Annotated in this window: 52 protein-coding genes and 1 pseudogene (2 of these 53 cut by a window edge); 35 read left to right on the forward strand and 18 right to left on the reverse strand. The window is 71.4% G+C overall.

Translation table 11 applies throughout. The annotated features are described in order from the left end of the window. The 6 genes from J2S22_RS12415 to J2S22_RS12440 all read left to right on the forward strand — a co-directional run. Positions 1-296: the final stretch of a hydantoinase B/oxoprolinase family protein gene (locus J2S22_RS12415; RefSeq protein WP_272780015.1), read on the forward strand. Its footprint begins 1579 nt before the window's first position; only the last 296 of its 1875 coding nucleotides appear in the window; its start codon lies beyond the left edge, outside the window; the stop codon is at positions 294-296. A gap of 44 nt (positions 297-340) precedes the next feature. Continuing rightward, complete coding sequence (gene atzD, locus J2S22_RS12420; protein ID WP_272780014.1) at positions 341-1435, forward strand: cyanuric acid amidohydrolase; 1095 nt, start codon at positions 341-343, stop codon at positions 1433-1435. A gap of 287 nt (positions 1436-1722) precedes the next feature. Then, the gene (locus tag J2S22_RS12425; protein ID WP_272780013.1) at positions 1723-2703 is read left to right on the forward strand and encodes an ABC transporter substrate-binding protein; all 981 of its coding nucleotides are present in this window, start codon (positions 1723-1725) and stop codon (positions 2701-2703) included. A gap of 190 nt (positions 2704-2893) precedes the next feature. Then, positions 2894-3742 carry an ABC transporter ATP-binding protein gene (locus tag J2S22_RS12430; protein ID WP_272780012.1) on the forward strand — a complete coding sequence of 283 codons (849 nt, stop codon included), beginning with the start codon at positions 2894-2896 and terminating at the stop codon, positions 3740-3742. Then, complete coding sequence (locus J2S22_RS12435) at positions 3739-4497, forward strand: ABC transporter permease (protein WP_272780011.1); 759 nt, start codon at positions 3739-3741, stop codon at positions 4495-4497. Before J2S22_RS12430 ends, J2S22_RS12435 begins: the two co-directional genes overlap by 4 nt. A 323-nt stretch (positions 4498-4820) precedes the next feature. Then, complete coding sequence (locus J2S22_RS12440) at positions 4821-6044, forward strand: M24 family metallopeptidase (RefSeq protein ID WP_272780010.1); 1224 nt, start codon at positions 4821-4823, stop codon at positions 6042-6044. Positions 6045-6188: 144 nt separating this feature from the next. Here the strand turns inward: J2S22_RS12440 and J2S22_RS12445 are convergent, their stop codons facing one another. Next, positions 6189-7418, reverse strand: coding sequence for an FAD-dependent monooxygenase (locus J2S22_RS12445; protein WP_272780009.1), 1230 nt, complete (start codon positions 7416-7418; stop codon positions 6189-6191). A gap of 12 nt (positions 7419-7430) precedes the next feature. Beyond that, a complete protein-coding gene (locus tag J2S22_RS12450) occupies positions 7431-7679 on the reverse strand; it encodes a zinc-finger domain-containing protein (protein ID WP_272780008.1) in 249 nt (82 codons plus the stop codon). Positions 7680-7816: 137 nt separating this feature from the next. Between J2S22_RS12450 and J2S22_RS12455 the strand changes: the two genes are divergently transcribed. The 4 genes from J2S22_RS12455 (at position 7817) to J2S22_RS12470 (ending at position 11218) form a co-directional block, all read left to right on the forward strand. Beyond that, positions 7817-8992, forward strand: coding sequence for a hypothetical protein (locus tag J2S22_RS12455; RefSeq protein WP_272840389.1), 1176 nt, complete (start codon positions 7817-7819; stop codon positions 8990-8992). Positions 8993-9021: 29 nt separating this feature from the next. Then, positions 9022-9774, forward strand: coding sequence for an alpha/beta fold hydrolase (locus J2S22_RS12460; RefSeq protein ID WP_272840388.1), 753 nt, complete (start codon positions 9022-9024; stop codon positions 9772-9774). Positions 9775-9870: 96 nt separating this feature from the next. Next, complete coding sequence (gene cysE / locus J2S22_RS12465; protein WP_272840387.1) at positions 9871-10689, forward strand: serine O-acetyltransferase; 819 nt, start codon at positions 9871-9873, stop codon at positions 10687-10689. Positions 10690-11008: 319 nt separating this feature from the next. Further along, positions 11009-11218: a DUF3126 family protein gene (locus tag J2S22_RS12470; RefSeq protein ID WP_111357593.1), complete on the forward strand. Its 210-nt coding sequence runs from the start codon at positions 11009-11011 to the stop codon at positions 11216-11218. Between the two features lie 140 nt (positions 11219-11358). On the opposite strand, the gene J2S22_RS12475 is transcribed toward J2S22_RS12470, so the two are convergent. The 3 genes from J2S22_RS12475 to J2S22_RS12485 form a co-directional block, all read right to left on the reverse strand. Next, the gene (locus J2S22_RS12475) at positions 11359-12075 is read right to left on the reverse strand and encodes a hypothetical protein (protein ID WP_272778966.1); all 717 of its coding nucleotides are present in this window, start codon (positions 12073-12075) and stop codon (positions 11359-11361) included. Positions 12076-12169: 94 nt separating this feature from the next. After that, positions 12170-12490 (reverse strand): HigA family addiction module antitoxin, encoded by a 321-nt coding sequence (locus tag J2S22_RS12480; protein ID WP_272778965.1) that lies wholly within the window; start codon positions 12488-12490, stop codon positions 12170-12172. Further along, entirely contained in the window at positions 12487-12696 is a 210-nt protein-coding gene (locus tag J2S22_RS12485) for a type II toxin-antitoxin system RelE/ParE family toxin (RefSeq protein WP_272778964.1), read from the reverse strand. The genes J2S22_RS12480 and J2S22_RS12485 overlap by 4 nt, the downstream gene beginning before the upstream one ends. A 224-nt stretch (positions 12697-12920) precedes the next feature. On the opposite strand from J2S22_RS12485, the gene J2S22_RS12490 reads away from it, so the two are divergent. Next, complete coding sequence (locus J2S22_RS12490) at positions 12921-13265, forward strand: DUF6949 family protein (RefSeq protein WP_272778963.1); 345 nt, start codon at positions 12921-12923, stop codon at positions 13263-13265. Positions 13266-13337: 72 nt separating this feature from the next. After that, complete coding sequence (locus tag J2S22_RS12495) at positions 13338-13868, forward strand: gamma carbonic anhydrase family protein (protein ID WP_272778962.1); 531 nt, start codon at positions 13338-13340, stop codon at positions 13866-13868. Positions 13869-13883: 15 nt separating this feature from the next. Here the strand turns inward: J2S22_RS12495 and J2S22_RS12500 are convergent, their stop codons facing one another. From J2S22_RS12500 to J2S22_RS12510, 3 genes are all read right to left on the reverse strand, one after another. Further along, complete coding sequence (locus J2S22_RS12500) at positions 13884-14570, reverse strand: phosphorylase (RefSeq protein WP_272778961.1); 687 nt, start codon at positions 14568-14570, stop codon at positions 13884-13886. A gap of 330 nt (positions 14571-14900) precedes the next feature. Further along, positions 14901-15956 (reverse strand): 2-oxoacid:ferredoxin oxidoreductase subunit beta, encoded by a 1056-nt coding sequence (locus J2S22_RS12505; RefSeq protein WP_272778960.1) that lies wholly within the window; start codon positions 15954-15956, stop codon positions 14901-14903. A gap of 40 nt (positions 15957-15996) precedes the next feature. Continuing rightward, positions 15997-16458, reverse strand: a complete 462-nt coding sequence (locus J2S22_RS12510; RefSeq protein ID WP_272778959.1) for a DUF3828 domain-containing protein — start codon at positions 16456-16458, stop codon at positions 15997-15999. A 66-nt stretch (positions 16459-16524) separates the two neighbouring features. Here J2S22_RS12510 and J2S22_RS12515 point away from each other — a divergent pair, with 66 nt between their 5' ends. Then, entirely contained in the window at positions 16525-16743 is a 219-nt protein-coding gene (locus tag J2S22_RS12515; protein ID WP_272778958.1) for a hypothetical protein, read from the forward strand. After that, positions 16730-17041 carry a type II toxin-antitoxin system RelE/ParE family toxin gene (locus tag J2S22_RS12520; protein ID WP_272778957.1) on the forward strand — a complete coding sequence of 104 codons (312 nt, stop codon included), beginning with the start codon at positions 16730-16732 and terminating at the stop codon, positions 17039-17041. Before J2S22_RS12515 ends, J2S22_RS12520 begins: the two co-directional genes overlap by 14 nt. A gap of 5 nt (positions 17042-17046) precedes the next feature. Here the strand turns inward: J2S22_RS12520 and J2S22_RS12525 are convergent, their stop codons facing one another. After that, entirely contained in the window at positions 17047-18894 is a 1848-nt protein-coding gene (locus J2S22_RS12525) for a 2-oxoacid:acceptor oxidoreductase subunit alpha (protein ID WP_272778956.1), read from the reverse strand. Continuing rightward, positions 18864-20678: an FAD-dependent oxidoreductase gene (locus J2S22_RS12530; RefSeq protein WP_272778955.1), complete on the reverse strand. Its 1815-nt coding sequence runs from the start codon at positions 20676-20678 to the stop codon at positions 18864-18866. The genes J2S22_RS12525 and J2S22_RS12530 overlap by 31 nt, the downstream gene beginning before the upstream one ends. Before the next feature lie 296 nt (positions 20679-20974). Between J2S22_RS12530 and J2S22_RS12535 the strand changes: the two genes are divergently transcribed. Next, positions 20975-23011, forward strand: coding sequence for a tetratricopeptide repeat-containing glycosyltransferase family protein (locus J2S22_RS12535; RefSeq protein ID WP_272778954.1), 2037 nt, complete (start codon positions 20975-20977; stop codon positions 23009-23011). Continuing rightward, positions 22998-23654 (forward strand): class I SAM-dependent methyltransferase, encoded by a 657-nt coding sequence (locus tag J2S22_RS12540; RefSeq protein ID WP_272778953.1) that lies wholly within the window; start codon positions 22998-23000, stop codon positions 23652-23654. Before J2S22_RS12535 ends, J2S22_RS12540 begins: the two co-directional genes overlap by 14 nt. 87 nt (positions 23655-23741) lie before the next feature. On the opposite strand, the gene J2S22_RS12545 is transcribed toward J2S22_RS12540, so the two are convergent. Beyond that, on the reverse strand, positions 23742-24575 hold the full coding sequence (locus tag J2S22_RS12545) for an ATP-binding cassette domain-containing protein (RefSeq protein ID WP_272778952.1): 834 nt from the start codon (positions 24573-24575) through the stop codon (positions 23742-23744). A gap of 318 nt (positions 24576-24893) precedes the next feature. On the opposite strand from J2S22_RS12545, the gene J2S22_RS12550 reads away from it, so the two are divergent. The 6 genes from J2S22_RS12550 to J2S22_RS12575 all read left to right on the forward strand — a co-directional run bounded on the left by J2S22_RS12550 (position 24894) and on the right by J2S22_RS12575 (position 33045). After that, positions 24894-25439 (forward strand): RNA polymerase sigma factor, encoded by a 546-nt coding sequence (locus J2S22_RS12550; protein WP_272778951.1) that lies wholly within the window; start codon positions 24894-24896, stop codon positions 25437-25439. A gap of 78 nt (positions 25440-25517) precedes the next feature. After that, on the forward strand, positions 25518-26558 hold the full coding sequence (locus tag J2S22_RS12555; RefSeq protein ID WP_272778950.1) for a FecR family protein: 1041 nt from the start codon (positions 25518-25520) through the stop codon (positions 26556-26558). Positions 26559-26674: 116 nt separating this feature from the next. Further along, positions 26675-29167: a TonB-dependent siderophore receptor gene (locus J2S22_RS12560; protein ID WP_272778949.1), complete on the forward strand. Its 2493-nt coding sequence runs from the start codon at positions 26675-26677 to the stop codon at positions 29165-29167. Positions 29168-29235: 68 nt separating this feature from the next. Beyond that, positions 29236-30108 carry an ABC transporter substrate-binding protein gene (locus tag J2S22_RS12565; protein ID WP_272778948.1) on the forward strand — a complete coding sequence of 291 codons (873 nt, stop codon included), beginning with the start codon at positions 29236-29238 and terminating at the stop codon, positions 30106-30108. Then, positions 30101-32119, forward strand: coding sequence for a Fe(3+)-hydroxamate ABC transporter permease FhuB (gene fhuB, locus J2S22_RS12570; protein ID WP_272778947.1), 2019 nt, complete (start codon positions 30101-30103; stop codon positions 32117-32119). Before J2S22_RS12565 ends, fhuB begins: the two co-directional genes overlap by 8 nt. After that, complete coding sequence (locus J2S22_RS12575; protein WP_272778946.1) at positions 32116-33045, forward strand: alpha/beta hydrolase; 930 nt, start codon at positions 32116-32118, stop codon at positions 33043-33045. The genes fhuB and J2S22_RS12575 overlap by 4 nt, the downstream gene beginning before the upstream one ends. A gap of 164 nt (positions 33046-33209) precedes the next feature. Here the strand turns inward: J2S22_RS12575 and J2S22_RS12580 are convergent, their stop codons facing one another. Further along, positions 33210-33632 carry a hypothetical protein gene (locus J2S22_RS12580; RefSeq protein WP_272778945.1) on the reverse strand — a complete coding sequence of 141 codons (423 nt, stop codon included), beginning with the start codon at positions 33630-33632 and terminating at the stop codon, positions 33210-33212. Positions 33633-33896: 264 nt separating this feature from the next. Here J2S22_RS12580 and J2S22_RS12585 point away from each other — a divergent pair, with 264 nt between their 5' ends. The 5 genes and pseudogenes from J2S22_RS12585 to J2S22_RS12605 all read left to right on the forward strand — a co-directional run bounded on the left by J2S22_RS12585 (position 33897) and on the right by J2S22_RS12605 (position 38949). Further along, complete coding sequence (locus J2S22_RS12585) at positions 33897-34673, forward strand: ATP12 family chaperone protein (protein WP_272778944.1); 777 nt, start codon at positions 33897-33899, stop codon at positions 34671-34673. A 165-nt stretch (positions 34674-34838) separates the two neighbouring features. After that, positions 34839-36350: a flagellar hook-length control protein FliK gene (fliK, locus tag J2S22_RS12590; RefSeq protein ID WP_272778943.1), complete on the forward strand. Its 1512-nt coding sequence runs from the start codon at positions 34839-34841 to the stop codon at positions 36348-36350. Further along, positions 36347-36610, forward strand: a pseudogene (locus J2S22_RS12595) (EscU/YscU/HrcU family type III secretion system export apparatus switch protein); the annotation flags it as partial. The gene fliK and the pseudogene J2S22_RS12595, both read left to right, overlap by 4 nt. A gap of 254 nt (positions 36611-36864) precedes the next feature. Then, on the forward strand, positions 36865-38397 hold the full coding sequence (locus tag J2S22_RS12600) for an acyl-CoA carboxylase subunit beta (RefSeq protein WP_272778942.1): 1533 nt from the start codon (positions 36865-36867) through the stop codon (positions 38395-38397). 270 nt (positions 38398-38667) lie between these two features. Further along, entirely contained in the window at positions 38668-38949 is a 282-nt protein-coding gene (locus J2S22_RS12605) for a YARHG domain-containing protein (protein ID WP_272778941.1), read from the forward strand. A 151-nt stretch (positions 38950-39100) separates the two neighbouring features. On the opposite strand, the gene purU is transcribed toward J2S22_RS12605, so the two are convergent. After that, the gene (gene purU / locus J2S22_RS12610; RefSeq protein ID WP_272778940.1) at positions 39101-39961 is read right to left on the reverse strand and encodes a formyltetrahydrofolate deformylase; all 861 of its coding nucleotides are present in this window, start codon (positions 39959-39961) and stop codon (positions 39101-39103) included. Positions 39962-40281: 320 nt separating this feature from the next. On the opposite strand from purU, the gene J2S22_RS12615 reads away from it, so the two are divergent. After that, positions 40282-41229, forward strand: a complete 948-nt coding sequence (locus J2S22_RS12615) for an ATP-grasp fold amidoligase family protein (protein WP_272778939.1) — start codon at positions 40282-40284, stop codon at positions 41227-41229. Positions 41230-41292: 63 nt separating this feature from the next. On the opposite strand, the gene J2S22_RS12620 is transcribed toward J2S22_RS12615, so the two are convergent. Next, a complete protein-coding gene (locus J2S22_RS12620; RefSeq protein ID WP_272778938.1) occupies positions 41293-41715 on the reverse strand; it encodes a hypothetical protein in 423 nt (140 codons plus the stop codon). Between the two features lie 399 nt (positions 41716-42114). Between J2S22_RS12620 and J2S22_RS12625 the strand changes: the two genes are divergently transcribed. Both J2S22_RS12625 and J2S22_RS12630 read left to right on the forward strand, forming a co-directional pair. After that, positions 42115-42999 carry a DMT family transporter gene (locus tag J2S22_RS12625; RefSeq protein ID WP_272778937.1) on the forward strand — a complete coding sequence of 295 codons (885 nt, stop codon included), beginning with the start codon at positions 42115-42117 and terminating at the stop codon, positions 42997-42999. Between the two features lie 95 nt (positions 43000-43094). Continuing rightward, positions 43095-43427: a hypothetical protein gene (locus tag J2S22_RS12630; RefSeq protein ID WP_272778936.1), complete on the forward strand. Its 333-nt coding sequence runs from the start codon at positions 43095-43097 to the stop codon at positions 43425-43427. Positions 43428-43622: 195 nt separating this feature from the next. Here J2S22_RS12630 and J2S22_RS12635 read toward each other — a convergent pair whose 3' ends face one another. The 3 genes from J2S22_RS12635 to J2S22_RS12645 all read right to left on the reverse strand — a co-directional run bounded on the left by J2S22_RS12635 (position 43623) and on the right by J2S22_RS12645 (position 47580). Continuing rightward, positions 43623-43982: a hypothetical protein gene (locus J2S22_RS12635; RefSeq protein ID WP_272778935.1), complete on the reverse strand. Its 360-nt coding sequence runs from the start codon at positions 43980-43982 to the stop codon at positions 43623-43625. A gap of 157 nt (positions 43983-44139) precedes the next feature. Beyond that, a complete protein-coding gene (locus J2S22_RS12640) occupies positions 44140-45123 on the reverse strand; it encodes a Bug family tripartite tricarboxylate transporter substrate binding protein (protein ID WP_272778934.1) in 984 nt (327 codons plus the stop codon). A 132-nt stretch (positions 45124-45255) separates the two neighbouring features. Next, entirely contained in the window at positions 45256-47580 is a 2325-nt protein-coding gene (locus J2S22_RS12645) for a hypothetical protein (RefSeq protein WP_272778933.1), read from the reverse strand. A gap of 387 nt (positions 47581-47967) precedes the next feature. Here J2S22_RS12645 and J2S22_RS12650 point away from each other — a divergent pair, with 387 nt between their 5' ends. The 5 genes from J2S22_RS12650 (at position 47968) to der (ending at position 52582) form a co-directional block, all read left to right on the forward strand. Next, a complete protein-coding gene (locus J2S22_RS12650; RefSeq protein WP_272778932.1) occupies positions 47968-48570 on the forward strand; it encodes an NnrU family protein in 603 nt (200 codons plus the stop codon). Between the two features lie 54 nt (positions 48571-48624). Continuing rightward, on the forward strand, positions 48625-49449 hold the full coding sequence (gene panB, locus J2S22_RS12655; protein ID WP_272778931.1) for a 3-methyl-2-oxobutanoate hydroxymethyltransferase: 825 nt from the start codon (positions 48625-48627) through the stop codon (positions 49447-49449). A 208-nt stretch (positions 49450-49657) separates the two neighbouring features. Beyond that, positions 49658-50314 (forward strand): tetratricopeptide repeat protein, encoded by a 657-nt coding sequence (locus tag J2S22_RS12660; RefSeq protein ID WP_272778930.1) that lies wholly within the window; start codon positions 49658-49660, stop codon positions 50312-50314. A 71-nt stretch (positions 50315-50385) separates the two neighbouring features. Continuing rightward, positions 50386-50952, forward strand: a complete 567-nt coding sequence (locus J2S22_RS12665; RefSeq protein ID WP_272778929.1) for a hypothetical protein — start codon at positions 50386-50388, stop codon at positions 50950-50952. Positions 50953-51145: 193 nt separating this feature from the next. After that, positions 51146-52582, forward strand: a complete 1437-nt coding sequence (gene der / locus J2S22_RS12670) for a ribosome biogenesis GTPase Der (RefSeq protein ID WP_272778928.1) — start codon at positions 51146-51148, stop codon at positions 52580-52582. A gap of 12 nt (positions 52583-52594) precedes the next feature. On the opposite strand, the gene J2S22_RS12675 is transcribed toward der, so the two are convergent. Beyond that, positions 52595-56421 carry the 3' portion of an SIR2 family protein gene (locus J2S22_RS12675; RefSeq protein WP_272778927.1) on the reverse strand. The gene runs 1315 nt beyond the window's last position, so the window shows 3827 of its 5142 coding nt (coding positions 1316-5142); the start codon falls outside the window, past its right edge; it ends in the stop codon at positions 52595-52597.

Raw genomic sequence — 56421 nt, forward strand, 5'->3', positions numbered from 1 at the left:
TCCGCGTCGTCACCACGGGCGGCGGCGGCTGGGGCGACCCGCTTTCGCGCGAGCCGGAGCTGGTGGCCCGCGACGTGACGGAAGGCCGCGTCTCGCCCGTGGCGGCGCGCGAGGACTACGGCGTGGTCCTGAGCATCGGCCCGGACGGCGTTGCGGCTGCCGATACGGCCGCCACCGCCGCACTGCGGGATGAAATCAGGTTGCGGCGAACCGCGCCGCTGCCGATGATCGACCGCGGCCCGGGTTTTGCGGCGATGCTGCGCGGCGCGTGCGCGCCATGGACGAGATCGAGCTGAGCAACACGACCGGCGAGACCGGGTCCAACAAGGAGTAGTCCAGGATGGCGATCGAAGTCGCCAAGATCGAGATCAAGAGCGTGCAGGATGCCTCGGGGCTCGAGGCCTGCATCGATGCCGGGCAGTTCACGGCCGACGAGGTGGTCGCGGTGATCGGCAAGACCGAGGGCAACGGCGGCGTGAACGATTTTACGCGCCTCTTGTCCGACCAGGCGTTCCGCCGCGTGCTGCTGAAGAAGGGCAAGCGCAGCGAGGCCGACATCGCCGGCATTCCGATGGTGTGGTCGGGCGGCTGCGACGGCGTCATCACGCCGCACGCGACCGTGTTCGCCCGCACGCCGGCGACCGGCCCGGCCGACAAGGCCCGCCTCGCCATCGGCACCTCGCTCAGCGAGGAGCTGCTGCCCGAGGACATCGGCCGGCCCGCCATGGTCGAGAAGGTGGCGGCCGCCGTGAAGGCCGCGATGCGCGACGCCGGCATCGCCGACCCGAAGGACGTCCACTACGTCCAGACCAAGACGCCGCTCCTCACCATCGAGTCGGTGCGCGACGCCGAGCACCGCGGCCAGACCGTCGCCTGCGAGGTGCACGACTCCATGGGCGTGTCGAACGGCACCACGGCGCTCGGCATCGCGGTGGCGCTCGGCGAGATCACGATGCCCAAGGCGGAGGAGATCTGCCGCAATCTCGATCTCTACTCCTCGGTGGCGTCCTGCTCGTCGGGCGTCGAGCTGACCAGGGCGCAGATCGTGCTGCTCGGCAACAAGCCGGGGGCAGGGGGCCGCTACCGGATCGGGCACGCGGTGATGAAGGACGCGCTCGACATCGACGGCATCTACGACGCCATCCGCGACGCCGGCCTCGACCTGCCGGAGCGGGCCCGCGCCGCGGATCTCGGCGGCCGTCTCGTCAACGTCTTCATCAAGTGCGAGGCGGACCGGCGCGGCACCCTGCGCGGCCGCCGCCAGATCATGCTCGACGATTCCGACGTGCATCACCACCGCCACGCCAAGGGCGCGGTCGGCGGCGTCGCGGCGACGGCGATCGGCGATCCCTGCGTGTTCGTCTCGGTCGACGCCATGCATCAGGGTCCGCACGGCGGCGGCCCGGTGATCGCCATCGTCGACGTGGGGGAGTGAGAACGCGAAGGCGGCCCGCCGGACTCCGTTCGTCCCCGCGCAGGCGGGGACCCGGGGGCCTCACGGCAGAGCGGCTCTGGATCCCCGCTCGCGCGGGGATGAGCGGAGGACGGAGCGGACGCGGAGAACAGATTCGACCGTGCCGGCACATGGCACGGGCCTTGCTTGAAATACACAGTGCCCGGAGCCGGTCCGCCGGCTCCGGGCTCCACAGACCTGAAGTCCCGCCGTCGATCGACCTCGATCAATCGCCAACGATGAGTGCCAGGAACCACGGGAGCCGTCGCATGAAGCATTTCGGAAGGATCGCAGCGGTGGTTGCCGCGATGGCGGCCTGGGGCCTGTCGGGCGCCCCGGCGGTCGCGCAGGACAAGGTGAAGGTCGGCGTGTTTCCGATCTCCTCGTCGCTGCCCTATTTCGTGGCGATCGAGAAGGGCTACTTCAAGAAGCGCAACATCGAGCCCGAGACCATCAAGCTGATGGGCGGGCCGGCCAACGTCGCCGCGCTGATGACCAACCAGATCGAGGTCTCGGCCGTGCTGGTGACGCTTGAGGGCCTCAACGCCAACGTCAAGAAGCCGGGCGTCGCGATGTACATCGCGATGCACAGCCAGACGCCCGAATACAAGATGGAGCAGTTCGTCGTCCGCACCGGGCTCGCCGACAAGGTGAAGACGATCGCCGACCTCAAGGGCCTCAAGCTGATGTCGGCGCCGGGCCCGGCCAACCTCAACACCGCCAAGGGCGTGCTCGCCAAGGTCGGCCTGAAGGACGGCGACTACACGATCGACCAGCTGGACATGGGGCAGCACGTCAACGCCATGAAGGCCGGCACCTTCGACGGCGGCTATACGCTGGAGCCGGGCGCCACCATCATGGAGAAGATGGGCGTCGCCAAGCGGGTCGAGGCCGGGGTGATCTCCACCTACATCCTCGGCAGCCCGAAGGCCGACGCCTTCGCGGCGGGCTGCGCCTTCACGACCGACTTCATCACCAAGCGTCCGGACGTCGCCAAGCGCTTCGCCGAGAGCTGGGCCGAGGCCGTGGACTACATCAAGAAGAACCCGGCCGACGCGCGAAAATATCTCGCCAAGAACACCATGACGCCGGACAACCTCGTCGACGAGGTGCCGATGCTCGGCTACACGATGACCAAGGACATGAGCCCCGAGCAGCTCGGCTACCTGCAGAAGTTCGCCGACTTCGGCACCGCGATCGGCGTCGTCCCCGAGAAGATCGACATCAAGACGGTCGTGAAGGGGTTCTGATGGCGCGGTCGTGACCGTCGCCTCGATCCGTCACCCTGAGGTGCTCGGGCGCAGCCCGAGCCTCGAAGGGCGACGGCCGAGGCGCCCGGGCCGCATCCTTCGAGGCTCGCCCTGCGGGCGAGCACCTCAGGATGACGGGGATGTTTCGAGCCTCGTCGAAATCGACGTAAACGCCGACAGGTCGCCGATCATGGACGCAACCCCCGACACCGTCCGGTCCTCCCCGGCAGATCCGCACGCGGAGGAGTTCCCGTCGACCCCGCCGGTCGGCGGCGCCGGCAAGCGGCCGCACGTCACCATCCGCGGCCTGAGCAAGCGCTTCGGCAGGACCGTCATCTACGACGACTTCGACCTCGACCTGCCGCGCGGCGAGCTGATCTCGGTGTTCGGGCCGAACGGCTGCGGCAAGAGCACGCTGATCAACATGATCGCCGGGCTGATCCCGGTCGATTCCGGCCGCATCCTGTTCGACGGGATGCTGCTCTCGGAGATCAAGTTCGGCTACGTGTTCCAGAACTACCGCGAGGCGCTGTTCCCGTGGATGCGCGCCTTCGACAACATCGCCTATCCGCTCAAGCTGATGAAGGTGCCGGCGGCGGAGCGCAAGGCGAAGACCGAGGCGCTGGTCGAGCGGCTCGGCGTCAAGATCGACCTCTCCATGTATCCCTACCAGATGTCGGGCGGCCAGCAGCAGCTCGTCTCGATCATGCGGTCGCTGGTGGTGGAGCCCGAGATCCTCTTTCTCGACGAGCCGTTCTCGGCGCTCGACTACGAGATGACGCTGTTCATGCGCGAGCAGCTGCAGAAGCTGTTCGTCGAGAGCGGCACCACCATGGTGCTGGTGTCGCACGACCTGGAGGAGGCCGTGTATCTGGCCGACCGGGTGCTGCTGCTGTCGCGCCATCCGGCCCGGGTCGCCGACTTCGTGCCGGTGAACGTGCCGCGCCCGCGCGGCGACGAGACGCTGTCCGATCCGGAGTTCGTCCGCCTCAAGGCGCACTGCCTGGAGGTGTTCCAACGCGAGGTGAGGCGAGGATGATCCGCAGGCTCGATGCGTTCCTGCCGCTGGTCGGCGTCGTCGCGCTGCTCGCCTTCTGGTCGCTGGTCTCGGCGCGCGGCTGGGTCGACCCGGTGCTGCTGCCGTCGCCGGCCGCCACCTTCAAGGCGTTCTGGTCCGGCATGGACGGCGGCGCGCTCGGCTTCGACTTCGTCAAGACCGTCTACCGCACCACCATGGCGACCGTCATCGCCGCCGTGATCGCCATCCCGCTCGGCATCATGTTGGGCTCGTCCGAGCGCCTCTACCGCTCGCTCGAGTTCGTCATCGACTTCTTCCGCTCGACTCCGGCCTCGGCGATGTTCCCGCTGTTCCTGGTGCTGTTCGGGGTGGGCGACGAGACCAAGATCTCGGTCGCCGCCTTCGGCGCCATCCTGGTGATCCTGTTCAACGTCGCCTACGGGGTGATGAACGCGCGAAAGACCCGGCTGCTCGCCGCCAAGGTGATGGGAGCGTCGCGCCTGCGCGTCCTGTTCGACGTGATGCTGCGCGAGTCGCTGCCACAGACCTTCGTCGGCCTGCGCAACGGCGTGTCGCTGGCGCTGGTCATCATCGTGGTCGCCGAGATGTTCATCGGCTCGCAGGACGGGCTCGGCCACAGCGTCTTCGAGGCCCAGCAGCTGTTCGACATGCCCCGCATGTACGCCGCCATCGCGGCCGCCGGGGCGCTCGGCTACGGGCTGAACCTCCTGTTCCTGACCATCGAGCGCCGGTTCGTGCACTGGTCGGGGAAGTAGCTTCCGGTCATTCCGGGACGGCGCGGAGCGCCGGACCCGGAATCCAGTAAGGAATGCCGAGTATGCGGCTGGATTCCGGGTTCGCGCTTACAGCGCGCCCCGGAATGACGGTCTCGCTACCGCACCGCACACTCCTCGCACCGTCCGGGACGACAAAACGTCGCTCCCCGTTTCCGGCGCGCCTGCGATGCAGGGGCGCGGGTTCTGTCCGCACCGGCCTCGTGTAGTCTTTTTCGCGCCCCAACGCTCGCGGATCCCGGGATCCCCTCCCGGGCGGCTCGACCCGGCCGCGACCGCCAGAAAATTTCGAGGAGACAGTCCGCATGGATCGGTATGCGCGCGGCCCCTTCAATGTCGGCTACGAGCAGCGGCTCGACGTCGCCGCGCTGCGGCAGAAGCGCATCGCCAAGGCGCAGGAGCAGCGGCGCAAGGCCGGGCTCGACGCGCTGCTCGTCTGGAAGGACGAGAACCAGCGCTACCTCACCGACCTGCGGCCGCAACTGATCACCGGCAAGACGACGGCGCTCAACGGCGCGTTGCTGGTCGAGGGCCGGGCGCCGATTCTGTTCTGCTCGGGCGGCGAGCGCGACCGCGTCGACCTCACCATGCCGTGGATCGAGGAGGCGCATACCATCCCGATCATCGAGGAGGTCGCGCTGGTCGACGGGATGGTCAAGGACATCCTCGGGCCGGTGCTGCGCAAGTACGGCCTCGCCGACGCCAAGCTCGGCCTCGACGAGTCCAACACCGTCTTCGTCAAGGCGCTGCAGCGGCATTTCCCCAAGCTCGCGATCGAGGACGGCGACACGCCGATGCTCGCCGCACGCAGGCACAAGCTGCCCGAGGAGATCGTGCTCCTGGAGGAGGCGACCGCCATCGCCGACGCGGTCACGGCCTCGGCCACCGCGGCGATCGCCGAAGGGGTGCGCGAATGCGAGGTCGCCGGCGAGGCGATGCGCACCCTGTTCCGGCTCGGCGGCGAGTACTCGCACGTGATGACGCCCTTCGTCGCCTCCGGCGAGCACATGGCGCCGCCCAACCGCATCTGCGGCGACAAGTTGATCCGCTCCGGCGACATCGTCTTCATCGATATCGGCGCAGCCTTCGGCGGCTATTTCGGCGACGTCGCCCGGGCGGTGATCTGCGGCCGGCCGTCCGACCAGCAGAAGCGAATCTACACGGCCGTCTACGAGGGCCTGATGGCCGGCATCGCCGAGATGCGGCCGGGCCGCACCAACAAGGACTGCACCGACGCGATCGTGAAGGCGGCCGGCAAGCACGGGCTCGACGGGCGCTTCCTCTCGCTGTTCATCGCCCACGGCGTCGGCATCGGCGCCAACGAGCCGCCCTATATCGGCGAGACGCTGCCGGGCGCCCCGACCTACGAGTTCGAGCCCGGCATGGTGTTCGCGGTCGAGCCGCTGATCTGGGTGCCCGGCGTGCGCGGCGGCGGCGGCGTGCGGCTGGAGGACATGGTGCTGATCACCGAAGGTGCCCCCCACGTCCTGTCGCGGGCCTCCTACGACGAGAAGCTGATGCTGGGGTAGGGGCGGGCCGCCGGGCGCGCGCGGCGCGGCACACGACGTCGTGACGACAGGTTCGGACGAGCGGGCCTGCACGGCTCCTTCTCTCTCCCCTCGCGGGAGAGGGTTGCTCGGAGTCCGGACCCGATCGCCGGAGCCCCTCGCGCCTCACTCCTCCGCCTGCACGGGCGGGGCGGGGTCGAAGGAGGGGGGCGGGCGCCAGGCGTAGAGCCAGTCGTGGCGGGCCAGCACGGTCTCGCCGCCGAGCACGGTCCGCATGGCGAGGTCGCGCAGCAGCGCGGCGGGCTGGCCGAGGTGATAGACCCGGTCGTTGCGGCGCGCCGTGCGCTGGACCGCGGCGGTGCGGTCGCGGCGGCGGCCCTCGTACTCGCGCAGCGCCCCCGGCGCATCCCAGGGCCGGCGGGCCAGCGCGTCGGCCAGCACGGCGGCGTCCTCGATCGCCATGGCGGCGCCCTGCGCCATGAAGGGCAGCATCGGGTGGACGGCGTCGCCGAGCAGCGTCACCGGGCCGCGGCCCCAGCGGCGGCCGGGCCGGCGGTCGTAGAGGCTCCAGCGCAGCCAGCGCTCCGGCCGGGCGAGCAGGTCGCGCGCCGGCGCTGCCCACTGGTGCGCCGGGAACCGGCGCAGCACCTCGGCGCCGTCGCCGGGCGCGCTCCAGCCGGTGACGATCTCGTCGTCCGCGGCGATCGCCACCAGGTTGATCAGCGCCCCGGCCCGCACCGGATAGTGGACCAGATGGGCGCCGCGGCCGAGCCAGAGATTGACGGTCGGGGCGCGGTGCTCGGGCTCGACCCGGTCGGCCGGCAGCAGCGCCCGCCAGGCCGTGCGTCCGGCCGGCAGCGCCGGGCCGTCGTCGAACAGCCGGGCCCGCACCCGCGACCACACGCCGTCGGCGCCGATCAAGGCGAGGCCCGCGAACTCGCCGGCGACGCTCGGCCCGGCGGTCGCCACCGTGACGCCGTTGGCGTGCACGGCGTACTCGTCGACGCGGGCGCCGAGCGTCAGCGTGATGTCGGGCCGGGCCCGGACGAGGTCGAGCAGCACGCCGTGCAGGTCGCCGCGATGGGCGACCCAGTAGGGGGCGCCGTAGCGGGTCGGCGACCGGCCGATCGGGATGCGGGCGAGGTCGCGCCCGGCGGCGTTGCGGACCCGGACGGCGTCCGGGGCGACCGCCACCGCCGCGAGCCGCTCGGCGGCGCCGAGGCCGATCAGCACCCGGGCGGCGTTGGGGGACAGCTGCAGGCCGGCGCCGGTCGGCTCCAGCTGGACGGCCTGCTCCAGCACCACGACGCGGAAGCCGCGGTCGGCCAGCGCCAGCGCGGCCGTGAGGCCGCCGATGCCGGCGCCGGCGATCAGGATCGTCCGGGACTCGGCCACGCGGGCGGCGCCTCAGGCGGCGCGACTCTCCTCCAGCGCACATTCGGGCGGGCGCGCCTCGAACCCGTGCAGCGTGGCATCGTACTTGTAGAGAGTAGAACAGTAGGGGCAGACGATCTCGTTGTCCGTCCCCATATCGAGGAAGACGTGCGGATGATCGAAGGGCGGCTTGGCGCCGATGCACATGAACCGCCGGGCCCCGATGGCGATCGCCGCCACGCCCGGATCGTTATGGAAGTGGGGTACGATCTTGTCCGCCATGATTCCACCTTTGCGGCAACGTCTTGTCAGTGATCCGGGTGTACTCGAACCGGGTGTAGTCGAACCGGGTGAGCGGGAGCGGTCGGCCGGCTGAGCAGCCGGACCGGGACCATAGCGGGACCGAGATGGATTTCCTAGTGTCGCCAGATCGATCGGAGCGGACGCGCAGGGCCCGCAGCGATCTCGCGCTGCCGCTGCTGGTCGCCGCGACGGTGGCGGGCGGGCTGTGGCTCGCGGCGCCCAAGGCGATCGATTCGGCCGGCCTGCTGGTCGACCAGAACGACCCGGTCCGGCTCGCCGACCGGGCAGTCGACAAGGCGCTCACCCCGGAGGTCGCCCGCCGCGAGATCGAGGCGGCGCTGGCCGCCGGCGACGCCGAGCTGGCGGCGAGCTTCGTCGAGCTCGCGCAGTCGCGGGCCATCGCGCTCGATCCCGGGCTGGTGGCGACGGTCACCGAGGCCAACACGGCGGCGGCCGGTGCGGTGCGGACGGCGCAGAATTTCGGCCGCGGGCTGGTGACCGGGGAGCCGGAGGACGGCGCCGGGCTCGCCGGCACGCTGCTCGGCGACCTCTTCGTGTTCGGCGACATCCGCGACGCGGTCCGCGAGGGCGGCCGGCTCGCCACCGGGGCGGAGGCCGACGAGCTGGTGCTCGGGCTGGCCTGCGTCGGGCTCGCCGTCACGGCCGGCACCTATGTGTCGCTCGGCGTCGCGGCGCCGGCCCGGGCCGGCGTCTCGGTGGTCAAGGCCGCCTGGAAGACCGGCAGGATGGGGGCGGGGCTCGCGGTGTGGACGGCCCGCTCGCTGCGCGGCGTCGTCGATCTCGCGGCGGCCCGCCGGGCCGTGTCGGGCACGGCGCTCCTGCAGCCCACGGCGGCGGCGCGCGGCCTCAAGGCCGCCGTGAAGCTGGAAAAGGCCGAGCCGCTGGTCGACCTCGTGCGCGACGCCGGGAAGATCCAGGCCAAGGCCGGCACCCGCGCGGCGCTCGACGGGCTCAAGCTCGCCGACGGCCCCAAGGACGTCGCCCGCCTCGCCAAGGTCGCCGAGAAGAACGGCGGCAAGACCCGGGCGATCCTGAAGCTCGGCGGCCGTGCCGCCCTGGTCCTGACCACCGGGGCGATGACGCTGTTCAACTGGTCGGTCAGCGCGCTGCTGTCGCTGATCTGGGCGCTCGCCCTGGTGAAGAGCCTCACCGAGCGCACCACCCGCCGCGTCCTCGCCTTCGGCAAGTGGCGGCGGGCCCGCCGGGCGGCACGTGCCGCCCGCGCCACCGTGGCGCAATCCCTCCCGCAAGCGGCCTCGCAGCCGGCCTGAACAAGCTCCTTCAACCCTCTGTCGTGCTGATGCTTTCCTTCAAGAACGGTCCCGTCGAGCTCGCCTATCTGGACAAGGGCGAGGGCGAACCCATCGTGCTCGTCCACGGCTTCGCCTCCAGCAAGGAGGCCAACTGGGTGCACCCGCGCTGGGTCCACACCCTCACCCATGCGGGCCGCCGGGTGATCGCGCCCGACATGCGCGGCCACGGCGCCTCGACCAAGCTCTACGATCCGGCCGACTACCACACCGAGCGGATGGCCGACGACGTGCGGGCGCTGCTCGACCACCTGGGCATCGGCCGCGCGGACGTGATGGGCTACTCGATGGGGGCGCGGGTGACGGCGTTCCTGGCGCTCGACCATCCCGAGCGGGTGCGCTCCGCCATCCTGGGCGGTCTCGGCTGGCACCTGGTCGACGGCGTCGGGCTGCCCGACACGGTCGCCGAGGCCATGGAGGCGCCGTCGCTCGCCGACGTGACCGACCCGCAGGGCCGCACCTTCCGGGCCTTCGCCGACCGGACGAAGTCCGACCTGAAGGCGCTCGCGGCCTGCATCCGCGGCTCGCGCCAGACCCTGTCGCAGACCGAGGTGGGCCGGCTGGAGCCGCCGGTGCTGATCGCCATCGGGACGAAGGACGAGGTGTCCGGTCCGGGCCGCGCGCTCGCCGCCCTGATCCCCGGCGCCCGGATGGTCGACATCCCGGACCGCGACCACATGCTGGCGGTGGGCGACCGCACCTACAAGGCGGCGGTGCTGGAGTTCCTGACCGACCGGCCGTGATTTGACCGGCATCGTGCCGATCGACGGCGATCGGGATATGATTGTCCAGACGCGATGCGCGGCGGGCCGAGGCCCGCGCGCGGTGCGGAGATCGGCATGTTCCAGGACCGGACGACCAAGCCTCTCGATCGCGTCGACCCCGTGTGGGATCGCATCCGGGTCGAGGCGGAGGCGATGGCGCGGCGCGAGCCGGAGCTCGCCTCCTTCGCCTATGCCTGCGTGCTCCACCACGACCGGCTGGAGGACGCCGTGGTGCACCGGGTCGCCGCGCGGCTCGACCATCCCGATTTCGGCAGCGAGCTGATCCGCGGCGCCTATCTGGACGCGCTCGCCGCCAGTCCCGATCTCGGCGAGGCGTTCCGGGCCGACATCGTCGCCATCGTCGACCGCGACCCGGCGACCAGCCGGTTCCTCGAGCCGCTGCTCTACTACAAGGGCTTCCACGCCATCCAGGCGCACCGGCTGGCGCACTGGCTGTGGAGCCGCGGCCGGCGCGACTTCGCGCTCTACCTGCAGAGCCGCGCGTCGGCGGCCTTCTCGACCGACATCCATCCGGCCGCCCGGATCGGCCGCGGCATCTTCCTCGACCACGCCACCGGCCTCGTGGTCGGCGAGACCGCGGTGGTCGACGACGACGTCTCGATCCTGCACCACGTCACGCTCGGCGGCACCGGCAACGAGACCGGCGACCGCCATCCCAAGATCCGGCACGGCGTGATGATCGGGGCGGGGGCGAAGATCCTCGGCAACATCGAGATCGGGCACTGCGCCCGCATCGCCGCCGGCTCGGTGGTGCTGCGGCCGGTGCCGCACAACAGCACGGTCGCCGGCGTTCCGGCCCGGGTGGTCGGCGATGCCGGCTGTGCCGAGCCGTCCCACGCCATGGACCAGATGTTGCGCGATCTCGGCCTGTAATACGAGTTCCGCCTGATCAGTTCGGGGTCATTCCGGGGCGCAGCGAAGGTGCGAACCCGGAATCCAGCGGCAACGACCGTGTTTATGGCTGGATTCCGGGTCCGGCGCTCCGCGCCGTCCCGGAATGACCGAGTTGATCACACGGAAGCCGTATAAGTCGTCCCGCTGTAAAGCAAAATCGGTCGTCCTTCCAGGCGGATCGCCGATGCGGCGCGGGCGCCTTGCGCGACCGCGCCGACCCCCGTATGGACTCCCTCGACTTCACCGGCGCGCCGCTCCTGGCCGCCGCCGAGACCGACAGCGGAAAAGGAGCCCGACCGTGGACGCCGTGGAAATCCGAAAGCTCGAAGGCTATCTGCGCCGCCTCTTCGGCAATGCCCGCCTGCGCGTGGTGCCGCGGCCCAAGAAGGACGATTCGGCCGAGGTCTATATCGGCGAGGAGTTCATCGGCGTGCTGTTCGTCGACGACGAGGACGACGACCGCTCCTACAACTTCCAGATGGCGATCCTGAGCACGGATCTGGAGTAGACGAGGCCGTCGTTCCGGGGCGCGGACCGTCAGGTCCGCGAGCCCGGAATCCACACGGCCGGCGGCAGTGGCTCACGAAAGACAGGGATCATGGATCCCGGGCTCGGCGCTTTCGCCGCGCCCCGGAACGACCGGGGTGCTCACCCCGCCTTCGGCCGCAGCATCGCGACCAGGCGGTCGAAGCCGGCGGCGACGCCGCGCCAGTCGGCGAGCCACTCGCGCGAAAACCGCATCGTCACCACGGCGCCGCCGACGATCCGCTCCGACAGGCAGGTGGCCGGCGGGCGGCCGGGGGCCGGGCGCTCGCAGCGCGCCAGGAACTTCTCCGGCGCGTTCTCCTCCCAGGCGAGGTCCTCGCCCTGATAGGGCGTTCCGTCGCGGAACTCGACCAGCGCCAGCCCGTCGGGCGCCGGGTTCAGCGTGTCGCGCACGTAGCGCAGCCAGATCTGGCGCAGGCGCTCGGGCGGCTCGAGGGCGCCGGCGGCCGGGGCGACCGTGACGTAGACGCGGTCGCCGGGCGGCGTCGCGGCGCCCGGCTCCTGGGCCGGCGGCGGCGCCAGGCCGGGCCAGGCATAGACGAGGTCGAGGCGCTCCTGCGGGCCGGGCCGGCGCTGCAGCGCAATGCGGATCGCGCCCGGCGCCACCACGAAGGTCTCCTCGGCCACCACGACCGGCAGATGCGGCGCGTCGGGCGCCGCCACCACCGGGGTCGCCGGCCAGCGTGCCCACAGCGACCACAGTCCGGCCGAGACCGCGACGGCGCCGACCGCCACGAAGCCGGCCATCGCGAGGGCAGCCTTGCGGCTGTGCCGGCGGCGTGCCGGCCGCACCCGCCCCCCGTACGCCACGTCCACCATACGTCACGCCTTACGCCACGCCTTACGCCATGCGTCTCGAATCAGGCGCGGAGTCTGCCACGCGGTCGTTAACCGCCCGTCGCCGTGGGGAACCTCAGGCCTCCGTCGCGGTCAGCGTCGGGATCCGCTCGACCTCCTCGGCGAGCGCCTCGGCGGCGAGGCGCAGGTCGTAGGCGCGCTGCATCGCCAGCCAGAGGTCCGGGCCGTTGCCGCACAGCTTGCCGAGGCGGAGCGCCATCCCCGGCGTGACCGGCTGGCGCTCCTCCAGGATGTCGTAGAGGGTCTGCCGCGAGATCCGCAGCAGGCGGGCGATCTCGGCCTTCGGCCGGCCGAGGGCCGGCAGCACGTCCTCCCGGAGGAGCTCGCCCGGATGGGTCGGCCGCAGACCGCGGGTGAGGGGGTTCGGCGTGGTCAATGGTAGTCCTCCAGGTCGACCTCGACAGCGTCGCGTCCGTCCCAGCCGAAGGTCACGCGATAGTTCCGGCTGGCGTCGACGGCGTACCGGCCCTTGTCCCGGCCCTTCAGGACATGGAAGCGAAACCCCGGAAGATCCAGCTGCTCCGGCGCTGTCGCCGCGTCGAGGGTGGCGAGCACGCGGCGGACCCGGTCGAGGTTCGGCACACTCAGCTTCGAGGCGTCTCCGCTTTCGGCGAAACGGCGAAGCCCCTTGCTCCTGAAGTTCCGGATCATGGGACGAGTGTAAGGCGATGCCTTACATTCGTCAATCGGGAGCGCCGGTCCGGCACCTGGCGGCAGCCGCCCGTTAACCGTTCTTTAACGATGGCATGGCGGCGGCGGGCCGGATGGGGCACATCTAGGGGGTCGAACGCGTGCGGAGCCGTGTCATGTCGCCCGAGTCCATCCAGAACTTCCTGGCGCTCGCCATCGGGTTCGCCTTCGCCGGGCTGATCGCCACCGGCTATCAGGCGTGGGCGCAGCGGCCGGCCTCGTTCCGGCTGCTCGAGCAGGGCTCCTCCGCCTCGAGCTTCGCGGCGGTGCCGTTCCTGGTGTTCGCGGCGCCGTTCATCATCATGCGCAACACGGTGCGGGGCCGGATCATCGAGCGCCGCCGCTTCGAGTTCGTGATGATCGCGACCGTGATCGCCGGGCTGTGGAGCCTGATGTCCGGGACCATCGTGGTGATGACCGTCCAGGTGGTCTCGGCCGGCCTCGCGCATCTGTTCGGCTGACCGCCGGCGCTTCACCGGACTGCGTCTCCGGGGTAGGGGTGGAGCGGACACGCCCCAGCCGGAGTCGCGAGAATGCCGATCTACGCCCTGGACGACCTCGTTCCCGAACTGCCGCCGGCCGGCCGCTTCTGGGTCGCCGACACCGCCGTGCTGATCGGCCGGGTGCGCCTGCTCGACGACGCGAGCGTGTGGTTCGGCGCGGTGCTGCGCGGCGACAACGAGTGGATCGAGATCGGCCCGCGCTCGCAGGTCCAGGACAACGCCACCCTGCACACCGACATGGGCTTCCCGCTCACCATCGGGGCCGACTGCGTGATCGGCCACAACGTCATCATGCACGGCTGCACGGTCGCCTCCGACTGCCTGATCGGCATGGGCGCCATCGTGATGAACGGGGCCGTGATCGCCGAGGGCTCGATCGTCGGCGCCGGCGCCGTGATCCCCGAGGGCAAGAGCTATCCGCCGCGCTCGCTGATCGTCGGGGCGCCCGGCAAGGTGGTGCGCACGCTCGACGACGCGGCCGTCGCCCGCATCCGGCCGGGCGCCGACGGCTATGTGCGGCGGTCGAAGCAATACGCGGCCGGGCTGCGGCCGATCGGCTGAGCGGCCGGGGCGCGGTCAGCCGCTGAAGGACGGCGTCGCCGGACCGGCGAAGTCGGCGAGGCCGAGGCCGGGGCCGAGCAGGCGGCGGCCGCGCACCAGCGTGGCGCGCGCCGCGCGGGCGTCGAGCGCGGTGCGCATCAGCGCCGGCAGCTCCTTCGGCTGGCGCATCACCTGCTTCACCATGGCGAGGATGTCGGTGGTGCCGTTCGGCCGCATGGCGGCGAGCGCCGCCTTGGGGAGCGCCCGGTCGGCCGGATCGGTGATGACCCGGATCGCCGCCACCGGCAGGCCGTGCGCGGCGCCGATCTCGGCGACGATGTGGGATTCCATGTCGACCGCCAGCGCGCCGGTGCTGGCGTGCAGGGCCCGCTTGGCCTCGGTGTGCGAGACCGGCTTCGGCACCCCGGCGATGGCGCCGCAGACCGCGTCCGGAATGGTGCCGGCGAGCTTGCGCGACCACGTCGCGTCGGTCGCGAAGCGCTGGGTGCCGGAGAGGATTTCCGAGGCGACCACGCAGGTGCCGGGCTCGAGATCGGGATGCAGCCCGCCGGCCACCCCGAAGCTGATCAGCCCGCCGCACTTCTCGTCGATCGCCCGCGTCAGCGACGCGGCGAGATTGCGGCCGTCGCCGCTGCAGATCACACGCATCCCCGCGTCCGCGACGATCTTCGCCTCGAACGCCAGCCCCACGACGACAATCAAGAACCACCCCCAACGACGCTCGGTCGAACCCGAAGAGCGACGTCCCCCAACGACTCTTCAAGCCTCTAAATTGCAGCCGGCCGGTGGCTTTGTACAGGTTCGCAGCGTTGCGCCGCGAACACGGCGCAATCTGGCACGATGTCGCAGGTCGTCGCCGCCGCGACAGAAATATCAGTGTCATCAACGCTGTAGGACTGTACCGGCCGGCCCGCCGCGGTGTGGCCGCGGGCGCGAGAAAAATGCAACAGTCGCGAAATTTCCGGACACGCTCGGTTGCGTCGCGACAACCCAGGGGTGGCGGCGGGCGAACGTCCCGCCGTGGCCGGTGCCTCAGCGCAGCGCCGCGTTGATCCCGTCGAGCGCTTCCGCGCCGGGGCACAGCTCGGCCTCGCCGAGCGCGTTGAGCGGGGTCGCGACCGTGTCGAGATGGCGGTGCAGGTCCTCCGGCTCGCGGTCGACATAGAGCAGGCCGGTGACGACATGGCCCTCGGCCGAGCGCGTCTGCAGGTAGCTCATGGCGGCGAGCCGGTCGGTCGGGTCGTAGTCGGCGGCGAGCTTGTGGAGCGCGATCCGGGTGCCGTCGTGCTGCTCGACGATCTCCACGGTGCCGGGCGGGTAGGAGACCTCGATGGGCGTGCGCGGCGGCACGATGTCGAGCCGGTTCACCGCCTCGTTGTGGGCCCGCACGTGGTCGAAGCTCTTGGTCGAGCCCGGGTGGTTGTTGAAGGCGACGCAGGGCGAGACGACGTCGATGAAGGCCGCGCCCTCGTGCTCGATCGCCGCCTCGATCAGCGGCACCAGCTGCTCCTTGTCGCCCGAGAAGGAGCGGGCCACGAAGGTGGCGCCGAGCTGCAGGGCGATGCCGACGAGATCGATCGGCGCGTCGCGGTTGACGGTGCCGCGCTTCGACTTCGAGCCGCGGTCCGCGGTCGCCGAGAACTGGCCCTTGGTGAGCCCGTACACGCCGTTGTTCTCGACGATGTAGACCATGCGGACGCCGCGCCGGATGGCGTGGGCGAACTGGCCGAAGCCGATCGACGCCGAGTCGCCGTCGCCGGAGACGCCGAGATAGATCAGCTCGCGGTTGGCGAGGTTGGCGCCGGTGAGCACCGACGGCATGCGCCCGTGCACCGAGTTGAAGCCGTGCGACTGGCCGAGGAAGTAGGTCGGGGTCTTCGACGAGCAGCCGATGCCGGACAGCTTGGCCAGCCGGTGCGGCGCGATGGCGAGGCGGAAGCAGGCCTCGATGACGGCGGACGAGATCGAGTCGTGGCCGCAGCCGGCGCACAGCGTCGAGATCGCCCCCTCGTAATCGCGATGCGTGTAGCCGAGGGCGTTCCGCGGCAGCCGCGGGTGATGGAACTTGGGCTTCGCCAGATACGTCATCGGCCACCTCGTCGGTGTGGGGGCGGGGGTGCGGCCCGCGTCAGCGCGAGCGCGCCAGCATCTTGCGCAGGGTGTCGCCCGCGGGCGTGCGGGCGTCGGCGATGCGCCAGCCGTCCTTGCCCCTGGCGAGCTCGAAGTCGAGATGCAGCGGCTGGCCCATGTTCTTCAGGTCGACCGCCACGGTCGCCTTGTCGCCGGTCACGGCGGCCGGCGCGACCGTCACGTCGGACAGCTCGAAGTCCTGCGCCTGGACGAAGAAGTCGGCGTCGATCAGCTCGGCCTTCTCCCAGCCCTGGACGATCGCCGGGACGAAGAAGCGCCGCAGCGTCTTCTTGTCCTGCGGCAGGCCCATCAGGTCGGTCTTGCCGGTGCCGTAGAAGGCGTAGAGCTGCTTCACGGCCTCCTCCGGCTGCGCGAACTGCGCCTGCGCCGGCGCGGCGGCCAGGAGGGCGAGGGTGAGGGCGGCGGCAGTCGTGGTAGAAGTCAGAATGCGCTTGAACATGTTCACAGGATTTGCGGTTGCCGGGTCATGATCGGGCGGTTCTGGCCCGAGCGCTGGGAGGATACCATGGTGAAAGCGTCGGAGCAGGCACTGGCCGAGCTGTCGCGGCTGCCCGAGCCCGAGCAGGAGCGGATCGCCGGCGAGCTGCTGTCCCATCTCGACAAGGTCCGGTCGCTGCGGGCCGACATCGCGGCCGGCCTGCGCTCGCTGCACGCCGGCGAGGGCCGGGCGCTGGACATCGACGCGGTCATCGCACGGGCTCGATCGCGGAATGGCCACCAGTAGACCAAAGCTCCTCTGGTCTCCCGAGGCGGAGAAGGACCTCGACGACGCCTACGATTATCTCGCCACCGCCGGTTCCCCAAAAGCTGCGGACAATCTGCTCCGAGCGATCGACACTGTGTGTCGATCGCTCGTCGACCATCCCGGCAAAGGCCGAAGCAGGAGCGAACTCGCGCCCGACCTGCGGTCGATCGTGGTTCATCCCTACGAGATCTTCTATCGCCCGACCGATGCCGCGATCGAGAGCGTTCGCGTGCTTCGTGGGCGATGCGATATCGAGGCCATCTTCGGAGAGCCCTGAACCCATCACGCCCCCACCTTGCGCAGCGGGGTGACCTTGCGGGCGTCGAGATGGCCGCCGATGGCGGCGGCGATGAAGCGGGCCGTGATCGGGGTGCCGTCGTAATGCAGGATCGGGACGAGGCGGGCCGGGTCGAGCCCGCATTCGGCGATCATCAGGGTGCGCAGCTGGGCGTCGCGGTTCTGCTCGACGACGAACACGCTGTCGTGCTCCATGACGAAGTCGACCACGTCCTGGTGGAACGGGAAGGCGCGCAGGCGCAGCCGGTCGAGGCGCAGGCCGCGTGCCTCCAGGAGCGAGATCGCCTCGTCCATGGGCGGCGCGGTCGAGCCGTAGTAGATCACCCCGGCGCGGGTCGGCTGGTCGGCGTTCCGGCGCACCGGGCGCGGCACCAGCGTCTTCGCCGTCTCGAACTTCTTCAGGAGCCGCTCCATGTTGTCGACATAGGGGCCGCCCTCCTCGGTGTAGCGGGCGTAGCGATCGCGCGAGGTGCCGCGGGTGAAGTAGGCGCCGCGGGTCGGATGCGTGCCCGGATAGGTGCGGTACGGGATGCCGTCGCCGTCGATGTCGAGATAGCGGCCGAAGTCGCGGCCCTTCTCCAGCTCCTCCGCCGTCATCACCTTGCCGCGGTCGTACTTGCGGGCGTCGTCCCAGGCGAAGGGCCGGGTGAGGTGACGGTTCATGCCGATGTCGAGATCGAGCATGACGAAGATCGGCGTCTGCAGCCGGTCGGCGAGATCGAAGGCGTCGGCGCCGAGGTCGAAGGCCTCGCCGGGATCGGAGGGCAGCAGCAGCACGTGCCGGGTGTCGCCGTGCGAGGCATAGGCGCAGCAGAGGAGATCGGACTGCTGGGTGCGGGTCGGCATGCCGGTCGACGGGCCGCCGCGCTGCACGTCGAACACCACGGCCGGGATCTCGGCGAAATAGGCCAGCCCCAGGAACTCCTGCATCAGCGAGATGCCGGGCCCCGACGTCGCCGTGAAGGCGCGGGCGCCGTTCCAGGCGGCGCCGATCACCATGCCGATCGAGGCGAGCTCGTCCTCGGCCTGGATGATGGCGTACCGCTTCCTGCCGGTGTCGGGATCGATCCTGAGCTTGCCGCACCAGCGCGTGAACGCGTCGGCGAGCGAGGAGGACGGCGTCAGCGGATACCAGGCGCACACCGTGGCGCCGCCGTAGACGGCGCCCAGCGCCGCCGCCGCGTTGCCGTCGATGAAGATGCGGTCGCCGACCGCGTCGGCCGGCGCCAGCCGGATGCCGAGCGGGCAGGGGACGTTCTCCAGCACCCATTCGCGGCCCAGCCGCACCGCCTCGATGTTGGGTGCGATCAGCCTCTCCTTGCCCTTGAACTGCTCGGAGATCAGCGTCTCGACGGCTCCGCGGTCGAGGTCGAGCAGGGCCGAGAGCGCGCCGAGATAGACCATGTTCTTGAACAGCTGGCGCAGCCGCGGCTCGGGCCAGCGCGCGTTGCACATCGCGGTGAGCGGCACGCCGACCACGGTGATGTCGGTCCGCAGCTTCGCGGCGGCGAGCGGCCGGGTCGAGTCGTAGACGAGATAGCCGCCGGGCTCGATGGCGGCGACGTCCTTGTCGAAGGTCTGCGGGTTCATGGCGACCATCAGGTCGCAGCCGCCGCGGGCGCCGAGCCAGCCGGCCTGCGAGACGCGCACCTCGTACCAGGTCGGCAGGCCCTGGATGTTGGACGGGAAGATGTTGCGGGCCGCGACCGGCACGCCCATGCGCAGCACGGCGCGGGCGAACAGCTCGTTGGCGCTCGCCGAGCCGGAGCCGTTCACGTTGGCGAAGCGGACGACGAAGTTGTTTATGCTGCTGATCGGCGTGGCTGTCGGCATGGGTGTCCCGCTGGCGATCCCGCGTGTGTCGTCTCGATCAGGGTCTTGCGCATGTCCCAGGCGCCGGTCGGGCAGCGCTCGGCGCACAGGCCGCAGTGCAGGCAGACGTCCTCGTCCTTCACCATCACCCGCGTGGTCTTGAGCGGGGCGGAGACGTAGAGGTCCTGGTCCGGGTTCGGCGCAGGCGCCCGCAGGCGGGTGCGCAGCTCGTCCTCGTCGCCGTTCGCCGTGAAGGTGATGCAGTCCATCGGGCAGATGTCGGCGCAGGCGTCGCACTCGATGCACAGGGGCGTCGTGAACACGGTCTGCACGTCGCAGTTCAGGCAGCGCTCCGCCTCCTTGAGCGCGAGCTCGAGGTCGTAGCCGAGCTCGACCTCGGCCCGGATGTCGGCGAGCGCCACCACCTTGTCGCGCAGCGGCACGCGGAAGCGCCGGTCGGGCGACACCGCGTTGTCGTAGCTCCACTCGTGGATGCCCATCTTCTGGCTGATCACGGTGACGGCCGGCAGCGGCCGCTCGGCGATGTCCTCGCCGGACAACAGCCTGTCGATCGAGACCGCGGCCTCGTGGCCGTGCGCCACCGCCCAGATGATGTTCTTCGGCCCGAACGCCGCGTCGCCGCCGAAGAACACCTTGGGGTGGGTCGAGCGCAGCGTCTTCGGGTCGACCACCGGCATGCCGTGGTCGTCGAAGGCGACGCCGATGTCGCGCTCGATCCACGGAAACGCGTTCTCCTGGCCGACCGCGACCAGCACGTCGTCGCACGGAAAGTGCTGGTCGGGCGCGCCGGTCGGCACCAGCTTTCGCCGTCCCCTGGTGTCGTACTCGGGCTTCACCTCTTCGAACAGGACGCCGGTGAGCCGCCCGTTCTCGTGGGTGAACTCCTTCGGGACGAGGAAGTTGAAGATCGGGATGCCCTCGTGCATGGCGTCCTCCTTCTCCCAGGGGGACGCCTTCATCTCCTCGTAGCCGGAGCGCACCACGACCTTGACGTCCTCGCCGCCGAGCCGGCGCGAGGAGCGGCAGCAGTCCATCGCCGTGTTGCCGCCGCCGAGCACGATGACGCGGCGGCCGATCGTGTCGACGTGGCCGAACGACACGTTGGCCAGCCACTCGATGCCGATGTGGATGTTCTTCGCCGCCTCGCGGCGGCCCGGGATGTCGAGGTCGCGGCCGCGCGGCGCGCCGCAGCCGACGAACACGGCGTCGAAGTCCTGCTCCAGCAGCACCTTCAGGCTGTCGACCGGGGTGCCGCCGACGAAGGTGACGCCGAGGTCCAGGATGTAGCCGCACTCCTCGTCGATCACCTCCTCGGGCAGGCGGAAGCGCGGGATCTGGGTGCGCACCATGCCGCCCGGCTTCTGCTCGCGGTCGAAGATCGTGCAGGCGTAGCCGAGTGGGGCGAGGTCGCGCGCCACGGTGAGCGAGGCCGGCCCGCCGCCGACCAGCGCGATGCGCCTGCCGTTCGGCCGGGCGGCCTTCTGCGGCAGCCGCGCCCGGATGTCGTCCTTGAAGTCGGCGGCGACTCGCTTGAGCCGGCAGATCGCCACCGGCTCCGCCTCGACCCGGCCGCGCCGGCAGGCGGGCTCGCACGGCCGGTCGCAGGTGCGCCCGAGGATCCCGGGGAACACGTTGGACCGCCAATTGATCATGTAGGCGTCGCCGTAGCGGCCCGCCGCGATCAGCCGGATGTATTCCGGGACGGGCGTGTGGGCCGGGCAGGCCCACTGGCAGTCGACCACCTTGTGGAAATAGTCCGGATCGGTGATGTCGGTCGGATGCATGGCGGTCCCGTCGGGGGCATCGGGAGGGCAGCCCGACGATCATGACGGCTCGACAGGGGGGATCGCCACCCCTTTCCGATCAATTTTTAGTCAGCGATGCGGCGTCCTGCTGTTCTGATGAATCGAACGAAACCGGCGTGGCATCCGACGCGTGCCGGGATTCTGCACAACCCTTGGTCAGTGCTCGCGGGGGCTCCGGCGGGCCGCCGCGCGTCGTGCGCCGGGACGGCCGGCGGCGATGCCGCGCCCGGTCGTCGAGTCCCGGCCGTACCAGCTCCGGGGACCGGAAGGGGATCATGATCGAGACAGACCACGTCGCGGCCGACTTCGGGACGGCGCTTTCGCACTATCGTGCCGGACGCCTCGGCCCGGCGGAGACCGCCTGCCGGGCCCTCCTGGCGCGCGAGCCGGCGCATCGCGACGCCGTCAACCTGCTCGCCGTGCTGTGCTGCCGCGCCGGCCGGCTGGCCGACGGCGCGGCGCTCGCCCGCCGGGCGCTGGCGATCGCGCCCGACGACCTGCAGGCGCTGGAGCTGCTCGGCGACGCGCTCGATGCCCTGAAGGACCATGCCGGCGCCGCCGACGCCTTCCTGCACGCGGCGGCGCAGAAGGGCTGCCGGCGCTTCCACCTCAAGGCGGGCGCCTCGCTCCATCATGCCGGACGCTTCGAGGAGGCGGTCGAGCAGTATCGCGCCGTGCTCGCCAGCGGCGAGGCGACGGCCACCGACATCACCGAGTACGGCCTCGTGCTGACGGCGCTGGCGCGCACCGAAACGGCCGTCGCGGCGTTCCAGGCGGCCCTCAAGGTGGCGCCGCGCGAGGCGCGCACCTGGGCCTATCTGGCCGAGCAGCTCGCGCTGCTCGGCCGCACCGACGAGGCGATCTCGGCCTGGGACGTCGTGCTGGCGCTGCGGCCGGGCGACGCCGGCGCCCATTACGACCGCGCCCGCCAGCTCCATCTCGCCGGCCGCGACGAGGCGGCGCTGGGCGGCGTCGACCGGGCGCTGCTGCTCGATCCCGCCGCCGAGCGCGCGCACGGGCTGCGCAGCGCCGTGCTGTGGCAGCTCGGCCGCTTCGAGGAGGCCGCCGAGGCGGCCAGCCGGGCCCTCGCGCTCGCCCCCGGGAGCCCGACGGCGCTCACCAATCTCGGCAACGCGCTCAAGGATCTCGGCCGGCTCGACGAGGCGCTGACGGCCCAGCAGCGGGCGCTCTCCCGCAGCGCCACGGCGGAGCAGCGCACCACCGTGCTGGTCAATCTCGGCCTCGCCCACCAGGCGCGCGGCGAGGCCGCGGCGGCGCTCGCCGCGCTGGAGCAGGCGGCGACGCTGTCGCCCGACCAGCCCTGGCCGCAGTTCAACCTCGCGCTGGCGCGGCTGCGCGGCGGCGACCTCGATCTCGGCTGGCTCGGCTATGGCTGGCGCTGGCGCGGCTCGGGGCTGGCGAAGCGCCTCGCGGCGCTCGGCCGGCCGGTGTGGGACGGCCGCCCGCTCGACGGCCGGCTGATGCTGGTCGCCGAGCAGGGGGTGGGCGACGAGATCATGTTCGCCGGGCTGGTGCCGGCGCTGTTCGCCGCCGGTCTCGACGTGGTGATCGAGTGCGACCGCCGGCTCGCGCCGCTGTTCGCCCGCTCGTTTCCCGGCGTCACGACGGTCGCCCGCGACGAGCTGCCCGAGGCGCCGGAGGGCGTCGCCGCGGCCTGCCCGATCGGCGACCTGCCCGGCCTGCTGCGGCCCGACGGGCGGCCGGGCCCGTGGCTGGCGCCCGGCCATCTCGCCGCCGACCGCGGCCATCGCGACGCGCTGCGCCGCCGCTATCACGACGGGCGGCCGCTGGTCGGCCTCGCGTGGCGGACCTCGAACGTCCGCTCGGGCCGGCAGCGCAGCATCGCGCTCGACCGGCTGTGGTCGCTCATCGACCTGCCGGTGCGGCTGGTCTGCCTGCAGTACGGCGACGCCGACGCGCTCGCCGCCGAGGCGGCGGCGGCCGGCGTCGATCTCGTCGTCGATCGCGAGATCGACCAGCGGCGCGATCTCGACGCCTTCGCGGCCCAGGTCGCCGCCATGGACGCGGTGCTCACCATCGACAACTCGACCGCCCACCTCGCCGCCGCGCTCGGCCGCCCGACCGTGGTGATGCTGCCGGTCGACGCCGACTGGCGCTGGTTCGCCGGCCGGTCCGACAGCCCCTGGTACCCGACCGTGCGGCTGATCCGCCAGCCGCACCCGGACGACTGGGATGCGGTGATCGCCCAGGCGATCGAGATGCTGACCTCGCTGCCCGGCCTCGCCGGGCCGGCCGAGAAACCGGAGCACGTATCCCATGCCGTCCCTTGAGACCCGCCCGCCGAGCGACAAGCAGCTGCGGCTCCTCGACGCCTACGCGGCGATGGCCCGCGACGGCTACGCCCGCACCGACGGCAGCCACGTCGCCGCCGCCTACGACGACATGGAGATCCGCGCCTTCAAGTTCCCGGTGCGCGCCCTGATCGCCCGGCACGGCGCGAAGACGCTGCTCGACTGGGGCTGCGGCGGCAGCGACTGGGAGACGGAGACGTTCCACGAGGAGCAGTCGGCGAAGCACTTCTTCGGGCTCGACGCGGTGTACCGCTACGAGCCAGCCCGCGGCATCGACGAGCGGCAGCCGTGCGACGCGGTCGTCTGCTTCGACGTGCTCGAGCACGTGTTCGTCGCCGACGTGCCGGCCACGGTACGGGCGCTGTTCGCCCATGCCGGCAGGCTGCTGATGGTCAACGTCGCCTGCTATCCGGCGCGCGCCCTGCTGCCGAACGGCGAGAACGCCCATGTCACGCAGCGGCCGCCGCACTGGTGGAAGGGCGTGTTCGACGCGATCGCCAGCGAGTTCCCCGACGTCACCGTGCAGCTGTGGTGCAGCACCGCGTGGCGCGCCGTGCATTCCTGGCCGCCGGTCGCCGCCCGCGACTGGCTCGCCCGCGACGGCTTCACGGTCGCGCTGTAGTGGCGGCGCCGTCGCGGCGGCGTCCGAACGGCGCGGTCGGCGCCTCGGAGAGGCCGCCCGGCCAGTCAGGTCGATGCGCGGCGATACTCACGCCGCCACGGCGATCGGGTGGCCCGCGGTGGGGTGCGGCAGCACGAGCATGTCGAGGCCGTAGATGCGGCGCAGCGCGTCCGGTGTCATGATCTCGGCCGCGGTTCCCCGGATCAGCAGGTTGCCCCGGCCGAGCGCGACGGTCTCGTCGCAGAACCGGCTCGCCATGTTCACGTCGTGCAGCACGACGACGACCACGAGGCCGCGATCCCGGGCGAGTCGCCGCACCAATGTCAGGATTTCGATCTGGTGGACGACGTCGAGCGCAGAGGTCGGCTCGTCCAGCAGCAGGCATTCGGTGTCCTGAGCCACCAGCATGGCGATCCAGGCGCGCTGACGCTCGCCGCCCGACAGGGTTCCGACGAGACGGTCCGCCAGAGCCTCGACGCCGGTCAGCGCCATGGCCTCGTCCACCTTTACGCGGTCGCCGGCCCCGAAAGACCCCAGCGCGCCGTGCCAAGGATAACGCCCCATGGCGACGAGCTCCCGCACCAGCAGGCCATCCCCGGCGGGAATCTGCTGCGGCAGGTAGGCGACCTTCCGGGCGAAGGCCCGCGCGGGCCATTCGGAGAGAGGACGTCCTTCGAGGAGGATCCGGCCGGCGGTCGGCGCCAACTGGCCCGCCAGCAGCTTGACCAGCGTCGACTTGCCCGATCCGTTGTGGCCGATCAACGCCAGCACGCGCCGTGCCGGCAGGGCGAGGGTCAACGGCTTGACAAGATCGCGCCCCGGCACGGCGAAGCCCGCTCCGTCGAGGAGGAACAGTGCATCGCGGGTGTCGGCGTGGGCCGGAGCGCAGGGGGCGCGGGAACGAGGCTCGTGTGCGGACATCGGTCGCCTGGCTCGAAGAGGGCATCTGTCACTGAAGACGATCGTCGTGGCCGATCATCCACCGGCGACGCGAAAAACAGCCGCGGCGGCGATCTCGCATGCCGGTCTCCAGCCGGCCTCTCGCCGCCGAAGACCGGCCGTGTCGGCCGAGCATTCTAGAACAGTTTCAATTCATTCCGTTTGAACGAAAGTCTTGTTGGGTTATCCTGACGATCCGGCCCTTCGCGAAGAGCAGAAGGTCGGGCACGATACCGGTTTCACAGTGACGAGCTATCACAGTGACGAGCGTCTCTGCTCTTCTCAGAACCTCAGGCCGACATGAAGAGTTTCAGTTCCGAGCAGACCGTGGCGCCCGATGACCTGGACACGATCTTCCGGCTGTATTCCCGTGAGCTGCACCGTTTCGCCCATCGCAGGCTGGGTGACCCGGAGATGGCCGCCGACGTGGTTCAGGACGCCTTCCTGCGCTACCTGACCGTCACCCTCGATGGACGCGACGGGACGGCCCCGACCAGCCCCCGTTTCTTTCTGTGGCGGATCGTCAGCAACCTGATGATCGACTGGAGCCGGCGCGACCGTCGGCGCGGCGTGCATGCGGCACTCGATGACGTGGCCGAGCATTTCGCCGATCCCGCACCTCTGCCGGACCGGGTTCTCGAAGGCCGCGAGGAGTTTCGCATCATCGTGACGACGCTCGACGCTCTGCCGCGGAAATGCCGCGCCGCGCTTCTGCTCAACCGTGTAGAGGGGCTCTCACACGTGGAAATTGCCGACCGTCTCGGGGTCTCGCCGAGCATGGTGTCGAAGTACGTCGTCACCGCCCTGCGCCGGTGCATGAAGGCCCTCGCGGTTCCGGGCGGCTGAAGCGGGGCCACGGCACAGGGGAGGGCGGTCGCCTGCGGTGTCGATCCGGATCGCGCGATCGTCTTATCGTTCAGGGAATTGTCCCGGCTGACCATCATTCCGTGCAGGCCAACCATGATGTCCCGGTCCGAGCCAGTCGCGGCGAGCGACGCCATCGATGCGCGACTCGATCCCCTGACCGAGCGCGCGCTGGAGTGGCTCGTCCATCTGCATTCCGGGTCGGAGACCGAGCAGGACTGGAACGCCTTTCACGACTGGAAGGCCTCGGGCGCGGCGCAGCGCCAGGCGGCCGAGGCGGCGGAACGGCTGTGGGAGGGGCTCGGGTCGGCGCTGCGCCGCCGTCGTCGCGCCAAGGCCGCGGTGGCGACGGTCCTGTCCGCCTGCCTGCTGGCCGCCATCGGGCTCGGATTCGCCACCGGGTTGTTCGGAGCGCCGGTGGCTTACTTCACGGACGAGTGGACCGGCGTAGGCGAGCGCCGCGTCCTGACGCTCTCCGACGGGAGCCGGTTGGAGCTCGACGCGGCAACCAGCCTCGATGTCGGCTTCACGCCGGCGCAGCGGCGCCTCGTGCTGTTCGGTGGCCGCATTCACGTGACGGTCGCGGCGGATCCCGGCCGCCCGTTCGTCGTCGAGGCGGCCGGCGGCACCACGCGGGCGCTCGGCACTGCCTTCGAGGTGAGCCGGGCCGGTGACCAGGTCGAGGTCGTGGTGACGGAGCACGCCGTGCGTGTCGCCTATCCGGACGACGATCCCGGGGCGAGCGTCGAGGTCCACGCGGGCAGCGAGGTCGATTACGCCCCGCAGACCGGGCTCGCGCATCCGCGGACGGCCGACCTGCGCAGTCGTGGCGCATGGCGGCGCGGCATGCTCCTCCTCGACAGCCGCCCGCTCGGCGACGTGGTCACCGAGATCGAGCGCTATCGGCGGGGCCGGATCGTCATCGCCGACCCGGCGCTGCGCCAGCTGCCGGTGAGCGGGATGTTCGAGACCGCGGACACCGACGCGCTGCTCGACGCCCTGGCGACCGCCTTGCCGGTCCGGGTCGCGAAGCTGCCCTGGCTCACTGTGATCCGCCGCGACCCCGATCGCCCGCTGCAGCCCTTCCTGCCGCGCAAATGAGAATGCTTCCATAGTTCGGGCCGGCGCTGTCGTGCCGGCCCCGTCCATCGTCTTCCCACCTGAGAGGCGCTTGCGAACCGTCGCGGCGGCGACGAACGCGGGAGGGGGACGAGGTGATGAGATCGTACGAGCTGCAGGTCCGGGCAACGCCCGAACCGACCGGTGGTCCCTCCGGGCTCCGCCGCGTGTTCCAGGGACGCGGGCTCTGGCTGGCGCCGACCATCCTGGCGGCCCTGCATTGTCCAGATCCCGCGGTGGCGCAGAGCGTGGACGTCCCGGCCGCGAGCCGGAGCCGCAGTGCCGGCGTGTCGTTCTCGATCCCCGCAGGTCCGCTCGGGCCGGCGCTCACCCAGTGGGCCGAGGTCTCCGGTCTCAAGGTTCTGTTCTCGAGCGAGGTCGTGCGCGGCGTGGTGACGCCGGGGGTCGATGGCTCCCGGACGCCGACCCAGGCCCTGAGCGCGCTGCTGGCCGGCACCGGGCTGAGCTACGACTTCACCAGTGCGTCCACGGTCGCGATCCATCGCGCCGCCGACGGAGCGCCTGCCGCGGGCGAGGCGCTGCCGGGCGCAGTTCCGCTCGATCCGATCAGTGTCGTGGGAGCCGGCACCATCGGCTACATCGCGACCCGCAGCGACGCCGGAACCAAGACCGAGACGCCGATCGTCGAGACCCCGCGCTCGATCTCGGTGGTCACCCGCCAGGAGCTGGAGGACCGCAACGTCCAGAGCGTCCCGGAGGCCGTGCGCTACACGGCGGGCGTCACTACCGGGGCGTTCGGGTACGATCCCCGTTTCGACCAGATCTATATCCGCGGCTTCGCCGCGACGACGCTCGGCGACTACCGCGACGGTCTGCAGCAGTACGCCGGCAGCTACGCCCGCTTCACCACCGAGCCCTACGGTCTCGAAAGGATCGACATCGTGAAGGGGCCCGCCTCGGTGCTGTACGGCCAGGGCACGCCGGGCGGCCTCATCGATCGGATCTCCAAGCTGCCGAAGTCGGAGGCGACCCACGAGGTGGTCGGTCAGCTCGGCAGCTTCGGCCACCTTCAGGCGGCGTTCGACGTCGGCGGTCCGATCGACGCGGACAAGAGCTTCCTGTACCGCATCGTCGGTGTCGCGCGGACCGGAGAGACCAACTACGACATCGCCGACGAGCGGCTGTATCTCGCGCCCTCGTTCACCTGGCGCAACGACAGCACGTCGTTCACCGTCATCGCTCTCGCCGACAAGAGCGAGACCGACGCCAATGTCGCGATGATCAACCGTAGCGGACACGTGACGACCTTGCGGGCCAGTGATCCGGCCTACGACTACCAGAAGCAGACCCAGTATCAGATCGGCTACAAGTTCGAGCACCGTTTCGACGACGTGTGGAAGGTCCGGCAGAATCTGCGCTACAGCACGCTCGATCTCGAAGGACGCTATCTCACGGGCGGTGTCACCGGGGGCGGGTTCGCCAGCTCCAGCTCGACGATCTATCGTCGTGGAACGGCCGCTGTCGTCGAGACGCTCGATGCGTTCCAGGTCGACAATCAGGTTCAGGCCACCTTCGCCACCGGACCGCTGCAGCACACGCTGCTGATGGGTCTCGACTACGGCACCCTCACAAGCCGCTTCGGCTCGGGCACCACCGCGGCGAACGCGGCCTACGCACTGAACATCCTCGATCCGATATACGGGTTGAGCGGACCGACGGCGGCGATCACGACCTGGACCGGCAGCGACTTCGATCAGCTCGGCGCCTATGCCCAGGATCAGATCAAGCTCGGCAACTGGCGCCTCTCCCTGAGCGGACGCCAGGACTGGACCAACCGAACGCAGACCAACCTGATGACCGGCGCTCTGACCGGGGAGCGCGACGACCAGGCATTCTCCTACAGCGGCGGATTGCTCTATCTGTTCGACAGCGGCTTCGCGCCCTATGTCAGCTACGCGACCTCCTTCCAGCCGACGAGCAGCCTGGACATCGACGGGCGCGTGCTCGAGCCGGCGACGGGGAAGCAGTACGAGGTGGGCGTCAAGTATCAGCCGGCCGGCGACCACCTGACGCTGACTTTGGCCGGCTATCACCTCGCCGAGCAGAACGCGGCGAAGTACGCGGGCTACAACGGCGCGACCGGGCTCTATTACTACAAGGCGATCGGCGAGATCGAGACCCGGGGCGTGGAGCTGGAAGGCCGCCTCCGGTTGGAGAACGGGCTCGAAGCCATCGCGGCCTACACCTACTCGGACGCCGAGATCGTCGCCTCCGCCACGGCGGCGGAGATCGGCAAGGTGCCGGCGGTGACGCCACGCCACGTGGCGTCGCTGTGGATGAACTATACGGTCCCGTCGGGACCGCTGTACGGCGCGAGCGGCGGAATCGGCATCCGCTACATCGGAGAGACGTTCGGCAACAACACCAACACGGTGACGAACGAAGGCTACACCGTGGTCGACGCGACGCTGCGCTACGACATCGGCAAGTTCGATCGCCGGTTCGCGGGCCTCAGCGTCTCGGTGAACGCCACCAACATCGCCGATGTCCAGCCCGAGATCTGCAATTCGGGCACCTGCTATCTGGGGCAGGGACGCAAGGTGCTGGCCAACGTCAAGTACCGATGGTGACGGGCCCGGTGGGCGCTGCGGCGGGCGGGCGGACGAACGGCGCGCGAGGCGCGATCTCCCGCCGCGCGGTGCTCTGCGGTCTGGCCGCAGCGTCCGGCGGTGCGGTCGCCGCATTCGCCGCGGGCGAGCGCGGACCGCTACGGCGCATCGCGGCCCTCGACTACGGCCTCGCCGAGACGCTGCTGCTGCTCGACGTGCCGCCGGTCGCGGTGGTCGGCGCACGGAACTGGAGCCGATGGGTGGTGGAGCCGGCTCTGCCGCCCGACGTCGTCGATCTCGGCAGCAGCCGCGAGCCCAATCTCGAGCTGCTGCAGCAGCTCCGGCTCGACGCCATTCTGGTCACGCCATTTCAGGCCGGCATCGTCCATCGTCTCGAGAGGATCGCCCCCGTCCTGTCCTTTCCGATCTATGTTCCGGGCGGCCGGCCGTTGGCGCTCGCAGAGGCGGCGACCGTGCGCCTCGCTATGCTCTCCGGCCGCGACGACGCGCTCGGGGCGGTGACGGCGCGGCTCGAGGACGTCTTTTCCGCGACTCGCGATCGGCTCCACGACGAGCGCGACCGGCCGCTCTGTCTGGTGAGCTTCATGGACGGCCGTCACGTCCGCGTCTACGGCGCGAACAGCCTGTTCCAGGAGGTGCTCGACCGCGTCGGGCTCGTCAACGCCTATCGGGGCCGGACCAATTTCTGGGGCTTCGCCACCATCGGCATCGAGGCGCTCGAACCGGTTCCCGATGCGCGCCTCGTCTATCTCGATCCGGTGCCGGCCGGCGTCCTGCAGGCTCTCGCTACAAACCCGCTGTGGAGCCGCCTACCGTTCGTGAAGGCGGGAGCCGTGATGGGTCTGCCGCCGGTGCTGATGTTCGGTGCTCTGCCGTCGGCGATGCGGTTCGCCGCGTTGCTCGGCGGAACGTTGGTGACGGAGGGCTCGCGCCGTGGCTGACGGCGCGGCAGGCCCGTGCCGGGCGGACGGTGGGTGGCGAGCCTGGTCGGCCGCGGGTCTCCTGATCGCGGCCCTGACGCTGCCGGCCGCGGCGCTGTCGGTGCAGGCCTTGGCGACCTCGCTTCGACCCTCGCTGTGGCTCGCGGCGGTGCTCGCGCCGGATCCGGCGGATCCGGTGCAGTTGCGTGTGCATTTCGTCACGATGCCGCGGATCGCCGCCAGCATCCTGTGCGGGGCCGCGCTCGCGCTGGCCGGGGTGATCTTTCAGCAGGTGCTGCGGAACCCGCTCGCAGCGCCCTCGACCCTCGGCGTGTCGGCAGGTGCCAAGCTCGCTCTCGTGTCGACGACCTTGTGGGCGCCTGGGCTGTTCGTCTTCGGCCGCGAAACGGTCGCCCTGGCGGGCGGCGGGGCGGCGTTGGCCGTCGTCCTCGCGCTCACCTGGCGCAAGAGCTTCGCGCCCGTTGCCGTGGTGCTGGCGGGGCTGGTGCTCGGGCTCTATTGCGGTGCCGCCGCGGCGGCCCTCGTCCTGTTCGAGGAGCACACCCTGGTCGGCCTGTTCATCTGGGGCAGCGGGTCGCTCAGCCTGCAGGGCTGGGCCGTCGTCTCGACCCTCGCGACCCAGCTCGCCGTCACGGCGGTGCTTCTGGTTCCGATCCTCCGGCCGCTGAGCGTGCTCTCGCTCGAGGAGGCCGGTGCCCGCAGCGTTGGTGTCTCGTTGCACGGCACCCGTCTCGCCGCGCTGACGCTCGCCGTCGCGCTCACCGCCTTCGTGGTCAGCGGCGTCGGGGTGATCGGCTTCGTGGGCTTGGTCGCGCCCGCCTTGGCGCGCCTCGCCGGAGCTCGGCGCCTGCGCGATCGGCTCCTGCTGGCGCCGCTTCTCGGTGCCGGGCTCCTGTGGTCGACCGATCAGCTCGTCCAGCGCGCCGGCGAGGCGATAGGAGGGTTGCTGCCGACCGGGGCCGTCACCGCGCTGTTCGGATCGCCGCTGCTGCTTTGGCTCCTGCCGCGCCTGCGAGTCGCTGCGCCGCTGCCGGTCGTCGATCCCGGCACGACGCCGCACCGGCGTCGGGCGGAGCCGCTGCTCGTGGGGCTCACGATCGCGCTGGTCGTCGCGTTCGTCGGGTCGCTGCTGCTCGGCCGCACGCCGTCTGGCGCCTGGGCTCTCGCCGGCTCGGACGATCTGGCGGCCCTGCTGCCGTGGCGGGCGCCGCGCGCGCTCGCCGCGCTGTGCGCGGGCGCGATGCTGGCGGCGGCCGGTGTCATCCTGCAACGAACGACGCGCAATCCGATGGCGAGCCCGGAGGTCCTCGGCGTCGGCGCGGGGGCCGCCCTCGGGCTGGTCGTGGTGGTGTTCGCCGTCGCTGTCGCCGGCCACGGGCTTCAGCTCGCCGGCGCCGCTGGCGGCGCCTTCGCGGTGCTCGGCCTGATCGTGCTCCTCGGTCGCCGGAGCGGCTTCGGCCCGGAGCGCGTGTTGCTCGCCGGAATCGCGATCGGTGCGCTGCTCGACGCCCTGGTCGGGGTAGTGACGGCGGGCGGCGATCCGCGGAGCCTGATGATTCTCAACTGGATGAGCGGCTCGACCTATCAGGTGGACGGCCCACAGGCCGCCTGGTGCGCCGGCGGCGCGATTCTGCTGATCGGCGCCGTGGCGCTGTGCTCGCGCTGGCTCGACCTGATGCCGCTCGGGGATCCGGCGAGCGCCGCCCTCGGCCTCGATCTCGCCCGTGTCCGCCTGATCCTGCTCGGTCTCGCCGCGGGGGCGACGGCGGCTGCGACTCTGCTGGTCGGGCCGCTTACCTTCGTCGGGCTGACGGCGCCGCACCTAGCCGTCCGGCTCGGTTTGCAGCGCGCGCTGTCGCAGCTGGCGGGCGCGGTGCTGGCGGGTGCCCTCGTGATGGTGACGGCCGACTGGCTCGGTCGGATGGCCGCGTTTCCCTGGCAGATGCCGGCCGGACTGATCGCGACCCTGATCGGTGGGCCGGCGCTGATCTGGCTCCTCGCGAGGAGATGATCGTGGACGACGCCCCCGCCGTCATTCCCGACACAGTCCACTTCGACCTGGCGCCGCGAGACGGCGGCGAGCCCTACCGCATCTTCCTGCGCGTCCCCGCCGGTGCGGCGCCTGCGGGCGGATGGCCGGTGCTCTGTCTGCTCGACGGCAATGCCGTGGTCGGCACCGCGGTGGAGGCGCTGCGCGTGCAGGGGGCCTATCCGACCGGGACCGGCATCACGGATGCGGCGGTGGTCGCCATCGGCTATCCGACCGATGCGGCCTACGACAGCGTCCGTCGCTCGTGGGACATGGGACCGCCGCCGGGACGGACCTATCCGCCTCATAGTCCCGGCGGTCCGGACGTCAGGACCGGCGGCGCCGGGCGTTTCCTCGCCTTCATCACCGATGAGCTGAAGCCCGAGATCGCCCGGCGCCTGCCGATTGATCCGACGCGGCTCGCGATGTTCGGCCACTCCTTCGGCGGGCTGTTCGTGCTCTACGTGCTGTTCGAGCGCCCGGACGCCTTCACGCACTGGATCGCCGTGAGTCCGGCCATCTGGTGGGAGGATGCCGTGGTGCTGCGCGGCGTCGACCGATTGGAGCGGATGCACGAGCCGTCCGTCGCACCCCGGGTGCTGCTCGCTGCCGGCGAGTACGAGCAGACGACCGCGCCTTTTCACGCGCGACAGCCGGATCATGCCGACCGGCTCCGACGCTACGAGCGGAGCCGCGTGGTGGACCGTGCACGCGACCTCGCCGCACGGCTCCGCGCCTTGCCCGGGGTACAGGCCGAGTTCACCCTCTTCGAGGGCGAGACCCACATGTCCGTCCTGCCAGTCGCCGTCAACCGGGCGATCCGCTTCGCTTTCGGGCCTGACTCCGGGCCGCCCGCCGCGGCGCCGCCTTCCACGGCGAGGCCGTCCCGGCGGCATCCAAGCATCTGACGCGACCGGTGTGGCCCGCCTGGGCCGCGCCGGTCTCGTCGCCGGGGCGATGCAGGTCAGAAACCCGCCCAGGAGTTAGGGGGGCGAGGCGGGAAGCGGCCGCCGCTCCGGGACGATCCGGCCCATGCGGGGTCGGATCGCCGTCCGTCGACCGTGGCTGCCGGTCAGCAGACGCGGCGCCAGGTCCAGCGCTTCTTGCTGATCCACACCTTGCGCAGGCACGGCATCTCGTCGACCTCGTCGAAGGTCGGATACGAGCCGTTCCAGTAGGCCGGGTAGTCCCACCAGCCCCACGGATAGGCGCCCCAGCCCCATCCGCCCCAGCCCCACGGCCGCGGCCGCCACGGGCCGGGCGGCGGATACGGGCCGGGACCCGGACCGGGGCGCCAGCCGGGACCGGGCCGGAAGCCCGGACCGGGGCGGAAGCCGGGGCCGGGTCGGAACCCGGGACCGCCGGGCGGCGGTCCGGCCATCCGCATTCCGGGGCCGCCGGGGCCGCCGCGATGCTGGGCGAGCGACGGCGTGGCGGCGAGCGACAGGCCGACGAGCGCGGCGACGGCCGCGGCCAGCACGGTCTTTCCGATCATGGCAACTCTCCTGATGTGCGCCGGTCGGGGGTGGGGCCGGCGGATCGCGCTCCGGACGGACGAGGGCCGCGGTCGGCGGTCCGCGGACGCGATCGTCACGCAGTGTGCTCCGCGAATGGGCCGACAGCGCGGCCCGGTCGTGTCGGGGCGCGTCGGGATTGTTTCTAGCGCTCACATGTTGCTGATCGGTGTGCTGGCCGGACGGCGTCGCGGCGCCTAGATAAGGCCGCGTCAGCGGCCGGCGCCGCAGCCGACGGGAGCGCCATGACGGATCTGTTCGACAGCTTCTTCGCCGAGAGCCCGGCCGACCCGAACGAGGCGGCCAAGCGCAGCATGCGGCCGCTGCGGCGGCGCTTCTACGAGGCCGTGACGCTGCGCGACACGCCGGAGGGCGTCGCGGTCGAGCTCGACGGCCGGCCGGTGCGCACGCCGGCGCGCCGCCTGCTCGCCTTCCCGACCGCCGCGCTGGCCGAGCGGGCCGCCGCCGAGTGGCGCGCCCAGACCGAGGTGATCGATCCGGCACAGATGCCGCTGACCCGGCTCGCCAACGCCGTGATCGACGCGGTCGCCGACAAGCCGGCCGAGGTCGCCGAGGAGATCGCCCGCTATCTCGGCTCCGATCTCCTGGTCTACCGGGCCGAGGGGCCGGAGCGCCTGGTCGAGACCCAGAGCCGCGCCTGGGACCCGGTGCTCGCCTGGGCCCGCGACACCCACGGCGCCCGCTTCGTGCTGGTCGAGGGCGTGGTGTTCACGGCCCAGCCCGAGCGGGCGGTCGCGGCGATGCGCCGGCTGATCCCGGCGAGCCCGTGGCGGCTCGGCGCCCTGCACGTGGCGACGGCGCTGACCGGCTCGGCCCTGCTGGCGCTGGCGCTCGCCGAGGGCGCGATCACGGCCGACGCGGCGTGGACGGCCGGCCATGTCGACGAGGACTGGAACATGGAGCTGTGGGGCCTCGACGACCAGGCGCTCGCCCGCCGGGCCCACCGCCGCAGCGAGTTCGACGCCGCCGCCGCCGTGCTGGCGCTGGTGCCGGAGCGGTGAGGCGGACCGGGGGCGGGCGCGTGACCGGAAGGTCCGCGTCCGGACCGTCGAAGCGGCGACGCGATCCGCAGGCGTGATCCGCTCTGCCGCAACCGAGAGGTTAACGTTCGGTTCACGTCCATCTGCCACGATCGAGGGTGGAGAACCCTCGAACGGACGCGGCCCGTGGATCTCGTCGTCTCGCCCATCGCGGTGGCCCTGAACACGCAAGGCGGAGGCAATCCGCCCGCCTTCACGCCCGGCCAGGTGCTCGACGCCCTGGTGATGCGGGTGATCGACCAGACCCATGTCCAGCTCGCGGTCGGCGACTCGCTGATCGACGTCCAGACCGCGGTGCCGCTGCAGCAGGGCGCGCACGTCCATCTCGCCGTGCGGGCGACCCCGGACGGGCTGCGCCTGGTGCTGCTGCATCCCGACGAGATCGGCGCGAGCGGCGGGACGGGTGCGGCCGGCGCGGTCGCGGCGCGGGCCGGCACCGACCCCGCCAGCGCCCGGGCACCGGCCGATCCGGCCGCCGCGGCGACCCCGCAGGCGGCGCTCGCCCAGGCGGTGCGCACCGCCGCGCTCCAGCAGGACGGGCTGGCGCCGCTGTTCGCCAATCTGGCTGCCGCGGTGGCGCGCGGCGATCTCGCCGATCCGGTACGGGTCGCGGCCGCCCAGCTGCTGGCGTTCCGGCTGCCCGCCGACCAGCCGGTGAAGCCCGAGGACCTCGCCCGTGCGCTGGCGCGCTCCGGCCTGTTCCTCGAAGCCGGACTCGCGGCCGGCGCCGGGCCGGCGTCGCCCGCCGGCGACATGAAGGCGGCGCTGGCCGCCCTCAGGGCGGCGCTCGCCGCCATGGCCGGAGGGGCCGCGGCGGGCCGCGGCGACGGCCAGGAGGCGAAGCTGCAGGGCTTCGTCGAGGCCTCGCTGTCGGGCGCCACCCAGGCCGGCGCCGCCCGGCTCGAGGCCGCCGGCGCCCAGGCGCTCTACCGCGCGCTCGCCCAGGCCGTGACGGCCGGCGGGCTGCCGGCCGGCGCCACCACGGCGGCCACCGCCGCCCCGGCCACCGCCGCTCCGGCGGCGCCGCACGGCGTCGCGCCCGGCGAGCCGGGCCAGCCGCAACGGCCGCCGCCGCCCTATCGGGGCGCCGCGCCGGCGGCGCAGCCGGCGGTCGGGCCGAGCCTCGGCGACGACGTCACGCCGGAGGCCGCCGCCCGCACGCTGCTCGCCCAGGCCGAGGCCGGGCTCGCCCGCCACACGCTCCTGCAGGCCGCCTCGCTGCCGGGCGCCGCGGGGCCGGGCGCCGAACCCGACGGGGCGCGCTGGGTCTTCGAGGTTCCGTTCGCGACCCCGCAGGGCACCACGGTCGCCCAGTTCGAGATCTCGCGCGACGCCAGGGGGCAGGGGAGCGGCGAGCGCTCCGCGCCGGCGTGGCGGGCCCGCTTCGCCATCGACGTCGAGCCGGTCGGGGTGGTCCACGCCCAGGTGACCGTGACGGGCGAGCGGGCCGGCGTCACCCTGTGGGCCGAGCGCGGCGACAGCGCCGCGCTGCTGCGCGACAATGCCGGCGCGCTCGCCGACCGCCTGCGCGCCGCCGAGCTCGATCCGTCCGAGGTGGTGGTGCGCGAGGGCGCGCCGCCGCGTCCCGCCCGCGAGGCGGCACCGCCGGCCGGCCGCTTCCTGGACCGCGCGTCATGACCACCGAGCGCCCCGCGATCCCGCTCGCCATCGCGCTCCAGTACGAGGCGCCGGGCGCCCCGCGCGTCGTCGCCAAGGGCCGGGGCGCGATCGGCGAGAAGATCGTCGCGCTGGCGAAGGAGCACGGCGTGCCGATCGAGGAGAACGCCGGCCTCGCCGCCGCGCTCTCCGACGTCGAGCTCGGCGACGAGATCCCCGAGGAGCTCTACCGGGCCGTCGCCGAGGTTCTGTCCTTCATCCTCCGCCTCTCCGGCAAGCTGCCGGCGAGGCCGCAGCCGCAGCCGGCGCCGCCCGGGTCGGCCGCACCCGCCGGACCGGCGGGCGGGCCCCCGGCGACGGCGGGCCCCGGGCGCCGCTGAACAGCGATTCGCCTTCGGACTCCGAAGGCGCGACCCATTGTTGCTCTCCGCCCGGCATCTTTCGACACATCGTTGTCAAACGCTCGCCTCGTGCTGCACTGCCGTGCTATGACGCGGATGCGGTGGTCATCCTTTTCGCGTGCGGGTTTTGAACCATGAAAAACATTTTGGCGAAGCTGGAGCAGCGGCGGGCCGGGGCACGGCTGGGCGGCGGCGAATCCCGCATCGAGGCGCAGCACCGGCGCGGCAAGCTGACGGCGCGCGAGCGCATCGGGCTGCTGCTCGATCACGGCTCGTTCGAGGAATACGACATGTTCGTCGAGCACCGGGCGAGCGAGTTCGGCGCCGACCGGTCGAAGATCCCGGGCGACGGCGTGGTCACCGGCTGGGGCACGATCAACGGCCGCACCGTCTTCGTGTTCGCCAAGGACTTCACGGTGTTCGGCGGCTCGCTGTCCGAGGCGCACGCTCAGAAGATGACCAAGATCCAGGACATGGCGCTGAAGGCGCGGGCCCCGATCATCGGCCTGTTCGACGCCGGCGGCGCCCGCATCCAGGAGGGCGTCGCGGCGCTCGGCGGCTACGGCGACGTGTTCAAGCGCAACGTTCACGCCTCGGGCGTCATCCCGCAGCTCTCGGTCATCATGGGCCCGTGCGCCGGCGGCGACGTCTACTCGCCGGCGATGACCGACTTCATCTTCATGGTGCGGGACACGAGCTACATGTTCGTCACCGGGCCGGAGGTGGTGAAGACGGTGACCAACGAGATCGTCACGGCCGAGGAGCTCGGCGGGGCGTCCGTGCACGCCACCCGCTCGGCGGTCGCCGACGGCGCCTTCGAGAACGACGTCGAGTGCCTCCTGCAGATCCGGCGCTTCGTCGACTTCCTGCCGGCCCATTCGGGCGCCGGCGTGCCGGAATGGCCGAGCTTCGACGACGTCGAGCGGCTGGAGCCCTCGCTCGACACGCTGATCCCGGACAACCCGAACAAGCCGTACGACATCAAGGAGCTGATCCACAAGGTCGTGGACGAGGGCGACTTCTTCGAGCTGTCGCCGAGCTTCGCCCGCAACATCGTCATCGGCTTCGGCCGCATCGCCGGCCGCACGGTCGGCTTCGTCGCCAACCAGCCGATGGTGCTGGCCGGCGTGCTCGACAGCGACGCCAGCCGCAAGGGCGCCCGCTTCGTGCGCTTCTGCAACGCCTTCGACATCCCGATCGTCACCTTCGTCGACGTGCCCGGCTTCCTGCCCGGCACCGCGCAGGAATCCGGCGGCCTCATCAAGAACGGGGCCAAGCTCCTGTTCGCCTACAGCCAGTGCACCGTGCCGCTGGTGACGCTGATCACCCGCAAGGCGTTCGGCGGGGCCTATGTGGTGATGGCCTCGAAGCACATCGGCGCCGACGTCAACTACGCCTGGCCCTCGGCCCAGATCGCCGTGATGGGCGCCAAGGGCGCGGTCGAGATCATCTTCCGCTCCGACATCGGCGACCCGGAGAAGATCGCCGAGCGCACCGCCGAGTACGAGGCGAGCTTCATGTCGCCGTTCAAGGCGGCCGAGCGCGGCTTCATCGACGAGGTGGTGATGCCGCACTCGACCCGCCGGCGCATCGCCCGCGCGCTGTCGATGCTGCGCACCAAGACGCTCGAGATGCCGGTGAAGAAGCACGACAACCTGCCGCTGTAGGGGCGGCGGGGGCGGGCGGGCCCCGGCCCGCACTCGGCTCATTCCGGCGCAAGCGGGACTCCCGAGCCCCACGCCCGTGGCGGCCCCGGGTCCCCGCCTTCGCGGGGACGAGCGGGCTCGGCAGCCGACGCGGACCTCGTCACCGCATCGAACCGCGGCTCTCGCTTTCCGCACCAACAGGCGTAGTGTTGCCGCGTATTTCCCGCGGGCTGCGCCGGCCGCCCGACGATTGCCGTCCGACGCACCCGCTCCACCGAGACGGGGACTCCGATGACCAGGACCAGGACGCTTCTCGCCGGAGCGGTCGCGCTCGCGATCGTCGCCGGCACCGCCGAGACCGTCGTCGCGCAAGGCGCCTGCGAGCAGCTCTGGGTCGAGCGCAACTCGATCTTCAAGGCGCGCGGCTACTGCTTCAAGACGCGCCGGGCGATCTCGTATTTCGGCAATGCCGGCTGCGTCTACGACAACGAGAACGCCGTCCCGCTGTCGCCCGGCGAACGGGCGCGGGTCGCCCAGATCCGCGCGATGGAACGCCAGTACGGCTGCCGGTGAAGCGGAAGCGGTTGCGCGCGACGGCTCTCGACGCCGCACCACACGCCGCTCGTTCCCGCGCCAGCGGGACTCCAGGATTGCTCTGCCGTGTCGCCCCTGGGTCCCCGCCTGCGCGGGGACGAGCGGACAATCGCCCGCGCCGGGGCCGTGCCTAGCGCCGGAACACCACCGTCTTGTGGCCGTTCGGGATGACGCGGTGCTCGATGTGGAACTGGACGGCGCGGGCGAGGACGACGCTCTCGATGTCGCGGCCGATGGCGACGAAGTCCTCGGGCGTGAAGGTGTGGTCGATGCGCTCGACGCCCTGCTCGATGATCGGGCCCTCGTCGAGGTCGCCGGTCACGTAGTGGGCGGTCGCGCCGATGATCTTCACGCCGCGCGCATGCGCCTGGTGATACGGCTTGGCGCCCTTGAAGCTCGGCAGGAACGAGTGGTGGATGTTGATGCAGCGCCACGACAGGGCGGTGCACAGCTCCGGCGACAGCACCTGCATGTAGCGGGCGAGCACGACGAGGTCGATCTTCAGGCGGCCGATCAGCTCGAGCACCGCGGCCTCCTGGGCCGCCTTGGTCTCCTTGGTCACCGGCAGGTAGTGATACGGGATGCCGTGCCACTCGACCACGCGGGCGAGGTCGGGGTGGTTCGACACCACGGCCGGGATGTCGATGGGCAGGCTGCCGGTGCGGTAGCGGTAGAGCAGGTCGTTGAGGCAGTGGTCGAACTTCGACACCATGAGCAGCACCCGCGGCCTGGTCGCGGTGTCGTGGAATGTCCAGGTCATCCCGAACCTTTCGGCGATCGGCCGGAAGCCCGCCTCGATCTCGGCGATCGGCGGCTGCTCGGGGCCGGCCGTGAACACGGTGCGTTCGAAGAACCGGCCGGTCTCCGGATCGCCGAAATGCGCCGACTCGGTGATGAAGATGCCGCGCCCGGCGAGATAGCCCGAGGTCGCCGCGACGAGGCCGGTCGTGTCGGCGCAGGACAGCGTCAGCACGTAGGTTCTGGTGGTCATTGTCGACATCGATCCGAGAAAGGCGGCGGCCGGCGCCTCCGCTGGCCGGCGCGGGCGCGGACGGGCCCGCCGGGCGAAGCCGTCCGCGACTGGACGTAGACGATCGTGGCGGCGGTGGCCAGAGGGGGAGGGGATGTCGCCGTCGACGAAGGCGCGGGCGATCTTGCCACCCCTCGGGCCAGGGTGCACCATCCGGCCGACTCGCCGCCGCCGGGGGCCGCAGCCGACCCGGACGGCACGCCCGGCGGATCCGGGTCCAGCCGGTCCATCCCTCATGCCGCGCGCCTTCGCTGCGCACGACGTCCGCAGCCGAGTCCGCCATGCGCCGCCGTCTCTTCGATCTGGGCACGATCGTGCACCGCCTGCCGCTGGTCGGCCCGCGCCGGGTCCGCCGCACGCTCGCGGCCCGCTATGCCGCGCGGTTCGGCGTCGCGCCGCGGCTCGACCGGCCCGTCACCTTCAACGAGCACATTCTCCACCGCATGATCTTCGATCGTGACCCGCGGCTGCGCATCGTGTGCGACAAGATCGCCGGCAAGGCGTTCATCGCGGCGCGCGGCGGGAGCGGCCTCGTGGTGCCGACACTGCGGGCGTGGCGCCGCCCCGAGGAGATCGACTGGAGCCTCCTGCCGGCCCGCTTCGTGCTCAAGCCGACCCACACGTCCGGCCCGGTGGCGATCGTCGGCGGTCCGGCCGAGTGCGACCCCGCGGCCCTGGTCGCCGCGGCGCGCCAGTGGCTCGCCGCGGACTATTTCGACCATTCGCTCGAATGGGGCTATCGCGGCGTCCCGCGCCGGCTGATCGCCGAGCCGCTGCTGCTCGGGCCGGGCGGCGCGCCGCCCGTCGAGGCGCTGGTGTTCACGTTCGGCGGCCGCGCGCGCCTGATCCGCCTCCTGCGCGGCCGCAAGGGAACGGCCGAGGAGCGCGACGCCTGGTACGACGCGACCGGGCGGCGGCTGGCGCTGCCCGCCAATCTGCCGGAGGCGGACATTCCGCTCGCGCCGGCCGACCGCGCCGCCCTGGTGACGGTCGCCGAGCGGCTGTCGGAGGGCTTCTCGTCGCTGCGGGTGGACTGCTACCTGACCGCGGCGGGCCTGAAGGTCGGCGAGCTCACGCCCTACAGCAATGCCGGCCTGCTGATGTGGGGCTCGCCGGAGATCGACACCCTGCTGGGCGGCCTGTGGGACCCGGGTTTCGACCTCGCCCGGCTGCCGGGGCATGCCGGTACGCCGACCGGCGGCCGGGCGCTCGTCGCGGCCGGCCGATGATCAGGACCGTTCGGTCAGGACTGCTCGATCGGAAGTCTCGGAGACGGACAGGCGGGGAGGGGCTCAGAACTCGTCCGGACAGGGATCGACGATCATCCACAGATCGAAGCCGTTCTTGAGCTTCTTCATCTCCGCGGTGAGGCCGCCGACCTTGGCGATCCAGCGCTTCACCTCGTTCGGATAGACGGTCATCAGCTCGGCCGTGCCGGCCGCGCTCGTCACCTTCACGCCGGCCGTCCACGCCTTGTCGTAATAGGCCTGGTGGAAGCCGAGGCTGGCGCGCGGGGTGACGCAGATGCGGTTCATCGGCACGATGCCGAGCACCAGCGTGCAGGCCGAATTGCAGATGCCGTCGATGACGACGCGCTGTCCGGTGTCGCGGATGCGGGCGTACTTCGCCTTGTACTCCTCGACATAGCCGCCGAAGTCGCGCTTGATGACGTAGTCGGACGCCGCGGCCGGCGCGGCCACGGACCCGAACGACATCGCTGCGAGCAGACCTGCGGCAAGCAGGCGAGATGCGAGGCGAACCATCGCCGCCAGACCCCCCATAATTCCCCGGCCCGTCTTTTGTTCCGAGGACCCGGCGGAATTTTGACCGCGGTATGTTGGAAATTCGTTAACCACCGCCGCCCGCAGCGACGCCGCGGCCTCGGCGGCGCGGCGGCGGCGCGGCGGTGCGGCGGGGCGGCCGGAGAGGGAAGTCCACGCATTCCATCAACTTGAATGATGAATCGGATGAAGAACATTCGCTTTCGTCATTGAATGCGGGCTGGCACTCTGGCGACATCCGGCCGGACGCCGTTTTGATCCGGGCGCCCCCGCGTGCCCGCCGCCGGCCGAAACCCCATGTCGCAGCGCCGACTCGGCAGCCGGAGCGCCACCATGCCGCGCAGAATCGAATCCGTGGTCGCGCTCCTGGCGCCCGGCGTGTTCGTCGTGCTGTGGGCCTCGGGTTTCGTCGGTGCCCGGCTCGGCCTGCCCTATGTCGAGCCGCTCACCTTCCTCACGCTCCGCATGGCCGGCGTCATCGTCCTGATGGCGTTGGTGATCGCCGTCACCCGCCCGGCCTGGCCGTCGGCCCGTGCCGTGGGTCACAGCGTCGTCTCGGGCCTGCTCATGCACGGCGGGTATCTGGGCGGCGTCTTCGTCGCCATCGACCACAAGCTCGCGGTCGGCCTCACCGCTCTGATCGTCGGGCTGCAGCCGATCCTGGTCTCGACGCTGGCCAACCGGGTGCTCGGCGAGCGGGTCACGCCGCGGCACTGGGCCGGGCTCGCGCTGGGGATCGTCGGGGTCTACCTGATCGTGCAGGACAAGACGGTGGGCGGCGAGGCCGACACGATCGCCTGGATCGCCATCGTCACGGCGCTCCTGTCGATCACGTCCGGGACGCTCTGGCAGAAGCGCCACGGCGGCGAGATCGACTGGCGGCCGGCCTTCCTGGTGCAGTACGGCGCCGCCGGCGCCGTGTTCGCGGCCGGCGCGGCCCTGTTCGAGACGGGGCGGATCGAATGGACGGGCGAGCTCGTCTTCGCGCTCGCCTGGCTGGTGCTGGTGCTCTCGCTGGGGGCGATCTGGCTTCTGTATTTCCTGATCCGCCGGGCGGCGGCGAGCCGCATCTCGAGCCTGTTCTATCTCACCCCGCCGGCCACCGCCGTGATGGCCTGGGCCCTGTTCGACGAGCGGCTCGGTCCGGTCGCGCTCGCCGGCATGGCGATCTGCGTCGCCGGCGTGTTCCTGGTCAATGTCCGGCTGCGGACCACCTGAGCCTGAGAAGGGCGGATCCGGGGAGGGCGTCTCGGCGTCGTCCGGATGCGCGTGCGTGCGAGGTGCGATACAGCCGTCGGGGCCCGAGATGTCCCATGGTGTTCGCTTTTGATACGCTCGGCTATTCGAAGCGGCTTCGCGACGGCGGGGTGCCCCCGGCCCAGGCGGAAGCCCATGCGGAGGCGGCGCGGGACTTCATCATGGTCATCATGGTCGAGCTGGTCACCAAGTCCGATCTCGCGGCCGCGGTCGATCGCATCGACGGAACAGTCGGCGGCCTGCGCGCGGAAATGGATTTGCGGTTCGACGGGCTGCGCCGCGATGTCGACGCGCGGATCGAAAAGCTGAGCCTGCAGCTCACCGTGCGGCTCGGCGCCCTGATGGTGGCGGGGCTGGGCGCCCTGGCCGTCATCCTGCGTCTGCAGTGACGGCTGCATCTTTCTGAAATCGATGAACAGTCTGCGTTCGGGCGAACGGGCCCGGGGTCTCGCTGTCGCGGGCCTGCACCCGCTGTCGGGCGTGCACCCGTTCGCGACCCCGGGCCCGTCCCTCGACCGTCGTGTCGAGGGTTCGAGGCCGGCCCGCCGACGCGGGCGGGCCGGCCGTCGATGGCGTCGGTGCGCTTACCGGGCGGCCGGGGCCGGGGCGCCCGGATTGGCCGACCGTTCGCCGGCGGCGCCCGGAACGTTCGACGCGCCGGAGCCGGCCGGCGGGGCCGCCCCGCTGGTGGCGCCGGAGCCGGTGGTCGCGGCGGGCGCGTTGCGGTCCATGGTGACCTCGTTGGCGTTGCGGTCGGTCATGCCGTAGACGATCGCGATGATGAACACGGCCGCCACGATGCCGGCGAGCCATGCCCACATCGAGCCGCTGCGCCGCGACCCCGGCACGCTCGGGTCGGCATTGCGGTCGGCAAAGGCCGGATTGTGAATGCCACGCGGATCGCTCAGCCGCGGATCGCGCGTACCGTCTTGCGGGTCGCTCATGTCTGCCTCCTCTCGATTGCCTCCGGTGGGCAACCGCCGGAGCCGGGCGAGGTTCCGCAGATCGCTCTGGCGCGGTTTGAAAACTTCAAGTCTATCAGGGAGGTAGGGCGAGACCTCGACACCGTGGGCTAGGCTCGCCTGGGCCGCCCCGTGCGGCTCAGTTCGCCTTGATGCCGGCTGCCGCGATCACCGGGGCCCAGCGCGCCACCTCGGCGGCGACGCGGTCGCGGAAGGCCTCCGGAGTCGAGGGGATCGGCTCCATCACCTGGGTGGCGAGCTTCTCCCGGACGGTCGGCATCGCGAGGATCTCCCGCACCGTGGCGCCCATGCGGTCGAGCGCCGCCGGCGGCGTGCGGGCCGGTGCGATCAGTCCGTTCCAGGCCTCCGCCTCGACCTCGACGCCGCTCTCCTTCAGGGTCGGCACGCCCGGAATCAGGGCGTAGCGCTGCGGCGTCGACACGGCGATGACCTTGAGATTGCCGGCCTCCGCCTGCGAGGTGGCGGCGATCGCCGGCAGGCACCCCATCTGGGCGTCGCCCCGGATGATCGCGGTGGCCGCCTGGGGCGAGCTCGCATAGGCGATGTGGACGATCTCGGTGCCGCTCGTCTTCGCGATCGCCTCCATGGCGAGGTGCGACAGCGACCCGTTGCCGATCGAGGCGTAGTTGTACTTGCCCGGGTCCTTGCGGAGCTTGTCCAGGAGCTCGGCGACCGACGCGACGCCGAGGCTGTTGCTGACCGCGAGCGCGCAGGGCTGCGTCGCCAGCGTCGTCACATAGGCGAAGTCGCGATCCCACGCATACGGCATCTTCGGCTGCAGCAGGGCGTTGATGGCGAGCGGCCCGGCGATCGAGACCCCGAAGGTGGTGCCGTCCGGCTCCGCCTTGGCGATCGCGTCGGTGCCGAGATTGCCGCCGGCGCCCGGCTTGTTCTCCACCGTGAACGGCTGGCCGAGCCGCTGCTGCAGGGCCTCGGCGACCACCCGGGCAATCAGGTCCGGGGTCGAGCCGGGGCCGAACGGCACGATGATCCGCACCGGCCGGGTCGGCCAGGTCTCGGCCCGCACGAGGGACGGAGCCGCCAGGGCCGCGAGCAGGGCGGCGCAGGCGAGCAGGACGGCGGGGCGGCGGACGGAGATCATCGGACGGGCTCCGGGACGGCAGGGGGCGGGGGCGCCATTCCGATAGTCGCGGCCCGCCCGGTTGTCACGTCGGCGTCTCGTCCGGCGGGGCGCGGCCGGCCCGACGCGGCCGGCGAGCCGTACCGGCCGGCGTCACGGCGCCGCCTCCAGCACCACGCGCTCGAGCAGGAAGCCGAGCGTCTTCGGGTCGGCCGCGCCGTGCCGCGACGCGCTTTCCGGATCGTCGATCGCGAAGGTCAGGAGCAGCGCGTCGCGGTCGCCGACGACGTCGGCCGGCAGGACGAACCGCCATTCGGACGGGACCGGCGCGCCGGGCTCGACGACGAGCGTGGCGACGACGCGCCCGTCGACCACGGCGTCGATGCGCTTGCGGCGCGCCGGATCCGGCCGATACGGCTCGATGTCGAGCCGGACCGTGACGCCGGCCGCCGTGCGGGCGGCCGGCAGCCGGACGTAGAGCACGCTGCGGCGGCCCTCGCTCCAGGTGCCGGGCGGCTCCGGCACCGACCAGCCCTCGATCAGCCAGGTCCGCGGGGCGTCGTCGGCGGTGAAGCGCGCCGAGACGGCCGCGCCCTCGGCCTGCAGCGGCGGCTCCGGCAGGCACGCCACGCCGTCCGGCGGCTGCGCCAGGGCGTACAGGATGCGCAGCCCGTCCTCGAAGATCCGGCAGCCGGGCGCGAGGCCGGTGCGGATCGACGCGGCGAGGGCGGCGAGCTCGTCCTCCGTATAGGCGAGCTTCTCCACCAGGATGCCGTCGAAGCCGAGGCCCCGGGCCCGCTCCGTCGACACGCCCGTCGTCCCCTCGACGAGAGCCCGAAGCGCCGCGAACTGCGGCTGGCGCGGGGTGAGGCCGTAGCTCCACCGCACCGGGCTGCCGACCGCGTCGACGACGTAGGGCAGCATGTGCTGGTAGGCTTCGAACCGGCGCTGCGGCGGGACCTCCGGCCACGGCAGGACAGGCAGCTGCAGCACGGCCCTCATGTCGGCGGCGTGGACCACCTTCAGCATGGCAGCGAGTCCCGTCCGCAGCTCCTGCGTGCCGGCCCGGGTCGACGCCTGCAGCCGCGACAGCGGGAACAGCGCGCTCGGCACGCCGACGAGCAGCAGTGCGACCGTGGTGCCAGCGGCGACCCGGCGCCGCCGCGTCGGCTCGGACAGCAGGAGCTCCACCACGCTGCACACCGACACCAGCGCGAAGAAGCTCAGGAACGGGATGATGCGGGTCGGCGCCCGGATCACCGGCACGAGCAGATAGCTGAACAGGAAGCTCAGGCCGCTGCCCACCGCGAACACCAGGCCGAAGGTGATCAGGGCGAAGGACAGCCAGACGACCCGCAGGCGATCCGTCGGGCGGGGACCGCGGTCGAACAGGCCGACCAGCACGAACAGCGGTGCGGCGACGATCACGGCGCCGAGCAGCACGCCGGGCCATTCCAGGCGCTCGCCGCCCGGGAACTGGCGCATCACGGCCGAGTAGATGTCGAAGCGGCCCTTGAACAGGCCGAGCTCGCGCAGCGGCGCCACCGCGTCGCTGACCAGGAGCCCGTAATACAGGGTCTCGTAATGCTGGCGGCGCGGCTGGCTGACGGCGCCGAAGAGCACGTCGGCGAGATGCCAGCGATAGCCGCTCGCGATCAGCAGCACGAGCAGCGCCCCGCACAGGCCGAGGCCGATCGCGAGGGGGCGCCAGTCGCGCTGCCCGGCCGCCATCCCGAGTGCCGTGACGGCGACGAACATGGCGGTGAAGAACGTGTAGTAGAGGCCCGAGGTCCCGGCGATCAGCAGGCACAGCGCGACGAAGGCCGCGACCGGGCCCTTGCGGCCGCCGCCGACGGTCGCGACCGCCGCGACCAGGTAGGAGAGCGCCGCGCCCCACGGCACCGCATAGTAGAGCGCCAGGAAGTCGTGCACGCCGGCGCGCCGCGCGAAGAAGGGCGACACCACGAACACCACCGAGGCGACGGCGGCCAGCCACGGCCGCACCGACAGGACGCGCAGCACCACGAAGGACGAGACGAAGATCGCCGCGATGCCGATGCCGTAGACGAGGCTCTCCACGACGAAGACCCGGTCACTGACCTGGGCCAGCAGCCACAGCAGGGCCCGCTGGCTGAGGTCGAACTGCGGGAAGAACAGGTTGTCCTGGATGCCCGGGAAGCCGAGGGCCGGGACGAAGCGGAGGCCGAAGCCGTCCAGCAGGGCCTTGATCTGGACCAGCAGGAACAGGTGGTCATCGCCGAGCCCGAGCGGCGCGCCGACCTCGATGCCGAGCGCGCCGGTGACCCACAGCGAGAGCAGCACGCCGACGACGACCACGACCGGGGTGGAGAGCCACGGCGCGGCGCGCGGCAGGCCGGGGACCGGCGCCTCCGGTCCGCCGAGGTCGGCACCGCCCCCGCCCGCGGAGTCGGCGGCACCGGCGGCTGCGGATCCGGACGGGGTGCGGAAGCGGACCATGAGCGGACTCGGCGGTTGGACGTCGAACGACGCGAAGGGCAGGCGAGGAGGGCACGAGTCGCCGGTGCACGGCGAACGAGCTGACGCGCCGGGCTCTCCTCGGTGGTTTGCGGCGCGGTGTCCAGGCCGCGGAAGCGATTTGCCCTGCGAGGCGCGCCGGCGCTGTGGACGAAGCCACCGTGCGGCTGGATGACGGGGAGCGGCTCAATCGGCGGTAGCGTATCGGCGTGTCGGCGGACCGCCAATCGCCGGAGGGCCGGACGGGTGCCTCCGGCCGCGGCGTGTCCTGCGGTCGCGGCAGGGCCCGTACCCCGCCGCCGGCCTTGCGTCGGCGGTTTCGATCGCTTCTACTCCGCCGGCTTTTGCCGCCTGCCGCCGGGGGAATGCATGGGACTTGCGGTCCTGGTCCTGGGTCTCGTCCTGTTCATCGGGGCGCATGTCGTCGTGTCGCTGCGCGATCGCCGCGCCGCGCTGATCGCGCGCCTGGGCGAGTGGCCCTACAAGGGCCTGATGTCGGTCGTGTCGATCCTCGGCATCGTGCTGATCGGCTGGGGCTTCGCCGCGTACCGGGCGGGAGGCGAGTGGATCGAGCTCTACGATCCGCCGACCTGGACCCGCCACCTGTCCGCCCTGCTGGTCTGGCCGGCCGTGATCATGGTCACGGCCGCCTACATCCCCGGCAACATCAAGCGCGTGCTCAAGCACCCGATGCTCTCCGGCGTGAAGCTGTGGGCGGTCGCGCACCTGATCTCCAACGGCGACCTCGGCTCGGTGCTGATCTTCGGCTCGCTTCTCGCCTGGGCCGTCTACGACCGCATCAGCCTCAAGCGCCGCACCGATCCCGGCGCTCCGCCGATCCCGGTCGGGGGCCGGCGCAACGACATCCTGGCCGTGGTGGTCGGGACGATCCTGTATCTCGCCCTCGCCTTCGTGTTCCACCCGCTGGTCATCGGCCGCGCCGTCTTCGGAACCCCGGCGCTCGGAACCTGAGCCCGGGCGTCGCCCGCCGACCCGCGCCAGCGCATTCGACCGAGAGAACGTCCCATGTCCGTACACCGCGACGAGAGGCGGCTGACCGCGCCCGACATCCTGGCCCGCAAGGGCGGCGTGCCGATCGCCATGCTGACCTCGTACCATGCCCACACGGCCGGCCTGTGCGACCGGCACTGCGATTCCATCCTGGTCGGCGACTCGCTCGGCATGGTGATGCACGGGCTGGAGACCACCGTCCCGGTGACGCTCGACATGATGATCCTGCAGGGGCTCGCGGTGATGCGCGGCTCGAAGCGGGCCCTGGTCGTCGTCGACATGCCATTCGGCAGCTACGAGGCGTCGAAGGAGCAGGCGTTCCATTCGGCCGCCCGCATCATGAAGGAGACCGGCTGCGGCGCCATCAAGCTCGAGGGCGGGGTGCGCATGGGCGAGACGATCCGCTTCCTCGTCGAGCGCGGCATCCCGGTGATGGGCCATGTCGGCCTCACCCCGCAGTCGATCAACACGCTCGGCAGCTTTCGCGCGCAGGGCCGGAGCCCGGACGACTGGGCGCCGATCGAGGCCGACGCCGCGGCGGTGGCGGAGGCCGGCGCCTTCGCGGTGGTGCTGGAGGCGATCGCCGAGCCGCTGGCCGCCAAGATTACCCGGGACGTGCCGATCCCGACCATCGGGATCGGGGCGAGCGCCGCCTGCGACGGCCAGGTGCTGGTGCTGGAGGACATGCTCGGCCTGTCCCCGCGGGTGCCCAAGTTCGTCAAGCGCTACGGGGACCTCGGCCCGGCGATCGAGCGCGCCGTGGCGGCCTATGCCGAGGAGGTGCGCTCGCGCACCTTCCCGGGGCCCGAGAACGTCTATCCGATGAAGAAGGCGACCTGATCCGGGCCTGGACCGGGCCGCCGGCGGCCGCCGGCGCGTTGCCGCACAGCGGCCGCGCCTTGCGCTCGCCACAAGCATGGGCTAGCGGCTTGGGGGACTGCCGTCCGGTGGGGACCGGGCGGCCGAGCGGCCGTCCCGGCTGAGCCGGAACCGAAACGAACAGCAACAAGCCCTTGAACCACCAGTCAATGAACCAGCGGGTCGACGCGTGACCGATATCTTTCAGGAAGTCGACGAGGAAGTCCGCCGGGAACGGCTCCAGCAGTTCTGGAAGCGCTATGGCGGCCTGGTCATCGCGCTCTGCGTGCTCGTGGTCGCGGGCGTCGCCGGCTGGCGCGGCTGGCAATGGTACGAGGCCCGGCAGGCGGCCGAGGCGAGCATCGCCTTCGACGCGGCCGTCCGGCTCGCCCAGGAGGGCAAGCACGGCGAGGCGAGCGCCGCCTTCGCCAAGCTCGCCGTCGACGTGAAGATCCCGGCCTATCGGAGCCTCGCCCGGCTGCGCGAGGCGGACGAGCAGGCGGCCACCGACCGCAAGGCGGCGATCGCCACCTTCGACGCGGTCGCCGGCGATGCCGGCACCTCGCCGCTGTTCCGCGAGGTGGCGACCCTGCGGGCCGGCCTGCTGATGGTCGACACCGCCCCCTATGCCGAGCTGCAGGCCCGGCTCGAGCCGCTCGCCCGACCGGACGGCGCCTTCCGCCACTCCGCCCGCGAGATGCTGGCGCTGTCGGCCTGGAAGGCCGGCGACGCCGCGGCGGCGCGGCGCTGGGCCGAGGCGGCCGCCGGCGACGCCGATGCGCCGGCCGGGCTGAAGGCCCGGGTCGACATCCTGCTCGCCCTGCTGGGCGAGAGCGCCAAGAGTTGAGCCGAACGTTGAGCCGAACGTTGAAGCGACAGCTGGGTCGAGAGTTGAACCGAGAGCCGAAGGAGCGCCCGATGCGAGCCCGTGCCCGCCTGATGCTGCTGGCCGTCGCCGCCGCGCTGGCGCTGCCGGTCGCCGGCTGCGATCAGTTCGACAGCCTCCAGGCGATGTTCGACACCAAGAAGAAGCTGCCCGGCGAGCGCAAGCCGGTGTTCCCCGAGGGGGTCCCGGGCCTCCAGCAGGGCGTGCCGGCCGAGTATCTGCCGGGCGCCCGTGCCCCGGAGGGCGAGGCCGCGGTCCCGCCGACCGAGACGGCCGCCACCCCGGAGGCCCAGCCCGAGGCGAAGCCCGAGCCGAAGCCGCGCGCCCGCGCCTCGCAGCCGGCCCCGCAGCAGCGCCGCGCCGCCGCGCCGCCGCCCGACGCCGTCGACGACGAGCCTGCCGCCGCGCCGGCCCGCAGCGCCAAGCCTGCCCCGGCGACCCCGGTGGCCTCGGTTCCGGTGCGGCCGAAGCCGGCCCCGGGCGCCGCCCCGGCCCAGACCGCTCAGCCGGCGCAGTCGTCGTCGAGCGGCGGGGTCGCCCAGCCGCAGGCGACGCTGCCGTGGCCGAGCGCCCCGGCGCCGGGCTCCTTCTCGCGCTGATCCGCGGTCCCGCGCCGGACGGCCGTGCGCCGTTCGGCGCACCCCGATACGCCGCCCGCGGCCTGTGCTATCGAGGGGCGCGACCGCGCGGCCCGAACCGGGCCCGCGCCGTTCCGTTCGTTTCGTCCCGAGACAGGCCCGGCGGCCCGCGCCGGGCCGTCCCTTCATTGCGAGAGGCCGCACGGCGACCCCGATGTCCTTCACGATCGCCATTGTGGGGCGCCCCAATGTGGGCAAGTCGACCCTGTTCAACCGCCTCGTCGGCAAGCGCATCGCGCTGGTCGACGACCAGCCGGGCGTGACCCGCGACCGCCGCGAGGGCACGGGCCGGCTCGGCGACCTCGACTTCACCGTGATCGACACGGCCGGCTTCGAGGAGGCCGCGATCGAATCGCTCGCCGGCCGCATGCGGGCCCAGACCGAGACCGCGATGGCCCAGGCCGACGCGATCCTGTTCCTGATCGACGCCCGTGCCGGCCTCACCCCGATGGATCGCGCCTTCGCGGCGGCCGTGCGCAAGGTGGGGCGGCCGGTCGTGCTGGTCGCCAACAAGAGCGAGGGGCGCCAGGCGAGCTCCGGCGTCTACGAGGCGTTCGGGCTCGGGCTGGGCGAGCCGGTCGGCGTCTCGGCCGAGCATGGCGAGGGCCTCTCCGACCTCTACGACGCCCTGCGCGAGGCGCTGCCCGAAGCGACCCGGGCCGCCGCCGCCGCGACCAGGGCCGAGGTCCTGGCCGAGCGCGAGGCCAAGATCGTGGCCCGCGAGGCCAAGGCGGCCGGCGAGGAGCCGGTCGACCCGGGCGCGCCGACCCGGCCGATCCGCATGGCCGTGGTCGGCCGGCCCAACGCCGGCAAGTCGACCCTGATCAACCGGCTGCTCGGCACCGACCGGCTGCTCACCGGCCCCGAGGCCGGCATCACCCGCGACGCCATCGCGGTCGACCTCGACTGGGGCGGCCGGGCGTTCCAGGTGCACGACACCGCCGGCATGCGCCGCAAGTCCAAGATCGACGACAAGCTCGAGAAGATGTCGGTCTCGGACGGGCTCGAGGCGATCCGGTTCGCCGAGGTGGTCGTCCTGCTGATGGACGCCACCGCGCCGTTCGAGGAGCAGGATCTGCGCATCGCCGACCTCGTCGAGCGCGAGGGGCGGGCCCTGGTGCTGGGCCTCTCCAAGTGGGACCTCGCCGAGGGCGAGGCCGGAGCGCTCACGCGGCTGCGCGACGAGGTGGGGCACCGGCTGCCGCAGCTCGCCGGCCTGCCGGTGGTCGCCGTTTCGGGCCTCACCGGCCAGGGCCTCGACCGGCTGATGCAGGCCGTGCTCGACATCCACGCGATCTGGAACCGGCGGGTCCCGACCCACGCGCTCAACCGCTGGCTCGATTCGGCGATCGACAACCATCCGCCACCCGCCGTCTCGGGCCGCCGGCTCAAGCTCAACTACATCACCCAGCCGAAGGCGCGGCCGCCGAGCTTCGTCGTCTTCTGCACCCGCGCCGACGCCGTGCCGGAATCCTACAAGCGCTACCTGATCAACGGTCTGCGCGAGAGCTTCGATCTCCCCGGCACGCCGATCCGCCTCACCCTGCGCGAAAAAGCCAACCCCTATGCGACCCGGGCCAAGGGGCGCTGAGGCGGGGCATCGTCACCGGTCGGCATCTTTCCGATCGAGCCCGGTCGCTTGCGGGACCACCGTGTTCTCGCGGTCCGATCCGCTGTCGGTCATGTGTCGCTGCAGGAGCAGCCGGTAGCCGATGCTGCGCGCCGCCTGGAGGGCTTGTCCCTTGATGCGGGTTGCCTCGTCGGTCCACCCGCGCTCGCGCAGGATGTCGGCGAGTAGGCTGCGATAGGCGATCGAACGCAGATATTGCCCGTGGAGCGTCGCGATTCGGATGGCCTTCACGGCCTTGTCGCTCGCGAGCGCGGTTTCGCCCTGCTGCAGCAGGATCTGCGCATGAACGAAGCTCGCCTCGGCGGTGAGGATCGGAATGTCCATGGCGCCGGCATAACGCTCCGCCTCTTCGAGGCATCTGGTTTGCTGTCGTAGGTCGTGCTGACGCGCGACGTTCATGCGGGCCTTCGCCACCATTGCGAGGTGAGCCATGTCCTCGAAGCCGCTGCGGCGGGCGTAATTGACGGAGGCGGACAGGTCTTCGCCCGCCTTGTCGTAATCCTCCATGTCGCGATGCAGCTGCCCGCGATGGCGGAGGAACAGGCTGACGGATCTGCTCCGCCCGAGTCGGACGAGCCCCTTGATGGCGGTCCCGTATCCTCTGATCGCGGTGTCCCGGGCGCCGCCGAGATGGTCGAGCAGGGCGGTGTAGCCGCCGGCGATCAGCCGGATCGTCTCGTCCTCGCTCGACTCCCGCCGCACCTCGTCCAGCAGGCGGCGTGCCTTCTTGAGGCGCCCGCGCATGATGTCGCATTCGGCGACATTGAGCAGCACCCGCCGACGGATCGGGCCACCCGCGGGTCCCTCGATCCGTCGTGCCGCCCTCAGGGCGGCGTCGAGCATCGCGATCGTGTCGACGAGCGATCCTTGGGCCAGCCCGAAGACGCCGCACTCGTTGAAGAGCCAGACGATCTCGTCGCGATAGAACGGTAGGTGACTTGGTGAGGCGGTAGAAGGCTCGGTCTCGCCGTCGCGTGTCGGAGTGCCGCCGAGCGCCGCGGCCCGGTGAAGCATCCAGCGTAGAATCAGGCGGTGGTGCTCGAAGTACCCGGACCGCGGCGGTTTCGGGACGCTGATTCCCCCGATGTCGCAGAAGCGGGCGACGACCCCGAGCGAGAACAGCGTCCTGGCGATACCGATCCCCGCGCGAAGACGCCTGGCCTCGAAGGTGCGCACCTCGCCGGGGCTCGATCCTGAGTCGGCGTCTGTGCACGAAGCCGGTTCGAACTCCGAGCGCAGGGTCGGAAACCCAATCATCCGGGTGACGAGGTCGTGCAGGAACGCGTAGGCGTTGGCGCTCAGGGCCGGCAGTTCGCGAGCCTGCGACGCATACAGCGACACCGAGAAGTTGTAGGTGTCGGGCGGCTCCGAGTATTGCGCCCCGAGCTTGCGGTAGGCGTGAAGTTGGACGGTGCGGTGCACCTGGTATCGTGGCGACTCAGGCGTTCGTCCGGCGGCGGGCCTTTCGTTGACGCCGTCCTCATGCACGGGGGGGATACGGGGCTCGAGCGTGAACACCAGTCCGCGGGCCGACAGCAGCGCGAGCGCATAACGGACGATGTCGAGGCGGAGGTGCCTGATCGGTACCGCAGCGCGCCCGTCGAACGAGTTGGACAGGTCCTCGACCCGCCGCTCGATCATCGGACATTCGAGCAGGATGTCGGCTTCCACCGGCATCGAGATGACGGCGAGATGGCGGATCAGCAGCTCGAGCAGGCTGCTGTCGTGGGCGCAGCGTAACAAGTCATCGAATCGTTCCGGCTCGTGGCTCTCACCCTGTTCTTCGCGGAGCGTCCTGAAGCGATCTTTATCGAGATCGTGCAAATAGGGACGAGCCGCCCAGTAATCGAGAACGCGCTCGACGAAGCGTGGCGGGTCGATCCGGCCATCGACATCAGGAAGATTTCCGATCGACCCGCGGATTTGCGTCAGGTAGTCAATGCGTTTCAACGTTTCGAGGTCTTTATCGAGCAGAGTCGCCAGGGTGGCGTGGAAGCGGGATGCAATCGGCGGCCCCGACGCGTGGTCAGCGGCGACGGTGGCAGGAATGAAATAGATGTAGCTGTCGTCCGCAGGCGGAACCGGACCTCTCGTGGCCGAGGAAACAGGCGAGCCGGCAGCCTGGAAACCGGGCGCGAGCCGCACTCCGGATCGCCGAACAGCCGCGGCCAACTGCTCTTGGGCGTGCGCGTGCGCGTGCAGGTCGCGGACCGAAGGAGCCGACAGGAGGCGGAGCGTGCGCGGCTCGCATTTGTCGCGACGATCGGAAGGCGAGGACGGGGGCGGGTCGATCCGATAATGCAGCGGGAGCCGGGTGTCGCGCACCAGGAAGACGAGGTCGAGCGGCAAATCGGCCCGGTCCGGCGAGGTCAGCAGGTCGAAGATCGCCCGGATCTCGGCGCTTTTCGGGTATCCGTCGGCCTCGAACGCGAGACCAAAGGCATTGAGGAGGATCAGGCCGCGCGCCTCGACGGGCCCGCAACGGTGGTGCAGCCGACCAGCCGTCTGCTTGAGCTGGGCGGCCGTACCGTCGAGCGCCGCCGCCAAGGCGGCGATGCGTCCCTGGCCACCGGTCCACATGGGATGTTGCACGAGTGTGTCGGACGCCGGCCGCAGCGGATCGAGCAGGAACGCCGTGAGCGCGTCCCAGACCGACGCGATCTCGCTGAAGAAGCTGAAGCTCGCCGAGAAGATCGCGGCGTAGTGCCGTCCGGTCGCGTTGCGCCTCGGCTCGATGCGGATGGGATTGTCCTCGAGCAGGCGGTCGCTGCACTCGGTGAGGTCACGGTGCAGGCCTCCTTTACCGCCGCCGCGCGGCGCGGCGACGAAGACGATGCGCCGGCCGGGCGCACGGAAGCTGTCTCGCCGCGGCCATGCTGCGACGAGATCATCGAGCATGGAACGGTCGGGCCGTAAGGTGTCGCGCTCCCGGTTCTTGCCGGCAGGCGGGTTCCACCAGATGTGACGCGTCCAACGTGGGCGTTCGAGACGAGCCGCCTTGGGCGGAGACTCGAGATTCTCGATGCGGCTTTGCGGAATCGCCAGCCATTCGGTTGACCACGTCTGCCAATCGCTCTCGAGTTTCTTCAGGCAGGCTGTCAGCGCAGCGATCCTGATGGCGTCCTCGATGCGCCGCACGGTCCGCTTGAGGAGCGAGATGGCCTTCTCTTTGGGACCATCGGAGAGCTCATCGAGCAGCGAAGCACCGTGCTGCTCCACCAGCGTCCCGATCCAGGCGAGCAGTTGCAGTTCGAGGCCGATGGAACAACCGGTCTTCTTGCAGACGGCATCCGCCGCATTGCGGCTTAGCGGCGGGCCGAGGTCGATGCCGGAAGTCACCGGATCCCTCGGAGGGTCGGCAGGAGCGCCTAGGAAATCGAGCAGGCCTTCGAACGCCTGCCGAGGGGAGCGGGTCCGCGGAGAGCTGGGTAAGCCGTCCAGTGAGGCAACGATCGTTTCGGTCAACTCGAAGACCCTGGCGAGCCAGCTCGGATCCGGGGGTTCCTCGTCGGAAGAGGGCTTCACGTCCCCGGGACCAAGAATGCCGTAGTGCAGGACGTAGACGCCATGCCGGATGTACTGCTCCAGGGTGAACTTGTCGCGTTTCGCCTTCGGCTCGGTGGCGGGCCGCAGGGCGACGACCGAATGATTACCGCGGATATGCTCGCCGGCGAACTCGCGCAGCGGCCGCATCAGGTCACCCTCCGACAGCCCGACGCCGACGAAGAGAATCGGATTTCCACCGAAGAGGATCTGCGATCCTTGACGGAACAGGACCTTGTGCCGCTCATCGCCGATGT

Origin of the sequence: Rhodoplanes tepidamans, from assembly GCF_030813915.1 — a bacterium.
GTDB lineage: Bacteria > Pseudomonadota > Alphaproteobacteria > Rhizobiales > Xanthobacteraceae > Rhodoplanes > Rhodoplanes tepidamans.

Excerpts from the sequence above, each read along its gene's own strand:
- atzD (WP_272780014.1), top strand. The coding sequence starts at position 341 with ATGGCGATCGAAGTCGCCAAGATCGAGATCAAGAGCGTGCAGGATGCC.
- J2S22_RS12425 (WP_272780013.1), top strand. The coding sequence starts at position 1,723 with ATGAAGCATTTCGGAAGGATCGCAGCGGTGGTTGCCGCGATGGCGGCC.
- J2S22_RS12430 (WP_272780012.1), top strand. The coding sequence starts at position 2,894 with ATGGACGCAACCCCCGACACCGTCCGGTCCTCCCCGGCAGATCCGCAC.
- J2S22_RS12435 (WP_272780011.1), top strand. The coding sequence starts at position 3,739 with ATGATCCGCAGGCTCGATGCGTTCCTGCCGCTGGTCGGCGTCGTCGCG.
- J2S22_RS12440 (WP_272780010.1), top strand. The coding sequence starts at position 4,821 with ATGGATCGGTATGCGCGCGGCCCCTTCAATGTCGGCTACGAGCAGCGG.
- J2S22_RS12450 (WP_272780008.1), bottom strand. The coding sequence starts at position 7,679 with ATGGCGGACAAGATCGTACCCCACTTCCATAACGATCCGGGCGTGGCG.
- J2S22_RS12460 (WP_272840388.1), top strand. The coding sequence starts at position 9,022 with ATGCTTTCCTTCAAGAACGGTCCCGTCGAGCTCGCCTATCTGGACAAG.
- cysE (WP_272840387.1), top strand. The coding sequence starts at position 9,871 with ATGTTCCAGGACCGGACGACCAAGCCTCTCGATCGCGTCGACCCCGTG.
- J2S22_RS12475 (WP_272778966.1), bottom strand. The coding sequence starts at position 12,075 with ATGGTGGACGTGGCGTACGGGGGGCGGGTGCGGCCGGCACGCCGCCGG.
- J2S22_RS12490 (WP_272778963.1), top strand. The coding sequence starts at position 12,921 with ATGTCGCCCGAGTCCATCCAGAACTTCCTGGCGCTCGCCATCGGGTTC.
- J2S22_RS12495 (WP_272778962.1), top strand. The coding sequence starts at position 13,338 with ATGCCGATCTACGCCCTGGACGACCTCGTTCCCGAACTGCCGCCGGCC.
- J2S22_RS12505 (WP_272778960.1), bottom strand. The coding sequence starts at position 15,956 with ATGACGTATCTGGCGAAGCCCAAGTTCCATCACCCGCGGCTGCCGCGG.
- J2S22_RS12510 (WP_272778959.1), bottom strand. The coding sequence starts at position 16,458 with ATGTTCAAGCGCATTCTGACTTCTACCACGACTGCCGCCGCCCTCACC.
- J2S22_RS12515 (WP_272778958.1), top strand. The coding sequence starts at position 16,525 with ATGGTGAAAGCGTCGGAGCAGGCACTGGCCGAGCTGTCGCGGCTGCCC.
- J2S22_RS12520 (WP_272778957.1), top strand. The coding sequence starts at position 16,730 with ATGGCCACCAGTAGACCAAAGCTCCTCTGGTCTCCCGAGGCGGAGAAG.
- J2S22_RS12525 (WP_272778956.1), bottom strand. The coding sequence starts at position 18,894 with ATGCCGACAGCCACGCCGATCAGCAGCATAAACAACTTCGTCGTCCGC.
- J2S22_RS12530 (WP_272778955.1), bottom strand. The coding sequence starts at position 20,678 with ATGCATCCGACCGACATCACCGATCCGGACTATTTCCACAAGGTGGTC.
- J2S22_RS12535 (WP_272778954.1), top strand. The coding sequence starts at position 20,975 with ATGATCGAGACAGACCACGTCGCGGCCGACTTCGGGACGGCGCTTTCG.
- J2S22_RS12540 (WP_272778953.1), top strand. The coding sequence starts at position 22,998 with ATGCCGTCCCTTGAGACCCGCCCGCCGAGCGACAAGCAGCTGCGGCTC.
- J2S22_RS12545 (WP_272778952.1), bottom strand. The coding sequence starts at position 24,575 with ATGTCCGCACACGAGCCTCGTTCCCGCGCCCCCTGCGCTCCGGCCCAC.
- J2S22_RS12550 (WP_272778951.1), top strand. The coding sequence starts at position 24,894 with ATGAAGAGTTTCAGTTCCGAGCAGACCGTGGCGCCCGATGACCTGGAC.
- J2S22_RS12560 (WP_272778949.1), top strand. The coding sequence starts at position 26,675 with ATGAGATCGTACGAGCTGCAGGTCCGGGCAACGCCCGAACCGACCGGT.
- J2S22_RS12575 (WP_272778946.1), top strand. The coding sequence starts at position 32,116 with ATGATCGTGGACGACGCCCCCGCCGTCATTCCCGACACAGTCCACTTC.
- J2S22_RS12580 (WP_272778945.1), bottom strand. The coding sequence starts at position 33,632 with ATGATCGGAAAGACCGTGCTGGCCGCGGCCGTCGCCGCGCTCGTCGGC.
- J2S22_RS12585 (WP_272778944.1), top strand. The coding sequence starts at position 33,897 with ATGACGGATCTGTTCGACAGCTTCTTCGCCGAGAGCCCGGCCGACCCG.
- J2S22_RS12600 (WP_272778942.1), top strand. The coding sequence starts at position 36,865 with ATGAAAAACATTTTGGCGAAGCTGGAGCAGCGGCGGGCCGGGGCACGG.
- J2S22_RS12605 (WP_272778941.1), top strand. The coding sequence starts at position 38,668 with ATGACCAGGACCAGGACGCTTCTCGCCGGAGCGGTCGCGCTCGCGATC.
- purU (WP_272778940.1), bottom strand. The coding sequence starts at position 39,961 with ATGACCACCAGAACCTACGTGCTGACGCTGTCCTGCGCCGACACGACC.
- J2S22_RS12615 (WP_272778939.1), top strand. The coding sequence starts at position 40,282 with ATGCGCCGCCGTCTCTTCGATCTGGGCACGATCGTGCACCGCCTGCCG.
- J2S22_RS12620 (WP_272778938.1), bottom strand. The coding sequence starts at position 41,715 with ATGTCGTTCGGGTCCGTGGCCGCGCCGGCCGCGGCGTCCGACTACGTC.
- J2S22_RS12625 (WP_272778937.1), top strand. The coding sequence starts at position 42,115 with ATGCCGCGCAGAATCGAATCCGTGGTCGCGCTCCTGGCGCCCGGCGTG.
- J2S22_RS12630 (WP_272778936.1), top strand. The coding sequence starts at position 43,095 with ATGGTGTTCGCTTTTGATACGCTCGGCTATTCGAAGCGGCTTCGCGAC.
- J2S22_RS12635 (WP_272778935.1), bottom strand. The coding sequence starts at position 43,982 with ATGAGCGACCCGCAAGACGGTACGCGCGATCCGCGGCTGAGCGATCCG.
- J2S22_RS12640 (WP_272778934.1), bottom strand. The coding sequence starts at position 45,123 with ATGATCTCCGTCCGCCGCCCCGCCGTCCTGCTCGCCTGCGCCGCCCTG.
- J2S22_RS12645 (WP_272778933.1), bottom strand. The coding sequence starts at position 47,580 with ATGGTCCGCTTCCGCACCCCGTCCGGATCCGCAGCCGCCGGTGCCGCC.
- J2S22_RS12650 (WP_272778932.1), top strand. The coding sequence starts at position 47,968 with ATGGGACTTGCGGTCCTGGTCCTGGGTCTCGTCCTGTTCATCGGGGCG.
- panB (WP_272778931.1), top strand. The coding sequence starts at position 48,625 with ATGTCCGTACACCGCGACGAGAGGCGGCTGACCGCGCCCGACATCCTG.
- J2S22_RS12665 (WP_272778929.1), top strand. The coding sequence starts at position 50,386 with ATGCGAGCCCGTGCCCGCCTGATGCTGCTGGCCGTCGCCGCCGCGCTG.
- der (WP_272778928.1), top strand. The coding sequence starts at position 51,146 with ATGTCCTTCACGATCGCCATTGTGGGGCGCCCCAATGTGGGCAAGTCG.